The 57,124-nt window shown below is 41.2% G+C and carries 57 protein-coding genes, 2 tRNA genes and 2 pseudogenes; 25 read left to right on the top strand and 36 right to left on the bottom strand.

Annotated features, from left to right (window positions below):
• Positions 1–25: 25 nt before the first annotated feature.
• A complete protein-coding gene (locus MTF64_RS16265; protein ID WP_024031667.1) occupies positions 26–1,366 on the bottom strand; it encodes a sigma-54 dependent transcriptional regulator in 1,341 nt (446 codons plus the stop codon).
• 238 nt (positions 1,367–1,604) lie between these two features.
• Here MTF64_RS16265 and MTF64_RS16260 point away from each other — a divergent pair, with 238 nt between their 5' ends.
• The 6 genes and pseudogenes from MTF64_RS16260 (at position 1,605) to MTF64_RS16235 (ending at position 7,870) form a co-directional block, all read left to right on the top strand.
• Positions 1,605–2,123, top strand: a complete 519-nt coding sequence (locus tag MTF64_RS16260) for an NUDIX hydrolase (RefSeq protein WP_248452013.1) — start codon at positions 1,605–1,607, stop codon at positions 2,121–2,123.
• Positions 2,124–2,305: 182 nt separating this feature from the next.
• Positions 2,306–3,682 carry an NAD-dependent succinate-semialdehyde dehydrogenase gene (locus MTF64_RS16255; RefSeq protein ID WP_004588502.1) on the top strand — a complete coding sequence of 459 codons (1,377 nt, stop codon included), beginning with the start codon at positions 2,306–2,308 and terminating at the stop codon, positions 3,680–3,682.
• A gap of 660 nt (positions 3,683–4,342) precedes the next feature.
• Entirely contained in the window at positions 4,343–5,179 is an 837-nt protein-coding gene (locus MTF64_RS16250; protein WP_248452012.1) for a tyrosine-type recombinase/integrase, read from the top strand.
• Positions 5,176–6,288 (top strand): annotated as a pseudogene (locus tag MTF64_RS16245) (IS91 family transposase). Before MTF64_RS16250 ends, MTF64_RS16245 begins: the two are co-directional and overlap by 4 nt.
• 367 nt (positions 6,289–6,655) lie before the next feature.
• The gene (locus MTF64_RS16240; protein ID WP_248452010.1) at positions 6,656–7,378 is read left to right on the top strand and encodes a hypothetical protein; all 723 of its coding nucleotides are present in this window, start codon (positions 6,656–6,658) and stop codon (positions 7,376–7,378) included.
• Between the two features lie 21 nt (positions 7,379–7,399).
• Positions 7,400–7,870, top strand: a complete 471-nt coding sequence (locus tag MTF64_RS16235) for a hypothetical protein (protein WP_248452009.1) — start codon at positions 7,400–7,402, stop codon at positions 7,868–7,870.
• Between the two features lie 279 nt (positions 7,871–8,149).
• Here the strand turns inward: MTF64_RS16235 and MTF64_RS16230 are convergent, their stop codons facing one another.
• The 3 genes from MTF64_RS16230 to MTF64_RS16220 form a co-directional block, all read right to left on the bottom strand.
• The gene (locus MTF64_RS16230) at positions 8,150–9,229 is read right to left on the bottom strand and encodes an endonuclease/exonuclease/phosphatase family protein (protein ID WP_248452007.1); all 1,080 of its coding nucleotides are present in this window, start codon (positions 9,227–9,229) and stop codon (positions 8,150–8,152) included.
• Between the two features lie 23 nt (positions 9,230–9,252).
• Positions 9,253–9,615: a hypothetical protein gene (locus MTF64_RS16225; protein WP_248452006.1), complete on the bottom strand. Its 363-nt coding sequence runs from the start codon at positions 9,613–9,615 to the stop codon at positions 9,253–9,255.
• 76 nt (positions 9,616–9,691) lie between these two features.
• A complete protein-coding gene (locus tag MTF64_RS16220) occupies positions 9,692–9,940 on the bottom strand; it encodes a TIGR03643 family protein (RefSeq protein ID WP_054983514.1) in 249 nt (82 codons plus the stop codon).
• Between the two features lie 119 nt (positions 9,941–10,059).
• Between MTF64_RS16220 and MTF64_RS16215 the strand changes: the two genes are divergently transcribed.
• The 3 genes from MTF64_RS16215 (at position 10,060) to MTF64_RS16205 (ending at position 13,555) form a co-directional block, all read left to right on the top strand.
• Positions 10,060–10,752 carry a transporter substrate-binding domain-containing protein gene (locus MTF64_RS16215; RefSeq protein WP_248452005.1) on the top strand — a complete coding sequence of 231 codons (693 nt, stop codon included), beginning with the start codon at positions 10,060–10,062 and terminating at the stop codon, positions 10,750–10,752.
• Positions 10,753–10,763: 11 nt separating this feature from the next.
• Positions 10,764–11,420: a YoaK family protein gene (locus MTF64_RS16210; RefSeq protein WP_248452004.1), complete on the top strand. Its 657-nt coding sequence runs from the start codon at positions 10,764–10,766 to the stop codon at positions 11,418–11,420.
• A 74-nt stretch (positions 11,421–11,494) separates the two neighbouring features.
• Positions 11,495–13,555 carry a TonB-dependent receptor gene (locus MTF64_RS16205; protein ID WP_248452003.1) on the top strand — a complete coding sequence of 687 codons (2,061 nt, stop codon included), beginning with the start codon at positions 11,495–11,497 and terminating at the stop codon, positions 13,553–13,555.
• Positions 13,556–13,570: 15 nt separating this feature from the next.
• Here MTF64_RS16205 and MTF64_RS16200 read toward each other — a convergent pair whose 3' ends face one another.
• A complete protein-coding gene (locus MTF64_RS16200; RefSeq protein WP_248452002.1) occupies positions 13,571–14,353 on the bottom strand; it encodes a helix-turn-helix transcriptional regulator in 783 nt (260 codons plus the stop codon).
• A gap of 101 nt (positions 14,354–14,454) precedes the next feature.
• On the opposite strand from MTF64_RS16200, the gene MTF64_RS16195 reads away from it, so the two are divergent.
• Positions 14,455–15,657 carry an MFS transporter gene (locus MTF64_RS16195; protein WP_232510937.1) on the top strand — a complete coding sequence of 401 codons (1,203 nt, stop codon included), beginning with the start codon at positions 14,455–14,457 and terminating at the stop codon, positions 15,655–15,657.
• Here MTF64_RS16195 and MTF64_RS16190 read toward each other — a convergent pair.
• From MTF64_RS16190 to MTF64_RS16145, 10 genes are all read right to left on the bottom strand, one after another.
• The gene (locus MTF64_RS16190) at positions 15,654–15,878 is read right to left on the bottom strand and encodes a hypothetical protein (RefSeq protein ID WP_248452001.1); all 225 of its coding nucleotides are present in this window, start codon (positions 15,876–15,878) and stop codon (positions 15,654–15,656) included. The genes MTF64_RS16195 and MTF64_RS16190 overlap by 4 nt on opposite strands.
• Before the next feature lie 110 nt (positions 15,879–15,988).
• Positions 15,989–16,831: a galactosyltransferase-related protein gene (locus MTF64_RS16185; protein WP_248452000.1), complete on the bottom strand. Its 843-nt coding sequence runs from the start codon at positions 16,829–16,831 to the stop codon at positions 15,989–15,991.
• Complete coding sequence (locus tag MTF64_RS16180; protein WP_157743006.1) at positions 16,821–17,891, bottom strand: glycosyltransferase; 1,071 nt, start codon at positions 17,889–17,891, stop codon at positions 16,821–16,823. The genes MTF64_RS16185 and MTF64_RS16180 overlap by 11 nt, the downstream gene beginning before the upstream one ends.
• On the bottom strand, positions 17,875–18,909 hold the full coding sequence (locus MTF64_RS16175; RefSeq protein ID WP_248451999.1) for a glycosyltransferase: 1,035 nt from the start codon (positions 18,907–18,909) through the stop codon (positions 17,875–17,877). Before MTF64_RS16175 ends, MTF64_RS16180 begins: the two co-directional genes overlap by 17 nt.
• Positions 18,906–19,925, bottom strand: a complete 1,020-nt coding sequence (locus MTF64_RS16170) for a glycosyltransferase (protein ID WP_248451998.1) — start codon at positions 19,923–19,925, stop codon at positions 18,906–18,908. Before MTF64_RS16170 ends, MTF64_RS16175 begins: the two co-directional genes overlap by 4 nt.
• Positions 19,922–20,506: a glycosyltransferase gene (locus MTF64_RS16165; RefSeq protein WP_248444392.1), complete on the bottom strand. Its 585-nt coding sequence runs from the start codon at positions 20,504–20,506 to the stop codon at positions 19,922–19,924. Before MTF64_RS16165 ends, MTF64_RS16170 begins: the two co-directional genes overlap by 4 nt.
• An 85-nt stretch (positions 20,507–20,591) precedes the next feature.
• Positions 20,592–20,744, bottom strand: coding sequence for a hypothetical protein (locus MTF64_RS16160; RefSeq protein WP_024031649.1), 153 nt, complete (start codon positions 20,742–20,744; stop codon positions 20,592–20,594).
• A 371-nt stretch (positions 20,745–21,115) separates the two neighbouring features.
• The gene (locus MTF64_RS16155) at positions 21,116–21,529 is read right to left on the bottom strand and encodes a GFA family protein (RefSeq protein ID WP_248451997.1); all 414 of its coding nucleotides are present in this window, start codon (positions 21,527–21,529) and stop codon (positions 21,116–21,118) included.
• A gap of 30 nt (positions 21,530–21,559) precedes the next feature.
• Positions 21,560–22,171: a TetR/AcrR family transcriptional regulator gene (locus MTF64_RS16150; protein ID WP_248451996.1), complete on the bottom strand. Its 612-nt coding sequence runs from the start codon at positions 22,169–22,171 to the stop codon at positions 21,560–21,562.
• A gap of 102 nt (positions 22,172–22,273) precedes the next feature.
• Complete coding sequence (locus tag MTF64_RS16145; protein ID WP_248451995.1) at positions 22,274–23,563, bottom strand: M20 family metallopeptidase; 1,290 nt, start codon at positions 23,561–23,563, stop codon at positions 22,274–22,276.
• 258 nt (positions 23,564–23,821) lie between these two features.
• On the opposite strand from MTF64_RS16145, the gene MTF64_RS16140 reads away from it, so the two are divergent.
• Positions 23,822–25,891, top strand: coding sequence for a bifunctional 2',3'-cyclic-nucleotide 2'-phosphodiesterase/3'-nucleotidase (locus tag MTF64_RS16140; RefSeq protein WP_248451993.1), 2,070 nt, complete (start codon positions 23,822–23,824; stop codon positions 25,889–25,891).
• Between the two features lie 59 nt (positions 25,892–25,950).
• Here MTF64_RS16140 and MTF64_RS16135 read toward each other — a convergent pair whose 3' ends face one another.
• Both MTF64_RS16135 and MTF64_RS16130 read right to left on the bottom strand, forming a co-directional pair.
• Complete coding sequence (locus MTF64_RS16135) at positions 25,951–27,690, bottom strand: alpha-amylase family glycosyl hydrolase (protein ID WP_248451992.1); 1,740 nt, start codon at positions 27,688–27,690, stop codon at positions 25,951–25,953.
• 20 nt (positions 27,691–27,710) lie between these two features.
• Positions 27,711–28,679: an aldo/keto reductase gene (locus MTF64_RS16130; RefSeq protein ID WP_248451991.1), complete on the bottom strand. Its 969-nt coding sequence runs from the start codon at positions 28,677–28,679 to the stop codon at positions 27,711–27,713.
• A 119-nt stretch (positions 28,680–28,798) separates the two neighbouring features.
• On the opposite strand from MTF64_RS16130, the gene MTF64_RS16125 reads away from it, so the two are divergent.
• Positions 28,799–29,674 carry a LysR family transcriptional regulator gene (locus MTF64_RS16125; protein ID WP_248451990.1) on the top strand — a complete coding sequence of 292 codons (876 nt, stop codon included), beginning with the start codon at positions 28,799–28,801 and terminating at the stop codon, positions 29,672–29,674.
• Between the two features lies 1 nt (position 29,675).
• Here the strand turns inward: MTF64_RS16125 and MTF64_RS16120 are convergent.
• Positions 29,676–30,017 (bottom strand): annotated as a pseudogene (locus tag MTF64_RS16120) (LysR substrate-binding domain-containing protein); the annotation flags it as partial.
• 125 nt (positions 30,018–30,142) lie between these two features.
• Here MTF64_RS16120 and MTF64_RS16115 point away from each other — a divergent pair.
• From MTF64_RS16115 to MTF64_RS16090, 6 genes are all read left to right on the top strand, one after another.
• Positions 30,143–31,057, top strand: coding sequence for a LysR family transcriptional regulator (locus MTF64_RS16115; protein WP_248451989.1), 915 nt, complete (start codon positions 30,143–30,145; stop codon positions 31,055–31,057).
• 108 nt (positions 31,058–31,165) lie between these two features.
• Positions 31,166–33,121: a TonB-dependent receptor gene (locus MTF64_RS16110; protein ID WP_248451988.1), complete on the top strand. Its 1,956-nt coding sequence runs from the start codon at positions 31,166–31,168 to the stop codon at positions 33,119–33,121.
• A gap of 322 nt (positions 33,122–33,443) precedes the next feature.
• A complete protein-coding gene (locus MTF64_RS16105) occupies positions 33,444–33,911 on the top strand; it encodes a DUF4405 domain-containing protein (protein ID WP_248451987.1) in 468 nt (155 codons plus the stop codon).
• The gene (locus MTF64_RS16100) at positions 33,911–34,204 is read left to right on the top strand and encodes a hypothetical protein (RefSeq protein ID WP_248451986.1); all 294 of its coding nucleotides are present in this window, start codon (positions 33,911–33,913) and stop codon (positions 34,202–34,204) included. The genes MTF64_RS16105 and MTF64_RS16100 overlap by 1 nt, the downstream gene beginning before the upstream one ends.
• 78 nt (positions 34,205–34,282) lie before the next feature.
• Positions 34,283–34,999 (top strand): GDSL-type esterase/lipase family protein, encoded by a 717-nt coding sequence (locus MTF64_RS16095; protein WP_248451985.1) that lies wholly within the window; start codon positions 34,283–34,285, stop codon positions 34,997–34,999.
• The gene (locus MTF64_RS16090) at positions 34,999–35,772 is read left to right on the top strand and encodes a polysaccharide deacetylase family protein (protein WP_248451983.1); all 774 of its coding nucleotides are present in this window, start codon (positions 34,999–35,001) and stop codon (positions 35,770–35,772) included. The genes MTF64_RS16095 and MTF64_RS16090 overlap by 1 nt, the downstream gene beginning before the upstream one ends.
• Before the next feature lie 256 nt (positions 35,773–36,028).
• Here MTF64_RS16090 and MTF64_RS16085 read toward each other — a convergent pair.
• Positions 36,029–36,113: transfer RNA gene (locus tag MTF64_RS16085), tRNA-Leu, on the bottom strand.
• Positions 36,114–36,419: 306 nt separating this feature from the next.
• Here MTF64_RS16085 and MTF64_RS16080 point away from each other — a divergent pair.
• Positions 36,420–36,920: an RDD family protein gene (locus MTF64_RS16080; protein ID WP_029771767.1), complete on the top strand. Its 501-nt coding sequence runs from the start codon at positions 36,420–36,422 to the stop codon at positions 36,918–36,920.
• A 297-nt stretch (positions 36,921–37,217) separates the two neighbouring features.
• Here the strand turns inward: MTF64_RS16080 and lptG are convergent, their stop codons facing one another.
• The gene (lptG, locus tag MTF64_RS16075; protein WP_031289389.1) at positions 37,218–38,285 is read right to left on the bottom strand and encodes an LPS export ABC transporter permease LptG; all 1,068 of its coding nucleotides are present in this window, start codon (positions 38,283–38,285) and stop codon (positions 37,218–37,220) included.
• Positions 38,282–39,394, bottom strand: coding sequence for an LPS export ABC transporter permease LptF (gene lptF / locus MTF64_RS16070; protein WP_024031637.1), 1,113 nt, complete (start codon positions 39,392–39,394; stop codon positions 38,282–38,284). Before lptF ends, lptG begins: the two co-directional genes overlap by 4 nt.
• A gap of 308 nt (positions 39,395–39,702) precedes the next feature.
• Here lptF and pepA point away from each other — a divergent pair, with 308 nt between their 5' ends.
• The 3 genes from pepA (at position 39,703) to MTF64_RS16055 (ending at position 44,837) form a co-directional block, all read left to right on the top strand.
• Positions 39,703–41,214 carry a leucyl aminopeptidase gene (pepA, locus tag MTF64_RS16065; protein ID WP_029772475.1) on the top strand — a complete coding sequence of 504 codons (1,512 nt, stop codon included), beginning with the start codon at positions 39,703–39,705 and terminating at the stop codon, positions 41,212–41,214.
• Between the two features lie 268 nt (positions 41,215–41,482).
• A complete protein-coding gene (locus MTF64_RS16060) occupies positions 41,483–41,929 on the top strand; it encodes a DNA polymerase III subunit chi (protein WP_004588472.1) in 447 nt (148 codons plus the stop codon).
• A gap of 55 nt (positions 41,930–41,984) precedes the next feature.
• Positions 41,985–44,837: a valine--tRNA ligase gene (locus MTF64_RS16055; protein WP_248451982.1), complete on the top strand. Its 2,853-nt coding sequence runs from the start codon at positions 41,985–41,987 to the stop codon at positions 44,835–44,837.
• Between the two features lie 105 nt (positions 44,838–44,942).
• Here the strand turns inward: MTF64_RS16055 and MTF64_RS16050 are convergent, their stop codons facing one another.
• Entirely contained in the window at positions 44,943–46,211 is a 1,269-nt protein-coding gene (locus tag MTF64_RS16050; protein WP_248451981.1) for an outer membrane protein transport protein, read from the bottom strand.
• 281 nt (positions 46,212–46,492) lie between these two features.
• On the opposite strand from MTF64_RS16050, the gene MTF64_RS16045 reads away from it, so the two are divergent.
• A complete protein-coding gene (locus MTF64_RS16045; RefSeq protein ID WP_029772472.1) occupies positions 46,493–46,816 on the top strand; it encodes a hypothetical protein in 324 nt (107 codons plus the stop codon).
• Here the strand turns inward: MTF64_RS16045 and MTF64_RS16040 are convergent.
• Positions 46,776–48,002, bottom strand: a complete 1,227-nt coding sequence (locus tag MTF64_RS16040) for an HD-GYP domain-containing protein (RefSeq protein ID WP_029772471.1) — start codon at positions 48,000–48,002, stop codon at positions 46,776–46,778. The genes MTF64_RS16045 and MTF64_RS16040 overlap by 41 nt on opposite strands.
• Positions 48,003–48,152: 150 nt before the next feature.
• Positions 48,153–48,227 (bottom strand) — tRNA-Arg (locus MTF64_RS16035).
• Positions 48,228–48,461: 234 nt separating this feature from the next.
• Between MTF64_RS16035 and MTF64_RS16030 the strand changes: the two genes are divergently transcribed.
• The gene (locus tag MTF64_RS16030; RefSeq protein WP_024031630.1) at positions 48,462–48,644 is read left to right on the top strand and encodes a hypothetical protein; all 183 of its coding nucleotides are present in this window, start codon (positions 48,462–48,464) and stop codon (positions 48,642–48,644) included.
• Here the strand turns inward: MTF64_RS16030 and MTF64_RS16025 are convergent.
• Genes MTF64_RS16025 through MTF64_RS16015 form a run of 3 tightly spaced genes read right to left on the bottom strand, consistent with a single transcriptional unit; the run spans position 48,641 to position 50,361 of the window.
• Positions 48,641–49,447, bottom strand: a complete 807-nt coding sequence (locus MTF64_RS16025) for a phosphotransferase (RefSeq protein WP_248451980.1) — start codon at positions 49,445–49,447, stop codon at positions 48,641–48,643. The two genes, MTF64_RS16030 and MTF64_RS16025, sit on opposite strands and share 4 nt — an antisense overlap.
• Before the next feature lie 3 nt (positions 49,448–49,450).
• Positions 49,451–50,068 (bottom strand): nicotinamide riboside transporter PnuC, encoded by a 618-nt coding sequence (gene pnuC / locus MTF64_RS16020; RefSeq protein ID WP_004588465.1) that lies wholly within the window; start codon positions 50,066–50,068, stop codon positions 49,451–49,453.
• Positions 50,069–50,109: 41 nt separating this feature from the next.
• Positions 50,110–50,361 (bottom strand): hypothetical protein, encoded by a 252-nt coding sequence (locus MTF64_RS16015; RefSeq protein WP_004588464.1) that lies wholly within the window; start codon positions 50,359–50,361, stop codon positions 50,110–50,112.
• 98 nt (positions 50,362–50,459) lie between these two features.
• Between MTF64_RS16015 and MTF64_RS16010 the strand changes: the two genes are divergently transcribed.
• Entirely contained in the window at positions 50,460–50,699 is a 240-nt protein-coding gene (locus MTF64_RS16010) for a DUF2960 domain-containing protein (protein ID WP_004588463.1), read from the top strand.
• Positions 50,700–50,713: 14 nt separating this feature from the next.
• Here MTF64_RS16010 and alr read toward each other — a convergent pair whose 3' ends face one another.
• From alr to rpsF, 9 genes are all read right to left on the bottom strand, one after another.
• On the bottom strand, positions 50,714–51,793 hold the full coding sequence (gene alr / locus MTF64_RS16005; protein ID WP_024031627.1) for an alanine racemase: 1,080 nt from the start codon (positions 51,791–51,793) through the stop codon (positions 50,714–50,716).
• The gene (gene dnaB / locus MTF64_RS16000; protein ID WP_004588461.1) at positions 51,793–53,172 is read right to left on the bottom strand and encodes a replicative DNA helicase; all 1,380 of its coding nucleotides are present in this window, start codon (positions 53,170–53,172) and stop codon (positions 51,793–51,795) included. The genes alr and dnaB overlap by 1 nt, the downstream gene beginning before the upstream one ends.
• A 113-nt stretch (positions 53,173–53,285) precedes the next feature.
• Entirely contained in the window at positions 53,286–54,224 is a 939-nt protein-coding gene (locus MTF64_RS15995; RefSeq protein ID WP_248451979.1) for a DUF4097 family beta strand repeat-containing protein, read from the bottom strand.
• A gap of 9 nt (positions 54,225–54,233) precedes the next feature.
• A complete protein-coding gene (locus MTF64_RS15990; RefSeq protein ID WP_096740095.1) occupies positions 54,234–54,710 on the bottom strand; it encodes a hypothetical protein in 477 nt (158 codons plus the stop codon).
• Entirely contained in the window at positions 54,703–55,251 is a 549-nt protein-coding gene (locus tag MTF64_RS15985) for an RNA polymerase sigma factor (RefSeq protein ID WP_004588458.1), read from the bottom strand. The genes MTF64_RS15990 and MTF64_RS15985 overlap by 8 nt, the downstream gene beginning before the upstream one ends.
• 210 nt (positions 55,252–55,461) lie before the next feature.
• Positions 55,462–55,914, bottom strand: a complete 453-nt coding sequence (gene rplI, locus MTF64_RS15980) for a 50S ribosomal protein L9 (RefSeq protein WP_004588457.1) — start codon at positions 55,912–55,914, stop codon at positions 55,462–55,464.
• Positions 55,915–55,949: 35 nt separating this feature from the next.
• Positions 55,950–56,177, bottom strand: coding sequence for a 30S ribosomal protein S18 (gene rpsR / locus MTF64_RS15975; RefSeq protein ID WP_002962753.1), 228 nt, complete (start codon positions 56,175–56,177; stop codon positions 55,950–55,952).
• 12 nt (positions 56,178–56,189) lie between these two features.
• Positions 56,190–56,507: a primosomal replication protein N gene (gene priB / locus MTF64_RS15970; RefSeq protein WP_004588456.1), complete on the bottom strand. Its 318-nt coding sequence runs from the start codon at positions 56,505–56,507 to the stop codon at positions 56,190–56,192.
• A 43-nt stretch (positions 56,508–56,550) separates the two neighbouring features.
• Positions 56,551–56,892: a 30S ribosomal protein S6 gene (gene rpsF, locus MTF64_RS15965; protein ID WP_004588455.1), complete on the bottom strand. Its 342-nt coding sequence runs from the start codon at positions 56,890–56,892 to the stop codon at positions 56,551–56,553.
• Between the last annotated feature and the right edge of the window lie 232 nt (positions 56,893–57,124).

The following is a 57,124-nucleotide window of genomic DNA, read 5'->3' as shown; positions in this document are numbered from 1 at the left end:
ATAGGTTTATTATTCAGAGTTCAGGTTATTTATATTCTCCAATTCCGCCGTATGCGTTTAATCGGTTATACAATGTTTTTGTACTGATCCCTAGCATTTGCGCAGCTAGCGTTTTATTACCTTGCACCTTATCTAGCGTGGCGTGGATTAACTCTTTTTCGACTTCTTCAATGGTTTGCCCTGCCGAAACATGGTTGTCGGCCACTTGCGTATTTACACGCGAAAACGGCGACTCTAAGTTATCCGGAAGTGTAATTTCGCTCGATTGTGGGTCGCTCATAATAAAGGCGCGATGGATAGCGTGGCGAAGTTCACGCACATTGCCTGGCCATTCGTATTGCTGTAGTTCTTTTAGCTGCTCGTTGTGCCAATAAAACGAAGTACCATTTTCATCGTTAAGTTGCTCTAAAAAGGCTTTCGCAAGCAGTGGAATATCTTCTTTTCGCTCTCGCAGCGCAGGTATATCAATGGGAAAAACCGCAAGCCTAAAGTAAATATCTTCACGAATAATATTGTTTTGCGCTAAGTCGGTCAGCGAACGGTTAGTCGCAGAAATAACGCGGCAGTTTATAGGTAATTCACGATTGCCGCCTACACGTGTTACTTTTTTAGTTTCAAGCACACGCAGTAAGTTTGGCTGCATATCTATAGGCATTTCGGTTACTTCATCTAAAAATAACGTACCGCCGTCTGCTTGCTCAAACACCCCTTCTTTACGGGCAATTGCACCTGTAAAAGCCCCTTTTTCATGGCCAAATAACTCACTACCTATTAATTCTTTAGACAAAGCACCACAGTTGCTCGCCACTAAAGGGCCTTCGCATTGGCTAGCGTTATGAATTGCTTGGGCGACCACTTCTTTACCTGCACCGCTTTCACCCATTAGCATCACGTTAGCATTGGTTTTAGCTACGCGCTCTATCATGGTGTAAAGCTTTTGCATTGGCTCTGATTCACCAATTAAGCTATTAAAATGGCGAGTAATAGCCGGAACTTTAGCTTTTTTAGCTGTTTTTTTAGGGCCGTTTAATACCAGCTCTAGGTCTTCGCGTTGCAGCGGCTTTAATAAATGCCCAACATCTTGCTCGCACATGTCTGCCAAAATCCCTTTTACTGAAGGGTGGCCAGAAATAAGCGTCACTTTTGGAGACTGCCCAATCATTTTTAAATGGTCGAGTAAATGAAGACCACTGCCATCTGGCAGCATAAAATCGAGTAATACGTGATCAAAGGTATTATTTTCAAACCATTGATGTGCTTCTTTTAAGCTAGTTGCAGTACAAATGTTGTGCCCGAGGAATTCGACAATGTGGCAAACAACGTCACTAAATTCAACGTCATCATCGACTAAAAGTATGTTTAACATGATAAATCCCTATGCTTTTCTTCTTATTCTACGCACCCTATTTTGCAAATAAAAGGGGCTACTAGAATCTCTTAAAAATGATTAAACTATTGAGTCTTTTAACGTTTAATTTTAACAACCAAGTATGTACGTAAACTTAAGCCATACCGATCATAATTTTTAAAAATAATTAGAATTATTTTTACTACTCGCCTAAGTATACCAGCTGATATAATTTTGCTTTTAAAAAGGAGACAAAATGCAATTATTAAAAACAATGGTCCACCCTGGCATAAATTTAAACCAAGGTAGCCAATTTACCCGCCGCACAGGCCGCGCCATTGTGATTAAAGATGCACACATTTTATTAATGTATACCAATCGCTACGAAGACTACAGTTTACCCGGCGGCGGTGTAGATGAAGGTGAAACCCTAGAGCAAGGGTTAATAAGAGAGCTTAGCGAGGAAACTGGCGCGCAAAATATACAGGTTATTAAACCCTTTGGGTTATACGAAGAGTACCGCCCTTGGTACAAAGACGATTTTGATATTATACATATACAGTCGTATTGCTATTTATGCGATACAGACAAAGAGCTTGGCAAAGCACAGCTTGAACATTACGAGCAACAAAATGGTATGACGCCTAAATGGGTCAATATATACGACGCCATTGCACACAACGAGCGCACAATGAGCCTTAGTGAAAAGCAAGGGATGTCTATCATTCGTGAAACTTACCTACTTAAACAAATAGCACAGCAACTGTTTAACTAAGGCTGTAAAATTTGCATAAAGCAGTATTTTTTACTGCTTGCTCATCACTCGCTTTTTATTTACATCCCATAATTAAATTTAAAGCGACCACTATTCAATAACTTAAACCCTATTTTACTTTATAAAACAAACTGGCTTTGTGTTTGCACCCTTACTGATAACTAATTTGTAAGGAGATAAAAATGAGTAACACAGTTAAAACAATCAACCCCGCAACTGAACAAACCATTGATACCTACACGCTGCTTTCTCAAGAGGAAGCTGAGCAAGTAGTCGAAAAATCTCACGAAACATATTTAAAATGGCGCCAAACCTCATTTACCGAGCGTGCTAAGTATTTAAATAAACTAGCCTCTTTATTCGAAGAGCAAAAAGAAGCTATTGCTAAGCTAATGACCGAAGAAATGGGTAAAGTGTACGAGCAAGGTTTTCAAGAAATTGAACTTTGCGCAGGTATTTGTCGTTATACAGCCGAAAACGGCCCACAAGTACTTGGCGATGAAGAGCGCGATATGGATGGCGGCCGCGCTATTGTTAGTTACCAACCAACGGGCGTTTTATTAGGTATTCAGCCTTGGAACTTCCCGCTTTACCAAGTAATTCGTTACAGTGCAGCTAACATTATGGCCGGTAATACCACCGTACTTAAACATGCCGGTAATGTATTTGGTATGGCAGAGAAAATAGATACCCTATTTAAACAAGCGGGCTTCCCTGAATATTGCTTTAGCAACTTACTTATTGATGGCAAAACTGCCAGCGCGCTTATTTCACACAAAGCAATCAGCGGCGTAACATTTACAGGCAGTGACGCTACCGGTAAAAAAGTAGCTGAAGAAGCAGGTAAATACGTTAAAAAAACAGTGCTTGAGCTTGGTAGTAACGATGCCTACTTAGTACTTGATGATGCAGATTTAGACCTTGCTGTTGAAACCTGCGTTACAGGGCGCATGATCAACAACGGCGAAACCTGTGTATCGGCAAAACGCTTTGTGGTTGTAGAGTCACTATATGATGACTTTAAAGAAAAAATTAAAGCGCAATTTGAAGCACTAAAAATGGGCGACCCAATGGCCGAAGATACCGATCTAGGCCCAATGGCTCGTGAAGATTTACGTGATAAAATTCACGACCAAGTAATGCAATCTGTTGAAGCAGGTGCAAATGTAGTAACAGGCGGTGAAGTGCCATCGCAAACAGGTTACTACTACCCACCGACTATTCTTGATAATTTATCGCCGGGCATGCCAGCATACGATGACGAATTATTTGGCCCTGTAGCCTCGCTCATTAAAGCAAAAGACAACGACGATGCAATGCGCATCGCCAACGACTCTCGCTATGGTTTAGGCGGTGGTATTTTCTCTAAAGATGAGAAAAAAGCCATTGAACTGGCTAAAAAGCACTTTGATACCGGTATGATCAACATTAACGGTTACGGCCTTGCCCAACCAAACCTACCGTTTGGTGGTGTTAAAGAAAGTGGTTACGGCCGAGAGCACGGCGGCTTTGGTATGCGCGAATTTGTGAATATCAAATGTATTATGATCAATAGCTAATTTAGCTACACCTGAGATACACGTATTAAAAAAATATTTATACGTGTTTTAAAAAATATTATTAAGCCTAAAGGTGAGCAATCACTTTTAGGCTTTTTTATGGGTATAGCTACTAAGTGTAATGCGTTTAAAGACTATATTTTGCTTAAAAATACACACCTAAAACTTCACTTCCCAATTTAGCTTACTTAGTAAAAGCCCAAGCATGTTGATTAAAATTATAATTTTAGATAGCTCGATAAGCTCTGTAAAACTTAGCGCTAAGATTTGATATATAGAAGTTGGTACAAAACCTAAAGATTTGATGGATAGACTCAAAATGACAGACAATAATGAGCGAGGAGCGTTCATTGAGACTAGCTAAACATCGTCGTTAATAGATTGGTTAAACTGCTCTTTGCGCATATATTCATGAAGATGAGCGACGAGCGCATATTGTTCTATTTATCTTTTCTTTAAAGTTTCAGAAAACTTAGTGATAGTAATACCTTAGGTTATTTGTTAAAACTATATCATGCAGAGAAATGAGCGTAGCGTCGGCAGAAATATGCGCGATGAGCGCACTATTAAATTGTTGAACTAAGCCGCTACGCGGAGATCCTATTCTTATCATTTGAGCCACACTTACCTTGGGGTTATCCCATAACTTGGAGGTAAGTCATGAATACACTCATTGAACAAGTCAAAACTGAAATAGCCTATCGTGGTTATTCGCAAAGTACATGTAAAAGCTACTCTGAACATTTACTCAAACTCAGTCATTATTTTAATAAACCGCTCGATTCGATTACTGATGAGGAACTTAACGCCTTTTTTAACGATCCCGCTATTCGTAAACTGTCTAGAGCAAGCCAAAAAATACAGATAAACAGTATTTGGTTCTTGTTTAAGAATATTTTACATCGGCCACTTAACTTAGATATCGCATTGCCAAAAGCGAAGTCACGCGCACCCACCTATTTATCACGTGATGATATGCGGCGGCTGATAAAAAGTTGCACTCATGATATGCGACTAAAAACGTTAATAGTGGTGTGTTACGGGTGTGGTTTACGTATTGGCGAGTTGTTACGTATTAAGGTGCAAGACATCGATGGCCAGCGTAAAACCATTTTAATTGAACAAGGTAAAGGAGATAAATCGCGTTATGTTGTAGTTTCAGATAGCGTACTAAACCAATTACGCAGTTACTGGAAAATGTACCACCCAACGGGTTGGATGTTTTACTCGCGATTGTTAATGGATAAACCTATGTCAGCATCGACCTTTAGGAAGCCATTGAGAAAGCACGGACAAGCGTGTGGCTTAAAGCACTGTAATCCACATGCACTTCGCCATGCTTATGCAACACATCAACTTGAATCAGGGATGCCACTGCATCAACTTCAACAGCAACTTGGACACAGTGACATTAAAACCACGCAAAGCTACTTACATTGGTTGCCTGAATTGGGGCATGGCGGTGTTGATTTACTCGCAAGTTGGGTAAAACCATGAACGCTTTGCACCTCGCTGATATTTTAAACTCAAACCTTGAGAATTATCGGCAACATCATACGATGAGCTATCGGCAACATCATACGATGAGCTATCAACAACTTCGTGTCTGTCAGCACCTTCAATCATGTAGAACAGGTCAGCTCGGTTATCAAGCATGGCAATGTGATAGCTGTGGTGAGTTACAAAAGATTGGATGTAGTTGTCGAGACCGACATTGTCCACGTTGCCAAGGCATGGCCACGGCTAAGTGGGTGCAAAAACAGCAAGAGGATTTATTACCATGTCGGTATTTCCACCTTGTTTTTACGCTCCCTCATGAGTTGAATATCATTGCTCACTATAACCCAAGTGCGTTGTACCAAAGTTTATTTAAAGCCGCATGGCAAACGCTGAGCAAATTTGCGAAACGAAAGAGGCATGGCCAATTAGGCATGACAAGCGTACTGCATACATGGGGACAGAACTTAAGTCAGCATATCCACTTGCATTGTTTGATACCCGCAGGCGCGCTTGATAAAGCGCACTGGCATGAAATAGAAAAAGGCTATTTATACCCCGTAAAAGCGTTATCAACAGTCTTTAGAGGTAAAATGCTGGCGGCGTTAAATGAATGCGATAGTTCATTTACGAAGATAAACATGCCAACCAAATGGTGTGTTTATAGCAAAGCCTGTTTAACGTACAGTGAAAATTTAGTTAGCTACCTTGCTCGCTATACCCGAAAAGGCGTAATGTCATAATCACGTTTAGTGAGAGCAAATAAACAAACTGTGAGTTTTAAATACCGAGATTATGCAGATAACAACCGCGATAAAGTAATGACACTGAGCTGTGATGAATTTTTACGGCGTTACTTACAACATGTATTGCCGAAAGGGTTTATGCGCATTCGTCACTATGGTTTTTTAGCTAATGCATGTCGCAAGCGAAAGTTAGCATTAATAAGGTCACAAGAATCACACATAGGTAAAGTGGAGAAGCTAAAGACAGAAAACGTAACACTGATACCGCATTGGCCTTGCCAGCATTGTAAGGCAGGTATCTTGCGATTAATTGGCGTATTCAAGTTATATGAAACAACGACCAAAGTAGAGCGAACGAGTTAGCAGCTAGGTAGCTGCTTAAAATCAATTAGTTAACCTGCTTAACTGCTCAGGCTAGCGGCCTCTGTACGTGTAAAAAATATAATTGCTTATTAAGGCAAATTTAGGTGTAATGAATACATAATAAGCGCTGAGCAATGCAGGGAAAGCTTACATAACACTAGCTAAGCTGATTAAATTAGCTAGGAAAGTGAGAGCCTCCAAAAAGCAAATTCCCATAGCATAAACAACACCAACTCTGACACACCGAGCAGGTAGCGGCTCAGTCCAACAAGCGATTATGCAACACAAACAGCGTGTCGCATAAATACTAAAATGTTAGCTTCACCTCGAGTGATGATCACAATTCTTAACCATATAAGGACTAAAGATGTTTGAAGTAATTGGATTTATAGTTGTTGCCTGTATTGTGTGGGCAGTTATCAAAGGGATATTCAAGGGCTCTGTCAAAGGCACGATGTTAAAGGCCTGTGAATTGGCAGAAAGTCTCGGGGTTCCTCATGATTATGCAATTGAATTAAGCAAGCATCCTGAGATAGTTACAGCTGCAAGGAAAGAGTTGGCGAAAAACAATAGAGAATTTGCCATGCTTGATGCAAATGAGCAATATGGCCACACAATTGCTGCTTTATACGAGGAGGAATGCAAGTCAACAGGCATGAATCCAGAAATAATGGAAAAGGTTAAAAATTTCTTACAGCCTCAAGTCAACCAGTTGAAATCAGAAGGTACAAGGTTACACATAAACGATATTACTTACGTCTACTTGGGGGCTTTGGCAACTAATTTTTCAAAAACAGGTATTAATCTTCAGCAGATAAGAGATTTAGTTAAATACGTATTTCCAGAAGATGATCTTAGCTTTTCAATTGAGAATGGGTATCAAATTGTATGTGGATCATCCGATTTCCTAGATAAGATGAAAGATATTCTTCCAGTTGTAAATAAAGAAATAGCCTCCGGGGAGGGCGAGTTTTACTTGAAATATACCCGAAAAGCTCAAAAAGAAATGGAGGAAATGTTCAGTCCTGACTTTGATGCTGAAGATTTTGATCCGCGCAAGGTAAGCCGGACAAGTTTTTTGGATGTTTAATTATATTATTGGAAACTATAGATGTGCGATTTAGCGAGCATGATCACTTCCATATCGCCGCTACTCGCGGCAATAGCTGCTGTAGCTGCTGCTGTCGCGGCGTTTAAAGCAAATGAAATATCTGGTGCCCTCAAGAGACTTCAGAAAAATAGCATCTTGAATCAGCGAGAAATACAATTGCTTAATCGCGCATTGGAGTTACTGAAAATATACGATGTTTGGTGCACGGATTCCGGGGCTGGATCAGAAGTCAATTTCCATGACAGCAAAGAATCTAACTACAACAGTCGGGATGATGCTTGGAGTCAAATACCAAGAGACATTAAATTTGTTCTGATTCAGCTTTCATCGCATAGTGAAAGGCTGGACGCACAGCTTTCTGAATGGGAGTGTGGGTTTATTGAAAAATCAGAAGATACTTACATCCTCAAAGACGAAAGCGTCAAAGAAAAAATAAAATCATTGAGAGAAATTATTGCTGGTGGTCTGTGAAGCTAACAAAGCGCTGCACACGGACAATTTTTTACGCTGCGCTCCAAAATTGCCGGTGAGCGCGGCGTTACCACTGTTTGCAATTGGCATTCTCCTGACGCTTGACAACATAAATATTGATTATAATTGGTAAGGTATTTTACTGTGTCGGATGGCGCTTCGCTTATCCGACCTACACTGGCTGATGAAGTTATCAAGTTTGATGAAATATCATGAGTTAAACCTGAGCGTTCAAGTTAAAACGTATTCAACTAACAGCTAAAAACTAATAGCTAACAGCTAGCCCTCCTCAAACCTTGGCACCTTTCGTTTATCGGCTTTGCTCATAGCAAGCTCTTGAATTTCTTCTTGCTTTAGCTCTTTTGGTTTATCTTCTAATGAATGCTGCTTGGCGTTTTCATACACCAGCTCGGTAAGTAGTGCAAAGTGGTCGGAGCCATATTTAGCAAGGCGCTTAATGCGCTTTACTTTAAACCCTGGGCTGTGAAATAAATGATCGAGCGGCCAGCGCATAAAAAAGTAACTTGCGTGAAAGGTGTTATAAAAACCACGGCCTTTACGTGGGTCTAAAAAACCACTTATTTGCATAAATAAACGGGTGCTACGCGACCATGCCACATCGTTTAAGTCACCGGCTACAATGGTCGGGCGTGTTGGCTTTTTAAGTGCTTTAGCGACCATTATTAGCTCTGAGTCACGTGGGCGCGATGAGTCTTCTTCAGTGGGGCTTGGTGGCGCGGGGTGTATAAAGTGCCCTTGCATTTCAAGGCCTTCATTGTTTTCGAACAGGATATGAATTGAAGGGATATCATCTTCAATGAGCTCACATATTTGCGCATCAAGAATTTTAAATTTACTGTATAAATGCATGCCGTAGCGATTGTCTTTAGGGCATTCAATATAATAGGGGTAGTTTTTTTTAAGAACAGCTAATTTATTTTCCCACCAGCTGTCGCTTTCAAGGGTAATTAATAAGTCGGGCTGGTGTTTATCAACCAGTGAGATTAGTTGCTCACTATTGTGGTTTGACATAAGCACATTAGCCGACATGATTCTTACACTGTGCTCTTCGCTCACGGAGGCCGTTTTAACTTCTTTTTTAGCAAGCCAAGTGTAAGGAAATATCCACTTACCTTGTAATGCCATGGTTAGTAATGCGGTTAAAGCAGTATACAAATACCCGCTATTGCCGCTTTGCCACAGTAAATAAAACGATATAATTGCAACAGCGCTGGCTATATAAAATACCTGTAGTCGAACAAAGTCGCAGCTGCGCACTAAGTAGTGCTGACTGTACGACATAGGTAATAAGGTCACTAATAAAAAAAAGCCGATGATTATAGCCAGTGCAATGAGCATTTAAATATCCTTATAAATTGTACTTAACGAGTTAAAATTGAAAGTATTTCTCGGGTATCGTGCACCATGTGTATAACTGTACTGTCTATTTTTATACTTACTGTACCATTATCTCTAGAACGTTCAATAACGCGGCCTTGTTTATATACATTGCGGTCTAGGTAATCGCCTCTATGGTAACGCTTACTTAACCCTGGTGGCGTCCACCCAGCACGCAGTAACTTTTTTTGCTGCTTTTTAGATAGTTTCTTACTGCTTTTATAGTTGTGCTGCTGATGTTTATGGTGGCCATTTTTATGGCCGTGATTGTCTTTGTCGGGCTTTGCCTGTGCATTAACGCTAACCAAGGCACCCGCTAAAAAAACCGTATATAAAAACGCTTTCATAAATAATCTCTAATAATGTTAATAGCTAAAGATTATCAAACACGCCTGAACATCATATGAAACTGCAAGCAGCTATTTATCTCGGCTTGTACTGTGTTTTGCAATGGCTGCGCATTATGGCTGGGTCTCGCAGTTTTAAATGCTTGGTTTTACGCCCTGCGTGGCGTTTGCGCCACACTTTAAAACTACCCTTTGAAATATGCTCTCGCATAAACACGACCAGCTGTGAATAATTAAGCCCGTATAACTGCTCTATAGCCTCAAAGGGGGTTCTGTCTTCCCACGCCATTTCTATAATTCGCGATTGCTGCTCTGCGTTAAACATGGTTATCTCTTAAAAATTTAAACTTATACGAGAAGAAAAAATACATAGATCATCACCTCAAAACCGAATATCGCTGTATAATAAACACACTAACATAAGAAAAAATCGGATTTACATTTATGCGCACATTACTGCTGCTTTTAGCTTTTAGTTTTTCTTCGCTATTATTAGCAGCGCCTAATAAAACGCTGCGCTGTGCAACGACCCATTACCCGCCTTTTACAATTTATGACGATGAAACACATACCTTTACAGGGATAGACATAGACTATTTAACTTTTATAGAGCGTAATTTGGAAGTAACCATTGAGCTGGTGCATTTACCGTGGGCTCGTATTAAAAAAGAAATGAAGTTAGGTTACTACGATTGTTACTTTGCGCTGGCAAATAATACCGAGCGTGCGCAATATTTAGAATTTACCACTGAGCCACTACACACCACCCAATTTGGTTTATTTAGCACAGAAAAAGCAAACCTTAATAATGACTTATCAAATTCACGCATTGCTATGCTAAGAGGCGTTAAATTACCCAATGTACTGGCAAAAGAATACAATATTAAACAAAGCAACTTTATGCATTCACTCTCCACTAAAGCCACATTTGATTTGCTTAATAAACAGCGTGTTGACTACGCAATTACTAATTATCAAGCCGGCTTATGGTACTCAAAAGGCTATAAAAACATACATGCTAAGCAGCTTGAAGGCTATGCCCTACCTGTTTATATTGCTTTTAAGCATGGCGTGGTCAACACCGCAATCGTTGATGAGCAAATAAAACGCTATAAAGCGCAATTCGGTGTGCATTAATAAGGTAGGCAATGTTAACTAAATTACCAAAATGGGTGGAGTACGGCGCGTTTGCGCTCGCTTTTATTGCTGGCATTGTGAATGCTGTAGGGTTATTAGGGTTTGAGCATCAGGCTATTTCTCACCTTTCCGGTAGTGTTACTTTACTTGGTATAAAACTAATGAGCAGTACCTCTGCTGCGTTACTACTAATGAGTATAATTTTAAGCTTTATGCTTGGCTCTGCCCTTTCTGGTTTTTTACTTACCGGCGGCTCGTTAAAGCTGGGGCGCCATTACGACACCCTATTATTTATTGAAGGCCTATTGCTGCTTTTAAGCGCCTATTTACTCAGCCGCGCCCATGTTTATGGCATTACGCTTGCCTCTGCTGCCTGTGGTTTACAAAACGCCCTTGCCACTAACTACAGCGGCGCAGTAGTGCGCACCACTCATTTAACCGGTATTTTTACCGACCTAGGTTTAATGATAGGCAAAGCGCTAAAAGGTGAACCCTTTGATACCCGCAAAGGCGTAATATTTATACTTATTATTGCCGGCTTTTTATTAGGTGGAGTGTGCGGGTTTATGCTTTATGAGCACTTAGCCCTACTTGCTTTAACCGTGCCCGCTGGGGCTTGCTTTATATTATCGCTAACTTATCGGGTATATAGAATACGCGCACTTTAACGCAACCGGTTTAAAAACTGTTTAAAACACCTTACCATGGCGTTAATAAAGCGTTACTCACCTTAAAGGAATGTATGAAACCTTATATTTTGCCGCTGTTATTGCCTCTCAGCCACGTTGCAATTGCTGATAATAAAAACGATGATGCAATAGAAACCATAACAACCACCGCATCACGTACAGAAGCACTGGCTACCCCCTATCCACTTACTATTAGCACCTTATCTGAAGCGCAGTTAAATAGCATTGCGCCTACTCATGTTGAAGAGTCGTTACAACGTATTGCAGGTGCTAACGTACAGCGCGGAAATGGGCAAGAATACCTACCGGCCCTTCGCTCGCCGGTGCTTTCGGGCGCGGCAGCCTGTGGCGGCATACTAACCCTTGAAGATGGCATTCCACTGCGTGCTGCAGGCTTTTGTAATATTAACGAGCTATTTGAAGCGCATAGCGAAATGGCGCAGCGCATAGAAGTACTCAAAGGCCCCGGCTCTGCACTTTATGGCTCAAATGCTGTGCATGGTGTTATTAATGTAATAACGCCCGATACCACGCAAGGCGGTGGATTAGTCGGGCTTGATTATGGCTCATACGGATATGCCCGTTATAAGCTTCGCGCTGGGCAAGACTACGGCAACAGTGGTATTGGCATAAACGCCAGTGTTACCGACGATACTGGTTACCGTGATGATGAAAGCGTTAAACAGCAAAAAATAAATATTCGCCACCGCTTTGAGCACTCAAACCTATTGCTTACCTCTGGCCTTACATACACAAATTTAGATCAGCACACTGCGGGCTTTATTACCGGTTTTGAAAGCTATAAAAACGAAGACATAGCACAGCAAAACTTTGACCCCGATGCATTTAGAAAAGCCCGCTCATTTAGAGCGTGGAGCAACGCCCAGTGGCAATTAAAAAACGGCAATGTGCTTTCTATTACGCCTTATGTGCGCGACCAAAGCATGGACTTTTTTAAGCATTTTTTACCTGGCACCCCGCTTGAAACCAACAGTCAAACAGGCATAGGTGTGCACTCGCTTTATCAACATAACTTGCAAAGTAATGTAAAAGTAAACCTAGGGCTTGATGGCGAATACACTCGCAGCGATTTTACTCAAAGCCAAAACGAGCCAACTCAAGGCTCTGCATTTTTAGTAGCCACAGTACCGCAAGGCAAACACTACGATTACGACGTAAACGCAACTCTATATGCGCCGTTTGCATCAGTTGAGTGGCAATTAAATAAATGGTTTATTAGCGCCGGCCTCAGGTATGAGCATATGCAGTACGATTACACTAATAATATGCTCACAGGGCGCACAACAGAAGACGGCACAGAATGTGGTTTTGGCGGTTGCCGTTATAGTCGCCCAGCCAGTGGTAAAAATAGCTTTAGCAATACCTCACCTAAATTTGGCGTGAGCTACAAGGCCAACAAAAATAATACGCTATACGCTAACTTTTCGCGTGGCTACCGAGCGCCGCAAGCGGCAGAGCTTTACCAATTACAACGCGAACAAACCACCGCCGATTTAAACCCCGAAATAGCCAATAATGCCGAGCTTGGCTTAAAAGGATATTACAGCAATGTAAGTTACGCATTGGCTGTGTATGCTATGAGCAAACACAATACTATTTATCGCGATAGCGACTTTTTTAACGTTAATGATGGCAGTTCACGTCACAGAGGTATTGAACTTGAAGTAGATTATGCATTAAGCAAAACGCTTAACTTACAATTTGCAGGTACACATGCAAAGCACACGTATACCAATAATCAGTTAATTAATGGGCTAAATATAAACGGTAACAACGTAGACACCGCGCCTCGCAATGTGGCTAACCTTGATTTAACTTGGCAAGCCTTTAATAACCTAGCGCTTGCACTGCAATGGCATAGCGTAAGTAGTTACTATACCGACCCAGAAAACCTACATAGCTACGAGGGGCATGATATTTTAAGCTTGCGTGCAAAGTGGCAAGTTACCAATAATTTAGAAGTGCTTGCACGTATAATTAACCTTACCGATGAAGCTTATGCTGAGCGTGCTGATTACACCAGCTTTACTGGCGATAGGTACTTCCCTGGTAAACCGCGTAACGCCATGCTTTCAGCTACGTACACGTGGTAAAACCATGTATAAAGGTTAATTTAAATCGCCCATATATTTAGTGGGCGATTTTCCCATTACCTTTTTAAACATAGTTATAAACGCACTCACCGATTCGTACCCCAATAATGCCGACACTTGCTGTACACTTTGTCCATCTGATAGTGCCTGCAGCGCTGTAATTATATGTAATTGCATTCGCCACTTACCAAAGGTCATACCGGTTTGCTTTTTTATAAGCCGTGCCAACGTACGTTCGGTTAATGCAAAATTTTGTGCCCATTGTGCAAGGGTTTTACGATTATTTGGCTGTGCGAGTAACTGCTGCCCCATAGCTTGAATAACCGCATGCTTAGATAACACAAAGTCGAGCGGCTGGGCGGGCATTTCAATTAATAAATCAAACAGTACCTGAGCTAAACGTGCTGTTTTAGTGTCTTCATTATAGGCTTGGTGTTCGCTTGCTAGTTTTAGCATTAAACTTTTTACCAGCCCCGTTATTGCTAATGTACAGGTATGCTGTGGCATGCCGTGCTTATTGGCATCAATAAATACAAAACATAATTTGGCGTTATCAGATGCGCGATTGCTGTGTAAAGTATTTGCAGGTACCCAAATAGCACTGTGCGTTGGCACCATCCACATTTTGTTAGCCGCTTCGCAGGTAACATAACCATCAAGCGCTAAAATTAGCTGCCCCTTAGGGTGAGTGTGTAACGGGTACTCTTTACTGCCTTGTGCGGTATCTACTTTGGCAATTATAGGCTGTGCCATGTGCTCGTAGTTTTGTAGGTATCCCCACCCTTTAGGCTCAAACATATTTTGTCAGTTTTTAGTTATTTAATGTCAGTATAGCTAAATTATAATACTACTGATTTGTTTATACTAGCGCCAATAATTAGCTAACTTATTTTGTAATAATGACTCAAACACCTCACAGTAATGCTGGTATGTCGCGCTTTTCAAGCGTATTGCTTGTAATAGGTATTTTACTTATTGCTGCCAATTTACGTGCGCCTTTTACAGGGGTTGCCCCTGTACTTGAACAAATAATTACGCATTTTAATTTAACCGCTTCGCAAGCAGGCTTTATTACCACGTTACCGCTAATTGCCTTTGCCATTATATCGCCTATGGCTGCAAGCCTGGCTAAACGCCAAGGGCTTGAGCGGACATTGTTTTTTGCTGTATTTTTAATATTACTGGGTATTGCCGCACGGGTGGTTAATTCATCCATTATGCTCTTTGTAGGCACAGCCATAATAGGCGCAGGTATTGCCATAGCTAACGTATTGCTACCAAGTATAATAAAACGCGACTTTGCGGAAAAAGTGGCGGTAATGACCTCTGCTTATGTACTCACTATGGGCATTGCCTCGGGTGGCTTTTCAGCATTAGTTTATCCGCTTAGCCAATATGAAGGGTTAGGCTGGCAGTTTGCATTAGGGGCAAGTGCACTCATTACAATTACCACTTTAATTGTGTGGATGGCGCAATTAAATAAACACACAAAACCGGCACAAACAGCACAGGCCTCAACACTTAACAAAAGCGTATGGCGCTACCTACTTGCTTGGCAAATTACCTTGTTACTGGGGCTAAATTCATTTTTAAATTACATCATTATTACTTGGCTGCCTAGCATACTCACCGAAGCGGGCCAAAGCGCAACGCAAGCAGGCGCGTATCATGGTGCTTTTCAAATTGCGACCGCCATACCTGGGCTTGTGCTTATACCTTTACTAGGAAAATTAAAAGATCAAAGTGCGCTTAGCTTTATACTTGCATCACTGAGTGCGTGCTGTGCACTAGGGCTACTTTATATGCCAAGCTTTGCATTAGTGTGGACGCTACTACTTGGCTTTAGCTCGGGGGCGTGTTTTATTTTAGGGCTGTCGTTTATTAGCCTACGTACCGATAACTCCACGCAAGCGGCTTCCCTTTCAGGTATGTCACAAAGTATTGGCTATTTGTTGGCGGCTATTGGCCCTATGGTAGCTGGGGCGCTACATACAAGTACCGGCAGCTGGAGTGCGCCGCTTTGGTTATGTGCGGGTGCAGGTGTGTTATGTGCTACATGTGGATGGTTTAGCGGCAAAAACACCACGCTTAATAATAGTTAACTTACTAGCTGCTGTAACCATGAAAACAAGCCCGTTGCTGGCTTTTTAGCGGGGCGATGCTTTTGCTCAAAACGCTTATTAGCGGCTTGACGTTGCTCGCGGCGCAGCTGTGCTAAATTAGCTTTTGCAGCAAAACGCAAACGCTGCTCTTGAGTTAGTTCGTCATTAAAGTTAATAGCTGACTTTTTAACTGCTCGGCTACTTTTCGGTGGACTACACATATTTTTCTCCAAATGACTGTCTTATAAATAGACAGTCACTTGGTTAAAAAAATTTCAATTAATAATCTTTGCTTATCATTTTGTGCTGTTTAGCATTTAGCACACCTCATTTAATACGGCGAGGTAGAGCGACATGCTTCTATCTCATCGCGGGTCGGTTTTTTTAAAAATTTAACGCTGTGGCTCTTTTCGTCAATTTTAACTATATCCATAACGGCCATTTTTTTTAGCCAACCAAACATAGGTAAAAACTGCCATTTTTTTGCAAAGGTGTTGGCGTTATTACAAATATCTTCGGCGTAGTTTATAGGTGGCGTAAACTTGTCGTGGTATTGGTGCAGAACCCAATCATCAATGTAATTAAGCTTTATGTTGTTAACTTTACACTGCATAGCAAAGTCGGTGTCTTCAGCGCCGTAACCAATAAATTGCTCATCAAAGCCATTCACTTTATTAAAGTCACGTTTATTAATCGCAAAAATTAAAGACCAAAAAGTTAAAAAATCTACATTTTCGTTTATAGGCAGGTTTTTGCGTTTTGGATGATCAACAGCCTCCTCCACTAATAGCTCGTAGTTACCATTACAAGGCACATACGGTAAATACTTTGCCTTGGCACTTACCACTAATTTATGGGTTAATTTAGTCAGTAAGTTTTCAAAAAGTGTGGGAGAGCAAATACAGTCTACGTCTATAAATATAACGTTATTTTGCTGGGCATTTTTAACTCCAGTATTACGCGCTTTAGCAAGGGGTAAACCTGTGCTTTGCATATATACATTTTTGGTTAAAAAAGACATGGTTGGGGTAACATTGTGGCTGTTTTTTTCATCCATCCACACCACCACCATATCGGTTGGGCGCAGCGTACTATTTTCTATACTATGAATAAGGTTAGCAAGTTGCTGGTGACGCCCTTTTACAATAGTAACGACTGAAAATTTATGGCTCAATTGCAACCTCCTCAACTAACGCAATAAATTCGCTAATAAACTGTTCTGTATCACTTATTATTTGTGTTTTACTCATTTGGGTTTTTCTTGCATCAATTAATGCGGCCTCTATTAGGGCATTGTTTTGCTGTAAAAACGCTGAAAAAGGTAAATGCACGGCAAGATTATTTTTAGCTAACATACGCGCTTTTTCATCTTGCTCTTGGTAGGGTCGGTTTTCGGGTATAACAATCAGCTTTTTCCCCAGTGCTAACAACTGTGATACTGCATTATTGCCACCACTTGTAACTACAACGCTTGCAGTAATCGCTTGGTTTATATTAGCCACCATCCCTTTATAGGTTACTCCTTTTATAGGCTCGCCGTGGCAGCCAATAACCTCAACGTGATCTGTGTAATTAGTAAGTACACGTGCAATTAATGCCGCTCTTCGGGCATCTGTTATTAGCAAAGTAATATGATTGCCAAAATCTGTTTTTGAGGCGCTTTCACCACCTGTGTATTTTGATATAAACCCCAAATAATGGGTTTTATTAAAATAGCCGTAGTGAGGTGTTTCTAACTGCTTTGGGTACGGGGCGTATAATTTAGTCGCGCATTCATAGGCAAACACTTGAGTAGGGTCGCCACTAATATCACCCGAATGGCGCTGCATTAAAACAGGTATACCAATACTTCTGGCCATAATAGTGAGTTCGGCCGATACATCACTTATAAATAATACCGGTTTGTATTGCTGCGCTAATAAGTTAAAAGTTATAGAGCGCTCAAGTGGCGCTTCGCTATATTCTATTCCTTCAAACGCTGCGTTATAGCTCCTTTGCACTGAGCTTTGCCCTACCCATTTTGAAGGCAGCTTTTCAAAAACGCCCCGCTTACACACTTTATTTAAAGCCATTTTGACTTTTAAATCGCCATAGAGCACTACTACGTTATAGCTATTTTGAAGCTTATTTATAAGTAACTCAGCACGTGTAATGTGGCCCGCGCCATGATGATGAACATAAAAAAATACAGTCGGTAAATTTGGCTCATAATTTGGCTCATATAAGTGCTGCATATTCGGCCTCATAATTTGAAACAGTAACGTTAAAGTCGAAGTTTTTAGCAAATGATTGGCACGCTTGCGGCGTTATTTTGCCCAGCTTTTTAATGGCTGATACAGCTTCATCCACATTGTTTAGTGCGGTGCACACATTAGAAAATCGCAATTCTTCGGGTATGGCTGTTTTAAAGCCTACAACCGGTATGCCATGAGCAAGCGCTTCAATGGTTGTTAGGCCAAAAGGTTCGTGCCACTTTGAGGTGGCTAAAAATAAGCGAGATTTAGCAAGCTCAATAAATAACTCATCATGTTTTAAATGCCCTAAATAACAAATGGAGTCTGTAAGTAAGGGTTCGACTTTAGCTTTAAAATATTCTTCATCTTCAATGGGGCCAGCTATAGATAAATTGCGCTGTAACTTTTGCGCTATTTGAATCGCCGATACTAGGTCTTTTTCGGCGTTAATACGCCCCATCCAAAACAAATCATGGGCTTTGTTTTCCTCTAGTACACATTCCCTTTTGGGCATAGTAACGCCATTTGAAATCACTTTAATTGCGCTACCAAGCTGAGACTCCCACTCTTTACACAACCGGTTAGACACGGCTATATAACGATGATCGCTACGCGCTTTATGCAGCTTATGTATTAAGCCAAGCTTTGGTGATACAGGGGCATGTAAAGTAATCACGCTTTTTATATTGTGCAGTAATGCAACATCATATATCGCATGATAATAACTGTGATAATGCACCACGTCGTAATACGAATTATCTATTAGCGCAAACTGGGCGGCCTGATACAGTTTTTGGCCTTCTTCTTCTGTGGTTATGTTGTCTTTCATGCGCAGGGGAGATTCATCTAACTGTAAAATGTTAAACTCGTTTTCTTCATCAGCGTCTTTACACAACACATCAACAGTGTGCCCTTTTTTACAAAGTGCGTTAGCTAAATTAGCAACAAAGGCCTCTGTCCCCCCCTTAAAAGGTTGTCGCAAAGAAACTATAGGGCTTGCGACCATTAGTATTCTCATGCAATTCTCCCTAATATATTGCTGTATTCGCTGCACATTTTAGCTATAGGGAAATTACGCGCGCTTTTAATTACATCATTTTTATTTAACGAAAAAGAAGCTTCAAGCGCGGCGGCTAAACTGTTTACGTTATTGCCTTTAGCAAGTACGCCTGCCCCTTCACTGACTATTTCAGCAAACGCACCGCGATTAAACGACACCACTGGCGTACCTGTTGCCATAGCTTCTAAAGTAGAAAGCCCAAATGGCTCATCCCAGCGGGTGCCAAATACAGCAGCTTTGGCATTTGCCAATTGGAGTTTAATACTGTGGTGATCAAGATGCCCTAAATAGCTATCGCAGGGCCTTAGCAAAGGCCGTACTACATCATCCATATAGTGTTTATCTGCGATGGGGCCGGCAAATTTAATAGCAATACCCATTTGTTGCGCTGTAGATATTGCTATATCAATGCCCTTACTCGGTAATATTCGGCCATAAGTAAACACATAATCTTGAGGGTTCTTTGTTACCTGCCAACGTTTAAGGTCTATACCATTGTAAGTAACTTCTACTTTATCGTTTATAAAGGGCTTCCACGCCTCAGCTAAAGAATGCGACACTGCGGTGAAGTGTATAAACGGCGAGTAAGAAGCCAGCCCCACAACCGCTTTAAGTTTTGAATAAGGCGGCGTATGCAATGTGGTTAACATGGGAATGTTATGTTTACTGGCCCACAATATGGGGATGGGATTAAGAGAGTTATTATGTACTACGTCAAACTGCTCTTTAGTTATATCGGCCATTACCTTGAGCATAAAATCGTTTTCAACTATATCGGGATATTGTTGATATTGGCTGTTATCTATCTGAAACGATTTTAAATTACAGTTAACCTCGCTGTCTGGGTGAGCATACAAAGTAACCTCATACACTGATTGGTAGTATTTAACCAGTGCACCAGTAAAGGCTTCTAGCCCACCAGCATAGGGCGATTTAATAGGAAATCGAGGGTGAGCTATAATCGCAAGTTTCATACTGCAAGCTCCTCGCGTCCGTGCGGCTTTTTATACAAAAGAACCAATGACGATTCCTTTTTGCTTTTTGCAGTAAACATTTTTTTCATTAACTGCCAATCACTGCTTGGCGCTGTTTCAAAGGGTAAAAACTCTAATAAAGAATCTTTTTTAAATATTATGCTTTCCAGCGGCCTTTGATAGGTGTGCTCTACTTTCTTTGTATTATCAAAGTAATAAGGAGTAAAAACAAAGTCCTCTTCAAAGCCTTCGTTTATTAGTTTAAAAGTGTGCTTTTCATCAAATACGTCATCATCTGTACGAAAAACCACAAAGTCACTCAACGTAGCTTGCAGCCCCACATTATAAGCCGCAAACCGACAGTTTAGCTGGTGATCAATATAAATAATGCCTGGGTCAATCGCCTTTAACCTTAGGCGTAAGTTATACCTTTGTTTGTACTTTTGCGTTGAATTATCAACAATGGTTATGATGCAGTTACTGGCGTATTTTTGTATTTCTTTAACCCGATCTATAACACCTTCATTGCAGTGGTAAGTTACTAACACAATGGCAGTTTTACAGTATCTTTTGCTTTTCATTATTCTTCCTTAGCCACATTTTTATTTAAAACCGCTTTAAACAAGGGCATTAATTTCCGTATCTATTACGCTAATAAATTAAGCGCTAACTTTTGTAATCGTTAAAATAAGCACTTAATTGCTTTAAGCGCAGCTCTAAGGCTAATTTTTCAGAGAGTTTCCAGTGTGGTAGTTTTTTTAAACGTGATTTGGCCGCTTCTAATTCAGCCCCCACTTCGCTTGTAGATAAAATTCTCATTTGTTTCACCTCATAATAAATATGCAGTCCATAAGAATTTATCAGCAAATAACAAGCCAAATAGGTACAGCTAAAAATCAAATGTTTATTAATAAATATCAAAAGCTTATATTTTTAAAAAGTGGAAAGGTGTTTTTATAAAGGGGGGCATAGGCATATATTTCAATAAAATATGAAAATAATTCACAAAGCGCTTTAGCTTATAAATACTTAATCACTCGCGTTAAAAAAACGCTCTAAAGCAACAATAAACAGATTTAAATATAAAAAAGAATACAAAAGGAAGGGTAATTTAAATAGCTGCTAGTGGGACTCTCCCACTAGCAAGGCATGGCTAATAAGGCGTTTTATTTACTCAGCGCCCATTGCGCTTATGATTGAGGCGTAGTTTCAAAAGCCGGCACTTGGTGTAAATCGTTTAGCCATGTAAGCATTGATTGCGACCAAATTTGCGCAGCTGGGGTAAATTCATCGCGCTGATCGACTGCCCCTATGCGCAGGCCGTACACTCTATCGGCTTTTGCTTCGTTGGTTGCATAAAGTGTAGTGCCGCACGTACCACAAAAACCTTGTGCGCGTTTATTACCGCTTTGTGCTGTTTTAACATACTCTTTTGGCTCGCCTTTAGTAAATACCACCGAGTTTGGCTCAGCCATAATTACGGCTCTAAATGGCCCACTCGACATGCGTTGGCAATCGCTACAATGACATACAAGTACGTTATTATTTTGCGACTGAGCTTGGTATTTAATTTCACCACAATAGCAGCTTCCGGTAATTTTCATTTTACTCTCCTTGAGTATGTTTAAAGGTGCTTAACCTAAATAAGCTAAAATAATTTTAGGTAGTTCTTGCGCGTATTGCTGCGCCGATAAATCACAGGCTATCGCAGGGGTTAAATCGTGATACAGCACTTTATCAAGCAATGAGCTGACAATTAAAAATACTGCAGTACCTGCCGCCGCCTCGCTCACTTTGATATCTGTTTGGCTAATTAGTTGCGCTAACCGCTGATAAATTACTCGCCTGTTTATGTGTTTATCACTGCCTAATAACTCGCTGTGTAAACGCGAATTTAAATGCAGCGTTCTAAATACCCCCTGCTGTGATGATAAAAACACATAGGTTCTATGGCATAAAGTGTTAACTACATCGTCTAAGTTTTTATAGTGCTGCGCCTCAAGCTCACTTACCCAGTTATCTAATGCAATACCAAAGTCTTGATACAACATGGGCAGCAACGACTCTTTATTTTTAAAGCGACGGTAAAACGTACCTACCGACACCTCGGCGTAATCGGCCAGCTCTTTTATACTTATGTGCTCAAAAAACTTACTTTTTAAACTGTGATGCAGCGCTTTTAATAGTTTTTCTTGGGTTTGTTGACTGCGTTGTTGCTTAGGTGCCAAAAAGGGTTGATCAGACATAAATTTAAACGTGTTAGGTTAAAGTGCACACATAGTGCAGCTTGTTAATATAAACAACAATACCCAGCTAGCAATTACGTTACTCGCTGGGTAACTACGGCATTATTTTTGGCTATTTAAGTAATCTACCGCTAATTGGCTAAGCGCTTTGGTACCCACTTTAAACGATGACTCATCGGCGTAAAAATAAGGTGAGTGGTTACTTGCTACCGTTTTTAAGTCTTGATCGTCAGGCGTACTACCTAAAAACACAAATACACTGGGTATTTCTAGGGCATAAAACGAAAAGTCTTCTGCGCCAGTTATTTTACCCATTTCTTGCACGTTTTGTTTACCGGCTGCTTTTTCAAGGCTAGGTAACATTTGCGCAGTAAGTTCAGGGTTATTAACCGTTACCGGGTAACCTTCGTGAATATGCACATCGGCCGTTGCCCCCGATGATTTAGCAATATGCGTAGCGGTTGTTTTAATATTTTCAAAGATTTGCGCGCGATTATCCATATCAAAATTACGAATAGTGCCAACCATTTCAACTTCTTCAGGAATAATATTATTACGCACACCACCTGCTATTTTACCAAACGACACAATAGCAGGCTCTTTGGTTATATTTACTTGGCGGCTAACAATATGGTTAACGCCCGTTACAATTTGCGCAGCGGCAGCAATAGGGTCAACGCCTGTCCACGGTGCTGAGCCATGTGCTTGGCGACCGTGTACGGTTATTTCAAAGCGATCGGCACTGGCCATAAACGGCCCACTTCGATAGCCAATTTTACCCGTGTGTAGGCTCGATGTAATATGTAGACCAAAGGCTACGTCAGGTTTGTATTTTTTAAATATACCTTCTTTAAGCATTAACTCTGCACCGCCCTCTTCGCCTAAAGGTGCGCCCTCTTCAGCAGGCTGAAACACAAACATGATGTTGCCATGCAATTCATCTTTCATATTTGCTAATACTTCGGCTGCGCCCATTAGCATAGCTACGTGCGTGTCGTGGCCACAAGCGTGCATTATGCCTACATCAACGCCACGGAAGTTTGTGGTTTTGGTTGATTTAAATGGCACATCTGTTTTTTCTGTTACCGGTAGTGCATCCATATCGGCGCGTAGCATTACTGTAGGGCCAGGCTTTGCGCCTTTTAAAATACCAACAACACCGGTGTAAGCAATATCGGTTTGTACTTGCATACCTAACGACTTTAAGTGTTTAGCCACAATGCCTGCGGTACGCGTTTCGCGATTACCAAGCTCAGGATTTTGGTGAAAGTCGCGTCGCCATTCAATTACCTGCTGCTCTACATTTTTAACGTGCTGATCAAGGTTTGCCTGCGCGTTAAACGCACCAAGTGCAGCAAAACCTAATGCCACTGAGAGTAATGATTTTTTCATCCTGTTTTCCTTTATTATTTTAATGAAGCCCAACAACCGATTTAGTGTTATCGAAAAGTGCTGTTGAGTTATAGCCTACACCATTTTTAAATTTATTTTTTACTACGAGCGCTAAGGCGTATAAGCTTGAAAGTAATACTAAAACACTGTTTACTGTAATAGCACCATCTAAAAATGTAAATATGGATTCACATTTTAATTCATCATACTTTAATAAATTTTTTTACTGTACTCTTTTTTAAATTACACGGAATGACCATGAAAAATCGAATCGCTAAAAAGCACGTTTTAAAATCAACATTGGCACTGACTATTGTACTCGCATTGAGTGGCTGCGACATTGATGATGACGATAATAACGACCCTGTCGTTGTAGAAACACCAGAGCCTGCACCGGTTACTTTGCGCGTAATGGAAACAACCGACATACACATGTATTTATCTAACTACGATTACTTTGCACAAGCCCCCTCAGAAACCTTAGGGTTTGTTAATACCGCTACCCTTATAAAAGAAGCCCGCAATGAAGTGCAAAACAGTGTACTTGTTGATAATGGTGATTTAATTCAAAACAGCCCGCTTGGCGATTACGAAGCGATTGTACGTAAAGACGATATTTTAAATGGCGCAACCCATGTGGCCTTTAAAGCAATGAACTTGCTTGATTACGATGTTGCTAACTTAGGAAACCATGAATTTAATTTTGGCTTAGAGTTTTTAGATGCCACCTTAAGTGGTGCCGACTTCCCGTATATTAATGCCAATGTATACGTTGATGATGGTGATGATGACGACAGCAACGATGAAAACCGTTACACACCGTACTACCTTCAAGATAAAACCGTATTTGATATAAACGGCAACGAACAAACAATTAAAATTGGTTACTTAGGCCTTACCCCACCGCAAATTATGCAATGGGATAGCGCTCACTTACAAGGTAAGGTCATTGCAAAAGATATTGTTGCTACTGCTGAAAAGTTCATTCCACAAATGAAAGCACAAGGCGCCGATATTATCATTGCCATTCCGCACTCTGGGTTAACAGCCAGCGCCCAAGAAGACCTTGCTGAAAATACGGCCCTTTACCTGTCTAAAGTAGATGACGTAGACGCCATATTGTTTGGTCATAACCACCGTTTGTTTCCGGGTGATTCGTCGTACGATGGCTATGAATCGGCAGGTATTGATAACGTAAACGGTAAACTTAATGGCGTACCGGCTGTTATGCCTGGCTTTTTTGGCAATAACTTAGGGGTTATTGATTTAATTGTTGAGCCAAACGATGAAGGCGGCTGGGAAGTAACCAGCTCAAAAGTAGAAACCCGCGCCATTAGTGGTACAGATGAAAACGGCGACTTTATTGATTTAGCTGCTGTAGATACCGATGTAGCTGCCGCAATTGAGCTTGAACACCAAGCAACGATTGATTGGGTGAGCGAACCATTTGCTGAAATTTCAAATCCTATTTATAGCTTTTTTGCTTTGGTGCAAGACGATCCGTCAATTCAAATAGTATCAGATGCACAAATAGCGTGGGGTAAAGCATTTATTCAAGGCACTGAGCTTGATGGCTTACCCGTGCTTTCGGCAGCAGCCCCTTTTAGAGCTGGCCGCAATGGTATTGAAGATTACACCAATGTAAAAGCAGGCGATATTACCTTACTAGATACCGTTAGTTTGTATGTGTTTCCAAACACTATTCGTATGGTAAAAGTAACAGGTAGCGATGTTAAAGAGTGGCTTGAACGCTCTGCAGGTCAGTTTAATCAGATTGATGTAAACAGCAGCGCTGAGCAAAACCTACTCGATACCACTTTTCCTACTTTTAACTTTGATATTATTGACGGCGTTACCTTTGAAATTGACGTCACTCAGCCAAAACGATACGACAACGATGGGGTATTAATAAGTGAAAACAATTCGCGCATTACTAACTTGCAATACCAAGGTGAAGCGATAGATTTAGAGGCAGAGTTTTTAATTGTAACTAATAACTATCGTGCATCGGGCGGCGGTAACTTCCCGGCGATTGACGGTACTAGCCGTGAAACATTTGAAGGCCCAGATGAAAACCGCGGTGTGCTGCGTAGTTACATTATTAGCGAAGCCGCTAAAAGTAGCACAGGCAGTATTGACCCTTCGGCCGATAATAACTGGCGCTTTAGCACCGTGACCACCAGCACAGAGCTAAACGTTGTGTTTAGAACATCACCGCTTGATGAAGTAGCTACTATTGCACAAACACTCCCTGCTGTTGCGCCTACCTCACCACTTAAAACAGACGAAAATGGTTTTGCGCTATACACCATAGATTTAAAGCAATAACCTTTAAGGCATAAAAAAGCCAGCTTAGCAGCTGGCTTTTACTTAACCTGAACCCTTAATTATTTAGCAATATACACACTATAGCTTAGCCCTTTTAAAGTGACCGTTAACTTGCCATTTTGTTGCTCAAGTTGCTCGGCAGCTACAAGAGGCGAAAAGTGTTTATACGGGCTATTAAACTCTATTGTTTGTGGCGTTTTTTCGCTATTAAACACAATAATATACGCCTGCTCTGCACCTTTTACTGTGCGTGAAAACGCAAACATGCCAGTGTTTTTAGCAAAAAATAAGTCGTTGTATTCACCGCGGCGAAGCCCTTCGTGATTTTTTCGTAACTTACTTAATTGCGCAATAGTTTTAAATAATGGGTGCTGCTGGTTAAAGTTATTATCGGCCGTTGTTTGCGTGGTGCCTATAAGGTTATTGTCGTTATAGCTTGCAACATTTGATGCAAACATATCTTCGCGTGCATCAATATCGTGGCCATCGCCTGTAAAACCTTGTTCATCGCCATAATAAATAACCGGTATACCGCGAGATAAAAACATAAATGCATGCGCTAATTGGCTGCGCTTTAATTTAAGCTCATCACTTTCGTGATCAAATGTTTGGTTTATAAATAAGCCGGGTCTGCCCATGTCGTGGTTCCCTAAAAAGGTCATAAGTAAATCGGCTTGGCTGTCTTCATCTTGGTATAGTGAGTCTTGTGCAAATAGCTCGCTAATGGCGCTTGGGTTCTGTCCTTTAAAAAACACATCGGCCGCTATTTTTTGAAATGCAAAATCAAGCACCGATGGAATTTTACCTTCTGTAGTAAATACACTTAGGTTTTTAGGGTTAGGGTCGTACACCTCACCAAACACATGAAAATTTGGAATCCCTTGCGCTTTAGCGTAATCAATAATAGCAGGTGTAAATGTTTGCCAAAACTCAAGATTAACATGGCGTACGGTATCGATTCTGAAGCCGTCGGGCTTAAACTCTTTTATTAAATTTTGATAAATATCGACCATGCCGCTCAACACCTGCGGATGCTCTGTTTTTAAATCGTCTAGGCCGTTAAAATCGCCATTAAGTGAGCTTTCACCACTAAAGGTGCTGTCGCCTTGGTTGTGATAATAATCGACATTGTTTAGCCACTGTGGGTACTTAACATTTTTTAAGTGCTCAGGAATAAATGGGCTATACGGCTTAGGGTTATTTAGCGCTTTATACTCACAATGCGTTAAACCTGCTTTAAATTGACCGTTTGGCATGTGGCATTCGTCGTAACGAATAATATCGGCTGTGTGGTTAGTAATAATGTCAAAAAATACTTTAATGCCTTTTTTATGAGCTGCATCAATTAGCTTTTTTAAAGAAGCATTTCCACCAAAGTGCGGGTCTATTTCGCTAAAATCGACAATCCAATAACCATGGTGCGCAACACCATCTGATTGAATCGCTTGGTTGCGTAATAAAGGCGTCATCCAAATTGCTGTAACCCCTAGCGCTTCTAAATAGTCGAGCTTTTGTTCAATGCCTGTTATATCCCCACCATGAAAACCACTGGTGGTTGTTAAATTTAACCCACCAGCCGAAATAGCATGCTCATTGCTGCCATTATCGTTTTGCGGATCGCCATTATTAAAACGATCAGGTAATACAAAATAAAATATATCGTCGCGTACATCGCGCTGTAAATAATTATCAGTGCTTGCAGTGTTTGCGTTATCGGCCGCTGGTGGCTGATTACTTTTACAGGCCGTTAATGCCACTACAGTGCTTAGTAAAAATGTTGTTAGTGTGTTTTTTATCATTTTAGTGCTCCTTTACTAAACTATGGCAGCTCGCAACCTTTTACACTTTCGTAAAGTGCATACCAATGAGCGGCCGTTAATTGTATTTTGTTTACTTGTGCACACGCTTTAATACGCGCAGTTTTAGTAGTCCCTATAACAGATTGAATGTTTGCAGGGTGCCTGTTTAACCATGCCAGTACAATGGCTTCTGCACTTGTTTCGTACTGCGCAGCTAAGCTTTGTACTAATTGGTACGTGTTTTTAATACGGGTTTCAGCGCCGGTTATATCAGCACCCGAAAACAACCCTTGGCATAAACTTCCCCACGCCTGCAGCTGTATATTCTCGTGCTGGCAAAACTCGATTAAGCCCGGCGTAAAGTTAATATTTGCGCCTTGCGCGTTACCAGCATATATGCCCTCTTCAACCCAGTCATTTTTTAATAAGCTCATTTCTACTTGATTCAAAATAAGTGGCTCTGACAGGGCTTGTTGAATGGCTTTTATTTGATGTTGCTGCATATTAGACACCCCTAAAAAACGTACCTTGCCTTGGCTTTTTAGTTTTTTATAAGTGCTAGCAATTTCCTGAGGGCACATGAGTGGGTCGGGTCTGTGCAGAATAAGTACATCTAAGTAGTCTGTTTTTAGCTGCGCTAAACTTTTATTTACACTTTGCTCTATCCACTGTCCTGAAAGGTCATAACGCTTTGGGCCATGCTCATCTGCAAAGCGAATACCGCATTTAGATTGAATAATTAACTTATCACGGTCGGTGCGCGTTTTTAAAACTTCACCAAATACCTGCTCTGCTTTACCAAAAGTATAAATATCAGCATGGTCAAAGTAATTAATGTTATTTTCAAGCGCTGCCTCTACTACTGTATGTGCTTGGTTTATATCGGCTTTGGTTATTGGGTTGTTATTCCAGCCACCACCCAAGCCCATACAGCCATAAATAAGTTCGCTAGCATTGGGTATAAATTGAGAAATAGTTTTATTGGTCATGAGTTATCGGTATTAAAAAAGAGTGACTTGTAGTTTACCGATTAAATTATTCAACTAAATACTAAAAATAAAACTCATTATTTGCTATAACAAACAATAAAAACACAGTGCTCATTTAAATGCTGAGAGAACATAAAAAATTTGAACGGTTATTTTTGTTTAACGAAGTAGCCAAACACTTAAGCTTTTCAAAGGCAGCTTTAGCGCTTGGGATCTCCCGAGGGTATTTGTCTGAGCAAATAAAAGCGCTCGAAAAAGAATACCAAAGAGCCCTACTTATTCGCACAACCCGCAGTGTAAAGCTCACCCCGCAGGGAAAGCATGTGCTTAGTTGTATGGGAAATATTAAAAGCACATTATTAGAGCTTGAACGAACCTTAGCCCATGAACACGAGGCTATTGCCGGCAACATTAGAATTACCGCGCCGAGCCAATTTACCAATAGATACCTGCTAACTATTTGCGAGCAATTTAACCAAGAGTACCCTGATGTTAAATTTAATATAGACTGCAGCTACACCCCTCACAATTTGATTCAAAGCAATTACGATATTGCATTTAGATCAACCCTTAATCCGCCCCAAAACATGATTGCCAAAAAGCTTTTTAGTTATAAACAGGTGTGCTGTGCCTCGCCTAGTTATATTGCTAAAAATGGTGTGCCAAGCGACGTTGAAGATTTATTAAAGCATAGCTGTTTAACCAGCACGCAATTTAGCCTGTGGCATTTTTCCGATAGGGCCATTGAGCTTGAAGGAAAACTAAGCATTAACGATAACCACATGCTTAAAAGCCTTGCATTGCAAGGTCAAGGAATTATATACACCCCGGAGTATTTAGTAGATTTAGAAATTAACGCGCACACTTTGAAGCCGCTATTAACGCAGTTACAGTATCCGCAATCTGATGTGTATCTAATTCACCCTCAGCTAATTAACGAATCAGCACGTATTAGCCATTTTATTAAATTTACTACCAACTGGTTTAGAAACTAGCTTACCAATTACTTTTATATTGAGATAAGTGGTTTACTAAATAATCGACTAAAGCTTTAACAGTTGGGCTTAACAAACGTTGAGACGGATAAAGTAAATTAATAGGCAGCGGGCTTGGCGCGTATTCACTTAGCATCTCTACTAGCTCACCGCTTTTAAGTGCTTGGTTAACGTAAAAATTAGGTAATTGCGCTACACCTTGGCTTGCTAAAGCAAACGCTTTTAAACTTTGTGAGTCGTTAACCTCTAAACTACCTGAGACTTTTACAATGGTATTCTTACCATCAAGCCTATAACTCCAACGCTTTGCGTTAGCGACAACCGTGTTTATAAGGCAATTAAAATTTTTTAGATCATATTAAAACAATTAAGCCTATTTCAGCACCTGAAAAATAAACATCTTTACCTACCTAACTAATTAAGTGCTAGGATAATGGCTTGAAATACTGATAACTTGCAAACCTAACTATGAATTTAAATCAGCTCGATCTAAACCTTCTTATTATTTTAAAGCAGCTTTTAAACGAAAAACATATTAGCAATACCGCCTTAACTTTAGGCATGAGCCAACCTTCTATAAGCCGCTCGTTAAGTAAATTACGCTCCTTGTTTGACGATCAATTATTAATAAGAATGGCTGGAGGGTATGAGCTAACACCAAAAGCGCAATCAATTCAGCAAGACCTAAATTCTATTTTAAATATGGTAGAAACACTGGTTAACAAGCAAACCTTCGACCCTAAAACCAGCACTGCCACCATAAAACTGTTTGGCCTACCGCCGCAAATGCATTTATTTATAAAAACAATAATTAAAGATGTTCGCGAGCAAGCGCCTAATATCATCCTTGAAATAGACACCCTGCCTAAGCCGCAGTTTTCTGATTTGCTTAAAGGCGATACGCACTTTGTGATTACTGGCCACAAGCCCGCTAATTCAGAGGGTAAGTTATATCAACAGCCGTTGTTTGAGCGCGAGTTTAAATTAGTAATGGCTCGCTCCCACAGGCTGGCTAAACAAGAATTAAGCGTTGATTTATTGCGTGATTGTAATTTTGGGCAAATATCAATTCAGGGTGAAAAAGCATTAACTATTGCACAAAATTTTGCTGCGCTAGGCATTGATAATATAGCGACGCCAATACGCTTAAAAAACTTTTACAGTATTGGCAGCATTGCTGAAAACACTGATTTAATATTTTATGTGCCCAATCATTTTGCTGCAGATGTGTGCCAACAGCATGACGTAGTTGCCAGAACCCCGCCCCCAGAGCTTAGCTCAGAGTATGCACAAGTGGCTTTATACTGGCATCAACGCCACCATAATGACCCTGTATGTCAATGGTTTAGAGAGCTTGTAAAAAATAAAGTATTTGAAGTTTAAATAACTATTATTCATGTAGGGTATGTATTTTAAATTGCCATTTAAGGCGGCGAACGATTTAATACGAATCATTCTTAATAATATTAAAATTAGATAAACATACTCACCATGAAAAACACGCTCCCATTTAATAAGCACGCGCTTAACGTTGTTATTGGTACTTTGTGTACTGGTATGTCATTCATAAGCTTAGCAGAGCAAGCTCCCGATACCTCAGAAACCATTGAAGTATGGGGCACAACAATTACTAATGACTCGCTACTACAAGACGATATTGAAAGAAAACAAGCCAACCATTTAAGTGATTTACTCCGTGACCAAGCTGGTATTGACGTAGGTGGCTCGCACTCTATTGTACAAGGTATTAATATTCGTGGTGTTGACGATTTAGACCTAAACATTACTGTTGATGGTATTAGCCAAAACAATAATATGTTCCACCACTCAGGAAACTTACTTATTAATGCTGATATTTTAAAAGCAGTAGATATAAAAGTAGGGACTAATTCAGTGCTAACTGGCGGCCTTTCTGGTGGTGTAGCCTTTGAAACCAAAGATGCTAAAGATTTACTAGAGCCAGGTGAAGATTTTGGCGCACGCTTATACACAAACTTAGGTACTAATGATTACGCAGGAGGCTCTGCTGCGGTATATGGTCAGCTAACCGACAACATAGACGCCCTTGCCTACTACACCTACACCGACAGAAATAACTTTGAAAACGGCAATGGTAAAGAAGTTACAGGTAACGAAGGCCGCACGGTAGATGGCATATTCAAGCTCGGCTGGGATGTAAACGAGAGTAACCGTTTAGTGTTCTCATACGACAGATATAACGATGAAGGTGATTACTACGTAAAAACCAACTTTGGTGCAGGCTTTGCTGAAGATTCAGACGCGCAAACAGAAGATATTGACTACACACGTACCAGCACTTCACTTGCCTACGAGCTAGATAAAGGCGATGCCATTACCCTACGCGCTAGCGTTTATCGCAACGAACTAAGCTATATTGCACTAGGAACTGAGGGTAACTCTGAGCATACGGGCTACACTGCCCTTGCAACATCTAAAATTGCACTTGCTGGATTTAACCATACATTACGCTATGGCGGCGAAGGATATGAGCAAGTATCAAAACGTATAGAAAACCACGTACAAACCAATAAAGACACTGCCGACTCGCACGCTATTTATATTGAAGACGAAATCGCTGTAACCGATCAGTTATTTGTAACCCCTGGCGTGCGTTACAACTACTTTAAAGTAGATATGTACTCAGCCGGTACTAACGATTCGTTAGATAAATCGTGGAACGAGTTAACGTTTGGTTTAGCGGCTAAATACTTAATTAATGAAAATTGGAGCATTAACGCAAGCTCTACCGAGCTTTTTCAAGGCCCTGGCCTGCGCGAAAGCTATGTTGATTACAGCACTAACTTTGATAAAGACCTAAAAGCAGAAACCGGTGTAAATAACGCCATTGGTTTTGCCTTTAAAGATCAAAACATTATGGGCTTAGACTCATTTGGTTTTTCATTAAACCTGTTTAAAACCCGTATTGAAGATTACATAGACAACTGGGCAATTGGTAAAGGTCGCCCAATTGGTACCTATGAAAACTCGGGTGATTACGATATAGATGGTTTTGAATCAACGCTTTCACTGCGTAAAGCGCTATTTAGTGCGCGTTTAAGTTACTCTAAGTCAGACTCTGAACAACTAGAGACAGGCGAGCAACTGCGTTATGAAGTAGGTGATAGCATTTCACTAAACCTTGGCTACGAAGTACCAAAATACGACTTGAAATTTAACTGGACCAGCCTAGTTAACAGAACTGATGACTCAGTATCAAGCGGTGCTGATATTCATAAAGTGGGTTATCAGGTTCATAACATCAGCATGCAGTGGCTACCAAGCCAGCTTGAAGCACTAAGCATGACCTTAGGTGTTGAGAATATTTTTGATAAAACGTATTACTCTCACGCTTCATACTCAAGCGACACAGTGCAAGATTACGAAGCGGGTCGTAATGTTAAATTAAGCGCGTCTTACGTTTTTTAATTTAATAATTTGCGCATGATTTAAGGCTCAATATTTTATTGAGCCTTTTGCTGTTTAAGGGGGGCGTACCTTAAATAGCGTCAACCATACCAATCCGCAATAATACTTAATCATTTTTAGGGGCTAAACGTGTTGCTATCTGCGTTAAAAAACTCTCATTTACGACTGCATGGATGCAGAAGATAGAGCAATGCAGGAGCAATTGCCGAGAACAACTAAATAGCGAATTTTTTGCCTTGCTATCAACACGTTTTTCCATCCTCAAAATAGTTCACTTAATTATGCGGATTGGTATTATAAATAAATTATTTCAGGGTCAATAATGTCTGATTGGAAACAAAACTTACAAAAGTTCCGTTATGTAATGGACACCTTACTGCTTATTAGCTTTATGCTAGTAAGTGCACCTCAAGCCACCGGCATCCCTTTACACGAATGGTTTAGCCTATTTTTTATTATTCCTTTTGTTATTCACTTACTACTGCACTGGGATTGGGTAACACGCAGCTTTAGCCGTTTATTTGCCAATATAACAGCACGCGAGCGCTTTAATATAGTGTGGAATTACCTACTTTATATAATGATGTTATTAGTATTTGTAAGCGGCTTTTTAGTGTCGGTAGCTCTACTACCCGCACTTAATATTAGTTTAAACATTCAAGACTTTTGGTCGAAAATACATCACGATTCAGCCACCTTTATTATGCCCATGCTAGGTGTACATTTAGCGCTTAATTTTTCTTGGATAGTAAAATTGACTAAACGCATGTTTGCCAAGGAGGCTAAATAATGAAGCACCTAAAACAACAGTGGAAAACCCGCACCAGCATTGTGTTAGTTGTATCTGTTTTAGTGAGCCTTTTACTGGTTAGTTTAGAGCTCACCGATTGGGCCGCACAAATAAATCAGCAGGGATACTCCCACGGTGCAGCTGAGGGTGAAAAGCCGAAAATAGCCCCTATTTTGATGTACATTTTACCCTTTGTAAAAGAGCTTATTTTAATAGGCGTACCTATGTTACTTGCTTTAGGGATTGCTAAACTATTAGGCTTAATAAAAAGGGTGGTTAAAAACAAAGTCTGAATACGAATGCAACACGTATCAAAAACCGGCGTTTATAGATACATTGCTAAGCTAGTATGTCTATAAGCGCAGGTTTTTATGAGTTATAAACCAAGTAATTACACACTCCAACACATCACTTTTCTACTTGGCACATTAATTATAGGTGCTGTATTAATAAGCTTTAAAGCTAATGCCGAAAAGGCAATTCCTTTTCAATCGCAATGGCTAAAAAACCACTATGCTGAGCGTATAGCCCATTTTAAGCTACAACCTTTACGCAAAGGCGATATTGTATTTATTGGCGATAGCATTACAGAGCAAGGGCTAAATTGGAGCATACGGTTTAACGACCTACGCGTAAGAAACCGCGGTATTAGTGGCGATATGACCTACGGTGTTTTAGCGCGTTTAAACGAATTAAAAGCAGCCCCGCCTAAAGCAATATTTTTAAAAATTGGCGTTAACGATATTTTTAATTACCATTATATAAAGCAAGTTAAAGACTTTGCGTCGGTGAGCAACAATATCGAAAAAATAGTGACTCAGCTCAATGACTCACTCCCAAATACACAAATTTATGTACAAAGTATTTTGCCCGATCATCGCAATTTTATTACGCAAATGGCGCAAACCGTTAACCAACAAATTAAAGCAATTGAGCACGCAAATTTTACCTATATAGACTTACACCCCTCATTTTTAAGCCCGCAAGGCACGCTTAAAAAGTCACTCACGACCGATGGCACCCATTTGAACCAAGCAGGCTACGCCCTTTGGGCTGAGCAATTAACTCCCATAATGAAGACTTTATAATGAAGTGCTTATTAATAGGTATGTTAATAGCGCTAAGCTTTACATGTGCAGCCAGTAAAGCACCTTTAAAAAGCTACCCTTACGGTGCGACTAAAGCTGTTATTTTTAGCTACGACGATGGTGTTATACAAGACAAAAAGCTCGTGGAACTATTTAATAAGTACCAGGTTGTTGGCACATTTAATTTAAACTCAGGTTTATTTGCTAAAAAGCTACCGTGGATGAAAGCCTTTACCGGTAAAGAGGGCGAATATATAAAGCAAAGTGAAGTAAAAACACTTTATAAAGGCCATGAAATAGCAAGCCACAGTTACTCACATCCGGGCTTTGCGGGCTTAGATACAGCAGAATTAAAATTACAATTAGCCCGCGATAAGCACATTTTATCGCCCATAAAAGGCAGCCCCTTGCAGTCTTTTGCATACCCTTTAGGGTCTTACGATAAAACCGCTATGAAATTAGTAAAGCAAGCGGGCTTTACTAATGCCCGAACAGTAAACGACACCCTTAATTTTGAGCTCCCTACCAACTACATGGCATGGAACCCAACCGCTCACCACTCAAACGCAATGCCATTAATAGAACAATATATTGCGCTCAAAAGCAATAAGCTCACTGTAATGATGATTTGGGGCCATTCGTGGGAATTTGACAAAAACACTAAAAATAATAACTGGGATTACGCCGAAAAGCTCGTTCAGACAATCTCAAATAAAGATGATATTTGGTATGTATCGGCTGGAGAGTTCATCGCGTTTTTAGAAGGCAAATAAGCGTGCGCAGTGCTAAGTAAAGCTCATATAAGCCCATTTAAATGTAGTAAGCGTAATTAGCTCATCCTTGATGCAGTATCCATCGTTAATCCATTAACTCACTTCGAGTAACTGCGAAACTTCGTTTCGGTTCACTCTTACCTAGCGGGCGGACTGTAACTGATATTAGCGCCACTCTGAGTGGCGCTCGAGTCCGTCCCAACACAAATTTCAGACATAAAAAAACCCTAACCAATTTGGTTAGGGTCATAAAAAGTGGTACCAGCGGCCGGGCTCGAACCGGCACGCCTTTCGGCAGGGGATTTTGAATCCCCCATGTATACCAATTTCATCACGCTGGCATCATTTTTCTTTAACCTTCTAAACACGAGAAGATAAAGAAAAACCACTTTAGAGCTCAGGATTATTTATGTACCTTCGTCTCTATGCCAAGCATTATACAAACAATAGGGGTGGCAGCAAGCGTTTTATGACATTAGCCTGATCAACCGCTTAACATTTAGACAGCCTGTGCAAAATGTCGTTTACTGGTTGAAGTATTAAATACAGCTAATAATAACGCTAAGGTATATCACTGAACTATAGCGCTTAGTATTTGTGAGCTTTTTTGCTAAACTAGCGCGCATATTAACAGTGAGAGTGTATTTATGTCGGGTGAGTTTCCACGAGCTGGTTTTTGGCGTCGTTTTGCGTCGTTAGTTTATGATACGTTAGCTATTATTGCGTTTGCTATGTTAACGGTTGTGCTCTATTTGTTTGCCGTACAAGGGCTTATTTCACTTGATGTTATTAGTTTAAATGGTGCAGAAGATGTATCGGCACTTATTCAAGAGTCACTGCTGCTGTCGAGTATTCGAAGTGCCTTACTTGTTATTGTTACTTTAGTATTTTTTGGCTATTTTTGGACTAAAAGCGGGCAAACTATTGGCATGCGCGCATGGCGTTTAAAAGTACAAACTAGTGAAGGAAGCTTAATTAGTTGGCCGCAGTCTATTGTTCGCAGCCTAAGTGCCCTGCTTGGTTTAGGTAATCTTGTGGTATTAATTGATTTTAAAAACAAAAAAGCGCTGCAAGACTATGTCTCAAAAACTGAGGTAATTACTCTTACAAAAGAAGAAAACAAACGTATTTACCGCGAGCTAGATTAATACCTATTTATACCAATGCGCAATAATACTTAATCATTTTGCGGGGCTAACTTGTCGCTACCTGCGTAAAAAATTCTCATTTACGACTGCATGGATGCAGAAGGTAGAGCAATGCAGGAGCAACTGCCGAGAGCAACTAAATAGCGATTTTTTTGCCTAGCTATCTACAGGTTTTTCCAGCCTCAAAATTGCTCACTTAATTAAGCTGACTGCTAATAGTTTTTGAATAACGCGTTATAAAAACAAAAAGGTGACCATAGGTCACCTTTTTTAGTATTAAATAAGCGCTTATAACGGCTATACCCGCTTATTCATCATGTACGTAGCAAAGCCTATAAATAGTATACTTGGCAGTACCGCGCCTATAATAGCGGGTATTTGATAAACCATTACCACAGGGCCAAATATCTCATTTATTAAGTGAAATACAATTCCCGTTACTACACCCATAATGATACGCGCCCCCATAGTAACGGTACGTAACGGGCCAAATATAAACGACAGTGCAACCAGTAGCATTACGGCAACAGACACTGGCTGCATTAGCTTACGCCACAAGGCCAGCTCATAGGTGCTGGTATCTTGCTCATTTTGCTGTAAATACCCTAAGTATGACCAAAGCCCAGTAAAGGAAAGCGACTCAGGCTTTACCGATACAACACCAAGCTTTTCGCCCGTTAATTGCGAAGGGTAAAACTCTTCATCAATGTGTTCACTGCTTATTTGCTCATCACTAATATGAACCTTGTTTACATCGCGTAATAGCCAACCTTCATCACGACCAATGGCCACTTTAGCTTTGGTTATTTGAGTTAAATCGAGTGACTTATCAAATTGATACATGTGCACACCGTTTAAACGGCCGTTTTGATCTACATCTTCAATATTAATAAAATTGTTGCCATCTTTAGCCCATACGCCTTTTTGTGCATTGAATACATCGCCGCCATAAATTGCCTGATTACGCATCTCTTTGGCGTGTTGTTGCGCCTCTGGTGCGCCCCACTCACCAAGAGCCATCATACACACAGCCATAAACACGGCGGTTTTCATTACCGAGCCTATAATTTGCAAGCGCGACATACCTGCAGCTTGCATTACCACCAGCTCACTGTTTGAAGCCAGTGCACCTAAGCCTGTTAAGCCACCAATAAGCGCGGCCATCGGGAAGAATATAACTAAATCGCCCGGCATACTGTAAAAAGTGTAAAGCGTTGCGGTCATTAAATCGTAACTGCCACGACCAACCGACTTTAGCTGATCAATAAACTTAATTAATGTACTAATCCCTACTAGCACCAACAAAGCAAATCCGGTGGTTTGTAAAATGCTACGGCCTAAGTACCAATCGAGTGTTTTCATCATGCGCTTAACTCCCGTTTTGTTACAACGGCTTTAAGCCAGGCGCCCAATGGGCGACCTTTTATAATTAATAAACTACCTATAAATAAAGCGCTTAAGTGAATCCACCACAAACCAATTGAAGGCGGTATTTTGCCATCTTCTACGGCAAATTTTGCAGCATTGAGCAAGATAAAATAACCTAAGTACAAGCTAATGGCTGGCACTAATTTAGCAAACTTACCTTGGCGCGGATTAACCACACTTAGCGGTACTGCTATTAACGTTAGTAACGGAATAGAAAGCGGTATTGCAATACGCCACTGCCACTGGGCTATAGATTCAGAGGTATTGAGTGGCAATAGTTGATTAGTAGGTATTGCTTCTAATTTACGGCGCTGATGCTCTATTTCTTGCTCGCGTATTTGTACGCTGTAGCCATCAAACTGCGTTAAATTAAGAGCCGGTGTTTTGCCATCGGTTTCGTAGCGTTTGCCATCGGTTAGCACTAATTGTTGCTCGCCATTTATTGCCTCTACCACCACGCCTTGTTCGGCATACACTAAACGTGCAAGGTCATCTTTTTCGGTATCGGGCAGCTGCGCTACAAATACTTTGTTTAGCTCTTTACCACCGTTTTCAATGTTATGAATAAACACTACGGCTTTTTCATTACCGGTTTGTTGAAACCGCCCAGCCCTTAAAGCAGATAAACCCGCATCGGCTTTGGCTTGCTCTTTTAATTGGTACTCTTGCTCACTCGCCCACGGCGCAAGGTACATGGTGAGAGAGGCGGCTAATATAGCCAAACCCACACTCGAAATTAAAGTAACGCGTACCACATACCACTCACTCACCCCACAGGCTTTAAGAACGGTCATTTCGCTGTCGGCGTAAATGCGGCTGTAGGCTAAAATAATCCCCAAAAATATACTCAATGGCAGGATCAGCGAAGCTAATTGCGGCAGTTTAAGCGCAATCATCGATAATACTAACTTGGCAGGAATGCTCCCTTCAGAAGCATCTCCTAAAATAACCACAAACTTTTGTGACACAAAAATGGTCATTAAAGTTAAAAATACGGCGACCTGCGATTTTAAAACCTCTGCGGTCAAATAACGAAAAATAAGCAATGCTCGCCCCTGTTAAACATAGAATTTCACTACAATAGTGATAATTTGATAATAAAGTAGCTATTTTACCCAGTTTTATCTGGTAAATAAGTCGTTATTATAAGCTAACAAAATTAATTATCCTACCTAAGTGCACGATATATTGTTGCATTAGTAGCCCTTAAACATATAAAGTTCAATTACACAGTAAGAGTCAGAAAAAATCAGCTAAAATTAAGATTATCTCTACATAAGTTACGTAGCGAAGACTAGATTTTATTTTTTTAGCCCCAATTAATAACGTATATGACTCACAACCAGGAGTAACAATGGAATTTAACGTAAAAAGTGGTAGCCCAGAAAAACAACGCAGCGCGTGTATTGTCGTTGGCGTTTACGAACCACGTAGGTTATCCCCCATTGGTGAACAACTCGATAAAATCAGCGATGGTTATATCTCAAATTTACTACGCCGTGGCGACCTAGAAGGTAAGCCGGGGCAAGTGTTATTATTGCATCATGTACCTAACGTTTTAAGCGAGCGCGTATTGCTTGTTGGCTGTGGTAAAGAGCGCGAGCTTGATGATAAGCAATATAAGCAAATAATTTCTAAAACAATTAATACCTTAAACGAAACCGGCTCAATGGAAGCGGTGTGCTTTTTAACAGAGCAACACGTTAAAGGTCGTGATACCTACTGGAAGGTTCGCCAAGCGGTAGAAACAACACAAGATTGCCTATACACATTTAACCAGCTAAAAAGCAAAAAAGTAGACCCTCGTCGTCCACTTCGTAAAATTGTGTTTAACGTACCAACACGTCGCGAGCTGACCATTGGTGAAAGCGCTATTGAGCATGGCTTAGCCATTGCCGCAGGTAGTAAGCTATGTAAAGACGTAGCCAACATGCCACCTAATATTTGTAACCCTGCTTATTTAGGCGAACAAGCGCAAGAGCTGGCTAGCAATTTTGACAACATCACCGTTGATATTATTGGCGAAGAAAAGATGGCCGAACTAGGTATGAACTCGTACTTAGCAGTTGGTCGCGGCAGTGATAACGAATCGGTTATGTCGGTTATTAACTACAAAGGTGCAAGCGATGAGCAAGCGCCTATTGTGCTAGTAGGTAAAGGCTTAACGTTTGACTCAGGCGGTATTTCAATTAAGCCAGGCGAAGCCATGGATGAAATGAAATACGACATGGGCGGCGCAGCCGGTGTAATTGGCGCTATGCGCGCATTGGCACAAATGCAGCTGCCTATTAACGTAATTGGCGTTTTAGCCGGCTGTGAAAACATGCCAAGCTCTAACGCGTATCGCCCTGGCGATATTTTAACAACCATGTCGGGGCAAACCGTAGAAGTGCTTAATACTGATGCTGAAGGCCGATTAGTATTATGTGATGCGTTAACTTACGTTGAGCGTTTTGACCCAGATACAGTAATTGACGTAGCAACACTAACAGGCGCATGTATTGTTGCCCTTGGTGCACACGCAACAGGTTTACTGTCAAACCACAACCCACTTGCGCATGATTTATTAAAAGCGTCTGAGCAAAGTGGCGACCGTGCATGGCAGTTACCACTGTGGGATGACTATCAAGATCAACTCGATAGCCCATTTGCCGATTTTACAAACTTAGGTGGTCGCTCTGCTGGTACTATTACCGCAGCGTGTTTCTTATCTAAGTTTACTAAAAAGTATAACTGGGCTCACTTAGACGTAGCCGGTACCGCGTGGCGCAGTGGCGCTAAAAAAGGCGCAACGGGTCGCCCTGTTCCTATGCTTACTCAGTATTTATTAAACCGAGCGGGTGTAAGCGAAGCTACGCACGACTAATAATCTAATTAACCTGAGCCTTATTTAGAAAAGCCACTCAGCAGACATTTTTAGCGCTAACAGCGTTAAATTTATTTGCCATAGGGCAAAACATTTTAACCAGAGCTTAGGTTATTTAACTTGTATTAAGGCGCCATTTGGCGCCTTTTTTATTGCTGTAATTATCTGTGTATTAATTGAAGCAAACCCCGTTATATGGCAAAATCTGCCACTTAATTTATGTGTATCAACTATGTGCACATTCAATGTCATGGGAAACCCCGATACAATGAACATGAATGCTCAATTTTTCGTTCTAAAGCAACAAGATGAATCTAAAGCGCAGGCTGATGATCATTTTGCTTTAGCAGCTCAAATTGCCGCAGAGCAGTATCGATTAGGGCATCGTGTATTTATTTTTGTAGATAACGAACATACCGCCTATGCCATTGACGAAACCATTTGGGCATTTGATCCCGACAGTTTTGTGCCGCATAACCTGCAAGGCGAAGGCCCTAAAGCCGGCGCACCAGTAGAAATAGGCACCACGCCTCCTGTTGGCAAACGTAACGTTTTAATTAACTTAGCTACTAACCTACCTGATTTTATTAGGCGTTTTAGCCAAGTTTTTGATTTTGTACCAGTAGAGTCTGTAGCTAAACAAGCCGCTCGTGAGCGCTTTAAAAAGCTGCGCCAACTTGGTGCCAATATCAGCACGCAAGAGATTAATAGCTAGCCGTTTAGGATAAAGCTAACCAACTAATTTAAGTACTTATTTAAGGTTCTGTGTAATGGATAAAACCTACAATCCGCAAGATATTGAACAGTCGCTATACCAAGACTGGGAACAAAAAGGCTACTTTAAGCCATCTGGCCAAGGCGTACCGTATTCGATCATGATCCCGCCGCCAAATGTCACCGGTAGCTTGCACATGGGCCACGCCTTCCAAGATACAATAATGGATACCCTTACGCGTTTTAAGCGTATGCAAGGTAACAACACATTATGGCAAGTAGGTACTGACCACGCGGGTATTGCAACGCAAATGTTGGTTGAGCGTAAACTACACGCTGAAGAAGGTAAAACACGTCACGATTTAGGCCGCGAAGATTTTATTAATAAAATTTGGGAATGGAAAAACGAATCTGGCGGTACTATCACTAAACAGCTTCGTCGTCTTGGCGCATCGGTTGATTGGGACCGTGAACGCTTTACGATGGACGATGGCTTATCTGAAGCGGTTAAAGAAGTCTTTGTACGTCTTCACAAAGAAAACCTAATTTACCGCGGTAAGCGCCTAGTAAACTGGGATCCAAAATTACACACCGCTATTTCAGACCTTGAAGTTGAAAACAAAGACAAACAAGGCCACATGTGGAATTTGCGCTACCCACTTGCTGATGGCGTTAAAACACAAGACGGCAAAGACTACATTGTCGTAGCAACAACACGTCCAGAAACCATGCTAGGTGACTCAGGTGTTGCAGTAAACCCAGATGACGAACGCTACACAGATTTAATTGGTAAAGAGATTTTACTGCCTATCGTAAATCGTCGTATCACAATTGTTGCAGATGAACACGCTGATAAAGACAAAGGCACGGGTTGTGTAAAAATCACCCCAGCACACGACTTTAACGATAACGAAGTTGGCAAGCGTCATAAAATGCCAATGATCAATATTTTCGATAAAAACGCTGCTATTCTAAGCCAAGGTGAAACATACACCTTTGACGGTAAAGAACTTGAGTTTGATGCGCCAATTCCTGAGCGCTTACACGGCCTAGACCGTTTTGCTGCGCGTAAAGCGATTATCGCAGAATTTGAAGAACTTGGTTTACTCGAAAAAATCGAAGACCATGCGTTAACTGTACCTTACGGCGACCGCTCTGGTGTGGTTATTGAGCCACTCCTTACCGACCAATGGTATGTACGTGTTGCACCACTTGCAGAACCTGCAAAAGATGCCGTTAAAAATGGCGACATTCAGTTTGTGCCTAAACAGTACGAGAACATGTACTTCTCGTGGATGAACGACGTACAAGATTGGTGTATTTCACGCCAGCTTTGGTGGGGTCACCGTATTCCAGCTTGGTACGACAGCGAAGGCAACGTTTACGTTGGCCGCGATGAAGCTGAAGTACGCCGCGACAACAACATTGCCGATGATGTTGCGCTAAGCCAAGACGAAGACGTACTTGATACCTGGTTCTCATCTGCGCTGTGGACGTTCTCAACGCAAGGTTGGCCAGAGAACACGGATGATTTAAAAACCTTCCACCCGTCTGACGTGTTAGTAACGGGTTTTGATATTATTTTCTTCTGGGTTGCGCGTATGATCATGATGACGCTGCACTTTATAAAAGATGAAAATGGTAAGCCACAAGTGCCGTTTAAAACAGTGTATGTTACCGGCCTAATACGTGATGACAACGGCGATAAAATGTCTAAGTCAAAAGGTAACGTACTTGACCCACTAGATATGATTGACGGCATTGAGCTGGAAGATTTAGTACAAAAGCGTACTGGCAACATGATGCAGCCTAAACTTGCCGCTAAAATCGAAAAAGACACGCGCAAAGTATTTGCAAATGGTATTGAGGCACACGGTACCGATGCGCTTCGCTTTACCCTTGCAGCAATGGCATCAACCGGTCGTGATATCAACTGGGATATGAACCGCCTAGAAGGTTACCGTAACTTCTGTAATAAACTATGGAACGCAAGCCGTTACGTATTAATGAACACAGAAGAGCAAGATTGTGGCTTCAACGATGCACAAAAAGAGTTCTCATTAGCAGATCGTTGGATATTAGGTCAATTTGAAGCAACGGTTAAAACCTACACTGAACACCTTGATAACTACCGCTTTGATTTAGCGGCTAACACGCTTTACGAATTCACTTGGAACCAGTTCTGTGATTGGTACTTAGAGCTGACTAAGCCGGTATTATTTAAAGGCAATGAAGCACAGCAACGCGGTACACGTAATACACTCATTACGGTACTAGAAAGCCTACTGCGCTTAATGCACCCAATGATGCCATACATTACCGAAACTATTTGGCAGCGCGTTGCACCACTTGCAGGGCTTGAAACAGCAGGTACCAGCATCATGGTACAGGGCTTCCCTGTTTATAATGAAGCAAACGTTGATGCCCAAGCTATGGACGACTTAGAGTGGGTTAAACAGTTTATTTTAGCAATTCGTGTTATTCGTGGTGAGATGGACATTAGCCCAAGTAAGCCACTTAACGTGTTGCTAGCTAACGCATCAAGCGATGATGTGCGCCGTATTAACGAGAACGAGTCATTTATTGCCTCGCTTGCTAAACTTGAATCGTTCACCCTGCTTGAAAACAAAGATGATGCACCAGCGTGTGCAACATCCTATGTTGGCAACCTTGAAATTATGATCCCTATGGCGGGCTTAATTGACGTTGAAGCAGAGCTTGCACGTATAAACAAGCAACTCGAAAAAGCAGAAAAAGGCCTAGCCCAAGTGCAAAACAAGCTGGCTAACGAAAAGTTTGTAAATAACGCACCAGAAGCCGTACTTGCAAAAGAGAACGCGAAGCTCGCTGAATTCACTGATGCTAAAACCAAGTTACTTGAGCAAAAAACTAAAATAGAAAGCTTATAATTTTAGTTGCCTGCTAAAGCAATTTAGCAGGCATTAAAAAAGCCGCTCACTGTTAAAGTGAGCGGCTTTTTTGTGCCCTGCGATTAACCACAAGGCACAGCTACATTAAAACTTGTAGTTGTACTGAGCGCCAACAAGTACAGCGTGGCCTTTAGACTCGAAGCCCCACTCACTGCCTGACTCATCAGCTTCAGTAAATGTTTGTGTTTTACCACGAATAATACTTACACCTAAATCAACATTTGATTGCGTGTCGATAGTGTAGTTACCACCAAACGAGAACCAAAAACGGTCTGTATCAGGGATAGAGATAGAAAGGTGAGTTTGCGATACTGGCGACTCATCAAACGCTACACCTGCACGAAGTAATAAGTCTTCGTTGTATTGATAATCGCCACCGATAGAGTAACGAAACGCATCGTCAAACTGCTCTTGTTTTTCAAATGCAACAAACTTGTCGCCTGTTGGTGCAGTTACTTGCGCTTCTAGTGACTCAAAGCTGCTCCAACCTGTCCATAATACGCTGTAGTGTAAGCCAAGTTTTTCATCTAACTGGTGAGAACCAGAAAACTCAGCAATAGCTGGTAACGTTAGCTCTACAGAACCCGGTAGTTGTGCACCACCAGTGCCGCCTACAGCTACTGGTAAGTCATTTGAGAAATCACCTTCAAATGTGATGTCTGTTTCGCTGCGGTAGTTAAAACCAAAACGGCTATTTTCGTCTAGTTGGTACATTAAACCAACGTTTAAACCTAGGCCTGTGTCGTCACCTTGAAGGTTTACTGCATCAGCACCAAAATCAAAGCCGCTTGTATTAGCGCCTACTTTACGGATTACGGTTGCATCTGCATAAATGTAGTTTAAGCCAATACCAAAGCTAAATTGCTCAGTTACTTTATAAGCAACGCTTGCATTAAGGTTAACGGTGAAAATTTCTGTCTCGCCTGCAATTTGGCCCGCTACGTAGTCATCGTTAAACTCTGTAGATAAACCAAAGTTAGAAAACGCGCCAAAACCTAGTGATACTTTATCGTTATACGGCATAGTAAAGTAAGCGGCAGGTACTACTGCGCTTGGTGCTATGCTGTCATCATCTAGGGCACTTGGATCAATACCGTTATTGGTTTGTGTTCCTTCTAAGCTCACATCTGGAATTACACCAATAGCAGCAACACTAAGTTGCTTATCTTTAAATAAAGTCATTAATGCAGGGTTGCGAGCAACAACAGACGCATCATCTGCGATAGATGCTTCACCTGCGTATGCACGGCCTAAACCTGACGCGTTTTGCTCTGCTAATTGAAACGCGGCTGCAAAACTATCAGCCGAAACAAATGCAAGCGAAGCTGCAATAAGAGTTTTAGAAAATTTCATTGTTGTGTCCTTAACCAAACAAGCGTTTGGGTATCTATGTGTTGTTATTAGGATTTTAAACTTGGCTACACTACCTTAATTTTTTATAAAAAACTGTAACAAAGCGACAAAAAACACCAAAAAACACGTTTTTTAACTACATTTTAACAACTATTTAAAACTCATCGGAGCAGAAATGTGTTATTAGAGCTTATACTCTAATTGTAATTAATTATCATTTAGATTGACTTGTAATTCCCTGCATTTTAAACTCATTACAAAATCACAAAGGAAGCAAATAGGTGATCATTTTACTTATTATTGCAGGGCTCATTTTTTGTGGCGCCAGTGTGTTTTGTTTTTATAAAGCAAACTATTGTGCCTGCACACAAGCCGGCCAATGCGATAACCCCGTAAACCATTACTGGTTAGGGGCCATGCTAAATGCATTAGTGTCGTTAGCTTTTTGCTGTATTGCACTGCATGTACAGCAAGGAACATTATTATGGCTAACGTTAATGGCGAGTTGTTTTTTAGGCGCTTATATTTCTGCTAAACGCGAAAAACTTAAGCGCTGTAAAAAAGCTAATTCAACAAGTGCTCTTTTAACAAACGAGCCAAATTAATTTGATAGTCGAGTGGCTTGATACTCGACACTATTTTAATACTTTGATCAGGCTCATTTAAGTCTAAGTCTTTAGGGGTGACGTGGTGCCCGTGTTTAGCATTATAAAATAGCTTAACTTTAGGCTTGATGGGATTTGATTTATTGCCCTCGAGCACGAGAGCTAATCGCTCATTAGTTAATTTAACAATAGTGCCTACTGGGTGCACACCTAAACATTTAATAAAGTGCTGTACTAGCTCTGCATCAAATAGCTCTTTGTTAGCCAACAAATAACGCAGCGCGTTAATGGGTTCATCCCCTTCTTGATGCGGTCTATCGGCTGTTAGCGCATCGTACACATCAACAATCGCCATTATGCGCGCTGGGCGACTAAGCTTTTCAGCTGTAATACCACGCGGATAGCCTGAGCCATCTAATCGCTCATGGTGGTTAACTATCATGTCGAGTATTAGGGGGGTAATGCCTTTTTCACCTTTAACCAAGCCTAAACCTTGAGCCACATGGCGTTTAATAATATCCATTTCGCTGCTAGTGAGTTTACTTGGCCTAGAAATAATCCCCTGCGGGAGTTTAGCTTGCCCTAAGTCGTGAAGTAACGCGCCCATAGCAAGCTGCTGCACGGCTTCTTCTTTGTATCCTAAATATTTAGCAAACACGGCGGTGAAAATAGCGCAGTTAATCATGTGGCGCCAATTGTAGCTATGTTTGTCTTTTATGCGGGTTAAAATGGTCATTGCACTGGTATTTCTAAATACCGAGCTGACTATATCGTTAGCCATTTCATCAATCACCTTTAAATTAACCGACAACCCTGTGGTTACATCACCATACAAAGCTTGCAGCTTGCGATTATGCTGCTCAAAGTTGATGCTAGCTTTGGCAAATTCTTGCTCAAGGGTAATCGCAGGTTTTACCGCGGGTGGTTTTGTTTTACTGCTTGAAGTGGTGCTCTTTTGTGGGGGCGCACTCTTAGGTTTGTACTTATCGGGTATGGCGGCATCGCCTTTGGTAAAGTCGATAAGCAGCTCTAAAACGCCTTCGGTTACTAAGCGTTTTATAATTGCCTGGTTTCGCACTAAGCCACTGGTTTTTATTTTTATACTGTTGAGCCCTTCATGCTGTTTGGTAACACTGTCAACAAACATACCTGGGGTGAGCTCTGAAATGGGTAACGCGATGAGCATGGCAGAAGCGTTTTCTACAATTAAATATGCCTACTAAATAGCATTGTTTAACCCTAAAAGTCTACTTTTTGAGTTGAGGGCAATACCATATAACTACAAAGGACTACTAAAATAAAGGTAGACGTAAACAGGAAAACAATAAAAAGCAAATGGCGCTCTTGCTAGGAATCGAACCTAGAACTTAGCCTCCGGAGGGCCACGTGATATCCATTTCACCACAAGAGCACATTTGTTGCTAAAACACTAACTCGCGATATCAATGCTTTAGCACTGGCAATAATAAAGAGATCTTTAAATAAATACCAGCATCATTGAGTTATATGCCTATAAATCAAACTGTTTTTGATAAAACACTTCACAACTTGCCAAAAACAAGCTATTTATTGGTATTCGATAAAAAAATAGTAACCGTTTGGCAACATGTTCTGAATGCTTACGGATTATATAGAGGATGTAATTATGAGTTTAATGTCGACTGAGCAAGTGGCTGAGTTTTTAGGTGTAAAAGCCGAGCGGGTAAAACGCCTTGCTCGTGAGAGCTTGCTTATTGCCAAGTCTGAAGATGAAAACGGTGAGCCCCAATTTGATGCTGACGAAGTAGCAAAGTACAAAGAGCTTGCCGCGCGTTTTGGCGGGCTTTAATCTTTTATCTCGTTTAATAACTTACTTAGCTGCGCGCGTAATGTGCTTGCCTTATTATTTATGTCGCGCTGCTCATACCACCCTATACACAACACCAAAAACACCACTTTAAAGTAACGTAGCTTGTCATAAGCGCAATAAAACTCACTGGGTATTGCTTGCTGGGCGCTATATTGCTCAAGCAAAGTGTGCTCTGCGTGCCCATTTAGCTCTAAGCTAACCGCAAGTGCCGCTAAATCAAAATACACGTCGTTTGTTTGCGCATATTCAAAGTCAATTAAATACATGCCTCTTGAATTTACTATTAGGTTATCTTTAACTAAATCGTTATGACAAAAGCCACTGCTGTAGGGCATATCACTAATGGCGCTTAGCGTATCTTCAATTAAGCGGCTGTGCTGTTGATATATGTTGCTATTAGCGTAATACGCAAGCTCTTTTGCAATATCCATTGGCTGTGTAGCTAGAGGGTAACTATGAACGCGTGCCAACTTTTCAACTAGGTCAATACTGTAATTATTAGTAGCGATATCACCACAAATATAGCGAAATGCAGCTCGCCTGTTAGCCTTATCGAGCCAAATGGGTTTAGGGCAAACGTTATGTTGGCTAAGTGCAGTTTGGGCTTGTAGCCCTATTTTAGGCCAATGCGATTTGTAGCATTTTAATAAGTAGTTTTGCTGTGCAGTTTTTATTAGGTAATTGTCGTTACTTAAACCATTCACTAATTTAGTGGTTTGTAGCACGTGCTCAGGTGCCACAAACTCACTACATAACGCGGCAATATTTGGATTACGGTGCATGCGTTATAATTGCGCTAATGGCTTAGCTTGGCTTTGCTCGTACTCTTCGTACCAGGTTTTAAATCCCCACGCGGCCATAATAGTGTAAAAAATAAATAGCGCGAGCGTTGGGTAATAGCCTTTTTCGTAATACAAATACATAGAGGCCGCATCAATAACAATCCAATACAGCCAGTTTTCGAGTACTTTTTTAGCAACCAAATACGTGGTTACCACCGCAAAACAGGTTGTAAAGCTATCTAGGTAGGCAAAATCGGCGTGGGTGTAGTTTTGCATTACATAGCCAATAATAATGGCCGCTAAGCTCGTAGCGCCTATAAGAATGGCGTGGCGTTGTGTAGACCAAGAGGTAATACTAATATTATCTGCTTTGCCTTTGCGCCATACCATCCAGCCAAATACAGCCATGTACATGTAATAAAAATTAAGTAGCGACTCCATAAGCAGCGCGCCATTCCAGTACATTATGGTGTAAATAAGCGTGCTAAAAAAAGCGGCAGGCCAGCACCATAGGCTCTCTTTTATTGCCAGTAATAAATAAGCAATAGACAACCCTACCGCAATATATTCCCAATGCGACATTGCTGTAAAACCACTTAAGGTTTGTGTTAAAAAATCCATGTGTGCGGTTACCGTTTTTAATACACGTTAAATAAAGGCGATTACTCTGGAGATAAATCGCCAGATAAAAACTTACAAACAAAAATAGCCTTACCAAACTCTTCGTACGAGCGTTTAATTTCGGTGTTTAGCACTTGCATTACTAAATCGTAATCGCCAAAAATTTGCGTAGAAAGCGTATTGGTGATCACTTTTAAGTTGTCGTATTCGTTTAAACGGTCAATAAAGCCCTTAATAAACGGGATGTAATCTTGATGAAGTGGGTATTTACTGATCTCTACTGATAATTTCATTTTAAACTCTACTTTTAATTATTTGATTTCAACAAATCGTTCAATGCCAGTTCAATACAGTGTAAAATTACACTCACACTCAATTAGCTGAGCTTATTATGGCACGCAGAATAACCTATACATTTAAAAACCAACCGCGCGAAATTAACTTCGCAAAAGACAAATACCACGACATGTATCAAGCTATTGCCGCTGCCGAAGGTATTGATTTAACCAACTACTTAAACATGGTACGCCAAATAGAAATGACCTCAAAAGGCTCTTCGGCTGTACGTAACTTTCGTGACCAAGAATTTGCCCGTATGGGCTTTAGTGATATTTACTTTATTAAAGAATAAATATCACTTATTAACTATCGCTGGTACTCGTAACTTACGCGCGGTGTAATATTACACAGTAATTCGTAAGGGATAGTATCGGCGCAGTGGGCTATTTCTTCAACCGGAAGCTCCGGCCCCCACATTGTAACGCTGTCGCCTACTTTAACATTGTGCTCGTTTTCGCCTATATCAATGCTTATCATATCCATAGACACACTGCCTACAATACCGTAACGCTGCCCTGCAATCATAACCGGTGTGCCTTCTTTGGCATGACGCGGATAGCCATCGCCATAACCCATAGCCACTACGGCTAATTGGGTTGGTTTATCACTTTGCCAACGGCCTCCGTACCCTACTCGCTCATGGGCGGCAACATCACGCACTGCAATCACCTTTGTGGTTAAACGCATGACCGGCTTTAAATTGTGTTCTTGCCCTGTGCAGTTTGCCATTGGCGACACCCCATAAAGCATAAGTCCTGGGCGTATCCAATCACCGTGTCCTGCTGGCCAAGCTATAATACCGGCCGAGTTTGATAAACAATGCGCTTGGTCTATGCCCTTTACAAGCGTATCAAATAAGCTAATTTGCTGCGCCGTTTTAGTATTGTGCGTATCATCGGCACACGAAAAATGGGTCATCAAATTAATGGTGCTTTTAGCATTGGGTGTGCGCTGCAAGCGACTATAAAATGCGTCAAACTGCTCCGGTGCTATGCCTAATCGGTGCATGCCGGTGTTTATTTTTAGCCAGCAAGTAATTGGCGCATCTAAGGTGGCATTTTCTATTGCTGCAAGCTGGTTTTCGTCGTGCACAATAGTTTGAAAATTATTAGCCAATAAAATAGGTAAGTCGGCTTTATTAAAAAAACCTTCAAGCAGTACTATTGGCTTTGTTAAACCACCGGCGCGCAGTGCGAGGGCTTCATCAATTCGGGCAACAGCAAATGCATCAGCACTATTTAAGTGCTGGGCAATTTTTACTAAACCATGCCCATACGCATTGGCTTTTAATACCGCCATTATTTTGCTATTTGGCGCAAAACGTTTTACCTGCGATAAGTTATGCGCAAGGGCGGTTAGGTTAATTTCGGCTGTGGCTAGGCGCATTAGTATTCATCATCAACTGCTGGCCCCGCGTAATTATCAAAGCGAGAAAATTGCCCTTGGAAGGTTAAGCGCACTTTACCAATTGGGCCGTTACGCTGTTTACCTATGATAATTTCGGCGATGCCTTTTTCAGTGCTGTCTTCGTTGTATACCTCATCACGGTATATAAACATGATTAAATCGGCATCTTGCTCTATTGAACCCGACTCACGTAAATCTGAGTTAATTGGGCGTTTATCAGCACGTTGCTCTAGCGTACGGTTTAGCTGCGAAAGCGCAATAACCGGGCACTGTAACTCTTTAGCGAGCGCTTTTAATGAACGCGATATTTCGGCAATCTCTAAAGTACGATTATCTGATAAACTAGGTACGCGCATTAACTGAAGGTAATCGACCATGATCATACTAATACCACCGTGGTCGCGCGCTATACGTCTTGCACGTGAACGCACATCGGTAGGTGTAAGCCCCGATGCATCATCAACATACATTTTGCCTTTTTCCATCAACAGCCCCATAGTTGATGAAAGTCGCGCCCAATCGTCATCATCTAGCTGGCCAGTACGTACCTTAGTTTGGTTAATACGACCAAGTGATGCCAACATCCTCATCATAATTTGTTCAGAGGGCATCTCTAATGAGTAAATAAGCACAGGCTTGTCTTGCGTCATTGCGGCGTGCTCAGCAAGGTTCATCGCAAAGGTGGTTTTACCCATCGACGGACGTGCTGCAACAATAATTAAATCAGAAGGCTGCATACCTGCTGTCATTTTATCTAAATCAGCATACCCAGTGCTTACACCGGTTACACCGTCTTGCGGCGACTGGTATAGCTCTTCGATTTTATCGACGGTTTTTTCAAGAATGTTATGAATGCTTTGCGGGCCTTCGGTACTTTTTGTACGTTGCTCAGCAATTTTAAATACTTTACTCTCGGCAAAGTCTAATAAGTCGTGGCTGGTGCGCCCTTCTGGGTTAAAACCAGCTTCGGCTATTTCATTAGCTACGCCAATCATTTCGCGTACTACCGCGCGCTCACGCACAATATTGGCGTATGCATCGATATTCGCAGCACTTGGGGTGTTTTTAGCTATTTCGGCCAAATACGCAAAACCACCAATGCCTGCTAGTTGGTTATTTTTTTCAAGGCTTTCTGAAATTGTGATTAAATCTATCGGATCGCCCACTTCAGCAAGCGCGGTCATGGCTTCAAAAATAAGCTTATGGGTGCGGGTATAAAAGTCCTGCGCAACAACCAGCTCTGCTACGCGGTCAAAAGCTTGGTTATCAAGCATTAAGCCACCTAAAACAGATTGTTCAGCTTCTATTGAATGGGGAGGAACTTTAAGGGTATCGACTTGCTTATCTGGTTTGGCCATAACTTCACAGTACTAAAATTGAATGGCTCTATTCTATCGACTTGGCGGGGCTGTGCAAATAGCAAAGCAGGAAATCTTTTCCTGCTTTTTGTAATCATTAACGCTAATTAGCGTTATTTAGTTCGAAGCTCAATTCGCCCGCTTATAGTATCCATTTCAACACTTGCGCTGCCACCATTGGCACTAAACTCTAAATCACTAGAAGGGCCATATTTAGCTTTAGTCACTTTATCGCTGGTAACTTTATTAATAATTTTACCGTTGGCGTGCGCTTTAATCTCAAACTGAGCCGACACACTTTGCGGGAAGTAAAAATCAGCATCACCACTTACCGACTCATAGCGAACATCAGCCCCTTTTAGCAACTCACTGATGTGTATTTCAGCTTCGCCGTTTACAGTATTAATACGTAAGCTTTTAATGCTCGATAAAGTAAAATCGATATCACCATTTACGTTTTCTAATCGTACGTCGTTTGCGGTTGTGCTTGATTTAATATCGCCATTTACGGCGCTAAAGCGCAGCTCTCCGCTTGATTGCTCATCGTTTATTTCACCGTTTACGGTTTCAAACTGAATATTGCCGCTTAAGTTCTGTGCGTTTACATCGCCATTTACGGTGCTTAATTTAACAGTGCCGCTAATGTTATCTACCGTAATTTCACCATTAACAACATCAACCTCAGCGCCTTTTTTAAGTGTTTTTGCAGTCACTGACACATTTACGCCAGCAAATTCTAAGCGACTGCTTTTTGGCATAAATACCGTTAAGTTAGAGCCATCTCCATTGTTACCCCACCCCAAATTGCGTGGCATTTTTACTATAAATTCGGTTTTATCGCCTGTCGTTTTAAGCTCAAATCCTTCGGCCTTGTCATCAAGCTCGCCTGAGACTTTAAATTCGTTTTTATCCCAGCCGGTTATGTTTACATCGCCGCGTTGGTTTTCAATAAAAATAGTGCCGCCGCTTGGCACCTCTATTTGCTTATCTATTTTTTCGCCCGCTAAAACGCTCAGTGGTAATAGGCTTAGCCCAAGTAAAATTGCTTTCATGTTATTCCCCTATATTTGCTGCCAACGCGGTGCATGCACCTTGTTAATTAAGTCGAGTTGTTGCTGGTAAACTTGCGCCAACATGGTCAGTAATGCCTGATTTTGTGGCTCGTTTTCAAGTGCCTGTTTAATTGCTTGCTCTGCTTCTTCAAGCTCTTGTAACTGTGCTTGCCAGTTATTGGTAAGTGCATCCTGGTTTTTGTACTGCACTAATAAACTTTGCTTTTGCGCTTTAAAATAATCGCTCATAGCAGCCACTTGGCTTGGCTCGTTATTGCTCATAAATATATTTATTGCTAATAACGCCGCTGCACTGCACGCAGCAATAGCGCTCAATTTAGGCCATAATGGCGCTTTAACAGCAGGTGGCTTAGCTGTAACTATGGCGTGCTCAATGCCCTGCCAAAGTGCTTTATTGGGCGCTATGTCTTTATTTAAATTGTTTAAAGACTCGTTTAAGTAGTCATCAAAATTTTGTTTACTCATACTCGTACCACTCTTGTAATAACTGCCTTGCACGATGATATTGCGACTTACTCGACCCCACTGCCATTCCCAATTGCTGGGCTATTTCTTCGTGGCGGTAGCCTTCAATAGCATATAAAACAAACACCATGCGGGCGCGCTCTGGTAGGCGAACAATTAATTTATCTAACCCGTTTAATCCCTTACAGCTTTGTGCGCTTTGCTCATCCATACCGCTTTGTTCTATGCTCACAACTTTGTTTAACCAGCTTTTGTGCTTGCGTACATAACTAATCGCAATGTTGCTTGCTACGCTGTATAGCCAAGTAGAAAATTGTGAGCGCCCGTCAAACTGCGCTATTTTATGCCACACCTGCACAAACACCTCTTGGGCGGCATCTTCAGCGTGCGCTTCATCGGCCAGTAAGCGCAAACATAAACCGTAAACACGCTTTATATGCAGCTCATATAATGCTTTATAAGCATTTTGATCCCCCGCTTTAACACGCTCAATGAGTGCAAGGTCGCATAGGGGCGTGTGCTCGGGTTTTGTGTGTAACATCCGTGATGTCGCCTTTTAATTATTTTTATTTAAAAACGTGTATTAATGAGTGTATTGATTACTAAGACGCAAAGACAGACAAGAAAGGTTTAAACTAATAATAAAAATAGTTAAATAATTTTATATAGAGCTATTAGATGGGTATTAAAGAGGAATTTTAGATACAAAAAAGCCGCGCTAAAAGCACGGCTTTTTGGGCTTAATTAAAAATTAAGCTTCAGCAATAACGATTACTTTAATAGTAGCTGTTACGTCTGAGTGTACTGCGATTGCAACGTCGAATTCGCCAGTTTCACGGATAGTACCGTGAGGTAAACGAACTTCTGATTTAGCAACTTCAACACCAACAGCTGAGATAGCGTCAGCGATGTCACGAGTACCGATTGAACCGAATAGCTTACCTTCGTCACCAGCTTTAGATACTAAAGTAACTTCTGCTAATGCTTCTAGTTTGTCAGCGCGTGCTTGTGCTGCAGTTAACTGTTCAGCGATTTTCGCTTCTAAGTCTGCGCGACGAGCATCAAACGTTTCAATGTTTGCTTTAGTTGCAGGAACTGCCTTACCTTGCGGGAAAAGGAAGTTACGTGCGAAGCCAGATTTAACAACAACCTGGTCACCTAGGCCACCTAGGTTAGCGATCTTATCTAGTAGAATAACTTGCATGTTTCTACACCTTTTAAAAACTGTTAATCCGCTGCTTACTTATGTAAGTCAGTGTATGGAAGAAGGGCTAAGTAGCGAGCACGCTTAATAGCAGTTGCTAGCTGGCGCTGGTATTTAGCGCTAGTACCTGTAATACGGCTAGGTACGATTTTGCCACTTTCTGTAACATAGTTTCTAAGAGTAGCTAGATCTTTGTAATCGATTTGTTGTACGCCTTCCGCTTTAAAGCGGCAGAACTTACGACGTCTGAAATAACGTGCCATGAGATTAATTCCTCAAATAATTCTTTCTATATGCTGAGCATGCAAAACCAATTGGCTAAGGCCGTTACGACCTTCGTGGCGATTTAAAAAACCACTCACTTGCAATGCCTGCCCAACGTGCAAATGTTGAGTCTGTTGTTGCATTTGCTTACCACTGGCAACAACCTGAAGCCTAACGTAACTATTACGGTTAAGATCTGCTTCGGTTTGCATCGATTTATGTTCTACAACAAAAATACAATGCGGTATGCCTGCAGGGCTTTGGCTAAACTTGGGTGTTTTACAAACAACCCCCGATATAACCAGCTGATTCATATATGGGCTAACCATTACACTAACTGCTGACTACGTGCCATGCTAGGACTCAAAACAATTAAGCAGCTGGTGCTTCTTTCTTCTCTTCTCTTGCAAGAGGAGACGCTTCAGTTACTGCATTTTTAGTACGCATAACTAAGTTACGAAGCACTGCATCGTTGTAGCGGAAAGTAGTTTCTAGCTCGCTGATTACTTCAGTAGGTGCTTCAACGTTCATAAGAACATAATGAGCTTTGTGAAGCTTGTTGATTGGGTAAGCCAGTTGACGACGGCCCCAGTCTTCAAGACGGTGGATAGTACCACCAGCTTCAGTGATAGAACCAGTATAACGTTCGATCATACCAGATACTTGCTCACTCTGATCAGGGTGAACCATGAATACGATTTCGTAATGACGCATGGATATTCCTTACGGTTAATAGAGCCTTCTACCGTTTCGGCCGGTCGGTTTAAGGCAAGGAATTAATAGTGTAAAAGCCGAAATGAGCGCGCATTTTACGCTTAGATGGATAATTAAGCAAGCAGGTTTTTTAAGCTTTGATAGATAAGTGTTAAAGCTATCAGCTATCAGCTATCAGCTATCAGCTATCAGCTATCAGCTATCAGCTATCAGCTATCAGCTATCAGCTATC

The organism is Pseudoalteromonas sp. 2CM41L, from assembly GCF_023161905.1.
Lineage (GTDB): Bacteria > Pseudomonadota > Gammaproteobacteria > Enterobacterales > Alteromonadaceae > Pseudoalteromonas > Pseudoalteromonas atlantica.
Note: the sequence above shows the minus strand (reverse complement) of the source record. Positions and strands in the feature narration are given on the sequence as shown.

Excerpts from the sequence above, each read along its gene's own strand:
- MTF64_RS16265 (WP_024031667.1), bottom strand. The coding sequence starts at position 1,366 with ATGTTAAACATACTTTTAGTCGATGATGACGTTGAATTTAGTGACGTT.
- MTF64_RS16260 (WP_248452013.1), top strand. The coding sequence starts at position 1,605 with ATGCAATTATTAAAAACAATGGTCCACCCTGGCATAAATTTAAACCAA.
- MTF64_RS16255 (WP_004588502.1), top strand. The coding sequence starts at position 2,306 with ATGAGTAACACAGTTAAAACAATCAACCCCGCAACTGAACAAACCATT.
- MTF64_RS16250 (WP_248452012.1), top strand. The coding sequence starts at position 4,343 with ATGAATACACTCATTGAACAAGTCAAAACTGAAATAGCCTATCGTGGT.
- MTF64_RS16240 (WP_248452010.1), top strand. The coding sequence starts at position 6,656 with ATGTTTGAAGTAATTGGATTTATAGTTGTTGCCTGTATTGTGTGGGCA.
- MTF64_RS16235 (WP_248452009.1), top strand. The coding sequence starts at position 7,400 with ATGTGCGATTTAGCGAGCATGATCACTTCCATATCGCCGCTACTCGCG.
- MTF64_RS16230 (WP_248452007.1), bottom strand. The coding sequence starts at position 9,229 with ATGCTCATTGCACTGGCTATAATCATCGGCTTTTTTTTATTAGTGACC.
- MTF64_RS16225 (WP_248452006.1), bottom strand. The coding sequence starts at position 9,615 with ATGAAAGCGTTTTTATATACGGTTTTTTTAGCGGGTGCCTTGGTTAGC.
- MTF64_RS16220 (WP_054983514.1), bottom strand. The coding sequence starts at position 9,940 with ATGTTTAACGCAGAGCAGCAATCGCGAATTATAGAAATGGCGTGGGAA.
- MTF64_RS16215 (WP_248452005.1), top strand. The coding sequence starts at position 10,060 with ATGCGCACATTACTGCTGCTTTTAGCTTTTAGTTTTTCTTCGCTATTA.
- MTF64_RS16210 (WP_248452004.1), top strand. The coding sequence starts at position 10,764 with ATGTTAACTAAATTACCAAAATGGGTGGAGTACGGCGCGTTTGCGCTC.
- MTF64_RS16205 (WP_248452003.1), top strand. The coding sequence starts at position 11,495 with ATGAAACCTTATATTTTGCCGCTGTTATTGCCTCTCAGCCACGTTGCA.
- MTF64_RS16200 (WP_248452002.1), bottom strand. The coding sequence starts at position 14,353 with ATGTTTGAGCCTAAAGGGTGGGGATACCTACAAAACTACGAGCACATG.
- MTF64_RS16195 (WP_232510937.1), top strand. The coding sequence starts at position 14,455 with ATGACTCAAACACCTCACAGTAATGCTGGTATGTCGCGCTTTTCAAGC.
- MTF64_RS16190 (WP_248452001.1), bottom strand. The coding sequence starts at position 15,878 with ATGTGTAGTCCACCGAAAAGTAGCCGAGCAGTTAAAAAGTCAGCTATT.
- MTF64_RS16180 (WP_157743006.1), bottom strand. The coding sequence starts at position 17,891 with ATGCAGCACTTATATGAGCCAAATTATGAGCCAAATTTACCGACTGTA.
- MTF64_RS16175 (WP_248451999.1), bottom strand. The coding sequence starts at position 18,909 with ATGAGAATACTAATGGTCGCAAGCCCTATAGTTTCTTTGCGACAACCT.
- MTF64_RS16170 (WP_248451998.1), bottom strand. The coding sequence starts at position 19,925 with ATGAAACTTGCGATTATAGCTCACCCTCGATTTCCTATTAAATCGCCC.
- MTF64_RS16165 (WP_248444392.1), bottom strand. The coding sequence starts at position 20,506 with ATGAAAAGCAAAAGATACTGTAAAACTGCCATTGTGTTAGTAACTTAC.
- MTF64_RS16160 (WP_024031649.1), bottom strand. The coding sequence starts at position 20,744 with ATGAGAATTTTATCTACAAGCGAAGTGGGGGCTGAATTAGAAGCGGCC.
- MTF64_RS16155 (WP_248451997.1), bottom strand. The coding sequence starts at position 21,529 with ATGAAAATTACCGGAAGCTGCTATTGTGGTGAAATTAAATACCAAGCT.
- MTF64_RS16150 (WP_248451996.1), bottom strand. The coding sequence starts at position 22,171 with ATGTCTGATCAACCCTTTTTGGCACCTAAGCAACAACGCAGTCAACAA.
- MTF64_RS16145 (WP_248451995.1), bottom strand. The coding sequence starts at position 23,563 with ATGAAAAAATCATTACTCTCAGTGGCATTAGGTTTTGCTGCACTTGGT.
- MTF64_RS16140 (WP_248451993.1), top strand. The coding sequence starts at position 23,822 with ATGAAAAATCGAATCGCTAAAAAGCACGTTTTAAAATCAACATTGGCA.
- MTF64_RS16135 (WP_248451992.1), bottom strand. The coding sequence starts at position 27,690 with ATGATAAAAAACACACTAACAACATTTTTACTAAGCACTGTAGTGGCA.
- MTF64_RS16130 (WP_248451991.1), bottom strand. The coding sequence starts at position 28,679 with ATGACCAATAAAACTATTTCTCAATTTATACCCAATGCTAGCGAACTT.
- MTF64_RS16125 (WP_248451990.1), top strand. The coding sequence starts at position 28,799 with ATGCTGAGAGAACATAAAAAATTTGAACGGTTATTTTTGTTTAACGAA.
- MTF64_RS16115 (WP_248451989.1), top strand. The coding sequence starts at position 30,143 with ATGAATTTAAATCAGCTCGATCTAAACCTTCTTATTATTTTAAAGCAG.
- MTF64_RS16110 (WP_248451988.1), top strand. The coding sequence starts at position 31,166 with ATGAAAAACACGCTCCCATTTAATAAGCACGCGCTTAACGTTGTTATT.
- MTF64_RS16105 (WP_248451987.1), top strand. The coding sequence starts at position 33,444 with ATGTCTGATTGGAAACAAAACTTACAAAAGTTCCGTTATGTAATGGAC.
- MTF64_RS16100 (WP_248451986.1), top strand. The coding sequence starts at position 33,911 with ATGAAGCACCTAAAACAACAGTGGAAAACCCGCACCAGCATTGTGTTA.
- MTF64_RS16095 (WP_248451985.1), top strand. The coding sequence starts at position 34,283 with ATGAGTTATAAACCAAGTAATTACACACTCCAACACATCACTTTTCTA.
- MTF64_RS16090 (WP_248451983.1), top strand. The coding sequence starts at position 34,999 with ATGAAGTGCTTATTAATAGGTATGTTAATAGCGCTAAGCTTTACATGT.
- MTF64_RS16080 (WP_029771767.1), top strand. The coding sequence starts at position 36,420 with ATGTCGGGTGAGTTTCCACGAGCTGGTTTTTGGCGTCGTTTTGCGTCG.
- lptG (WP_031289389.1), bottom strand. The coding sequence starts at position 38,285 with ATGATGAAAACACTCGATTGGTACTTAGGCCGTAGCATTTTACAAACC.
- pepA (WP_029772475.1), top strand. The coding sequence starts at position 39,703 with ATGGAATTTAACGTAAAAAGTGGTAGCCCAGAAAAACAACGCAGCGCG.
- MTF64_RS16060 (WP_004588472.1), top strand. The coding sequence starts at position 41,483 with ATGAACATGAATGCTCAATTTTTCGTTCTAAAGCAACAAGATGAATCT.
- MTF64_RS16055 (WP_248451982.1), top strand. The coding sequence starts at position 41,985 with ATGGATAAAACCTACAATCCGCAAGATATTGAACAGTCGCTATACCAA.
- MTF64_RS16050 (WP_248451981.1), bottom strand. The coding sequence starts at position 46,211 with ATGAAATTTTCTAAAACTCTTATTGCAGCTTCGCTTGCATTTGTTTCG.
- MTF64_RS16040 (WP_029772471.1), bottom strand. The coding sequence starts at position 48,002 with ATGCTCATCGCGTTACCCATTTCAGAGCTCACCCCAGGTATGTTTGTT.
- MTF64_RS16030 (WP_024031630.1), top strand. The coding sequence starts at position 48,462 with ATGAGTTTAATGTCGACTGAGCAAGTGGCTGAGTTTTTAGGTGTAAAA.
- MTF64_RS16025 (WP_248451980.1), bottom strand. The coding sequence starts at position 49,447 with ATGCACCGTAATCCAAATATTGCCGCGTTATGTAGTGAGTTTGTGGCA.
- pnuC (WP_004588465.1), bottom strand. The coding sequence starts at position 50,068 with ATGGATTTTTTAACACAAACCTTAAGTGGTTTTACAGCAATGTCGCAT.
- MTF64_RS16015 (WP_004588464.1), bottom strand. The coding sequence starts at position 50,361 with ATGAAATTATCAGTAGAGATCAGTAAATACCCACTTCATCAAGATTAC.
- MTF64_RS16010 (WP_004588463.1), top strand. The coding sequence starts at position 50,460 with ATGGCACGCAGAATAACCTATACATTTAAAAACCAACCGCGCGAAATT.
- alr (WP_024031627.1), bottom strand. The coding sequence starts at position 51,793 with ATGCGCCTAGCCACAGCCGAAATTAACCTAACCGCCCTTGCGCATAAC.
- dnaB (WP_004588461.1), bottom strand. The coding sequence starts at position 53,172 with ATGGCCAAACCAGATAAGCAAGTCGATACCCTTAAAGTTCCTCCCCAT.
- MTF64_RS15995 (WP_248451979.1), bottom strand. The coding sequence starts at position 54,224 with ATGAAAGCAATTTTACTTGGGCTAAGCCTATTACCACTGAGCGTTTTA.
- MTF64_RS15990 (WP_096740095.1), bottom strand. The coding sequence starts at position 54,710 with ATGAGTAAACAAAATTTTGATGACTACTTAAACGAGTCTTTAAACAAT.
- MTF64_RS15985 (WP_004588458.1), bottom strand. The coding sequence starts at position 55,251 with ATGTTACACACAAAACCCGAGCACACGCCCCTATGCGACCTTGCACTC.
- rplI (WP_004588457.1), bottom strand. The coding sequence starts at position 55,914 with ATGCAAGTTATTCTACTAGATAAGATCGCTAACCTAGGTGGCCTAGGT.
- rpsR (WP_002962753.1), bottom strand. The coding sequence starts at position 56,177 with ATGGCACGTTATTTCAGACGTCGTAAGTTCTGCCGCTTTAAAGCGGAA.
- priB (WP_004588456.1), bottom strand. The coding sequence starts at position 56,507 with ATGGTTAGCCCATATATGAATCAGCTGGTTATATCGGGGGTTGTTTGT.
- rpsF (WP_004588455.1), bottom strand. The coding sequence starts at position 56,892 with ATGCGTCATTACGAAATCGTATTCATGGTTCACCCTGATCAGAGTGAG.